Below are 55369 nucleotides of genomic sequence, written 5' to 3' on the forward strand. Positions count from 1 at the left end.
ATCCTGTTCTGGCTCGGCCGCGTCAGCAGCAGGACGGGGCGCGACTTCATCTCCCACCAGGAGAACCTCGACGCGCGTACCCGGGAGGTGGCGGCGAAGCTGTTCGAGGTGGGCATCTTCTTCCTGATCTTCCTGCTGCTGCTGCAGATCATGGGCATCAACCTCACCACCCTGGCGGTGTTCGGCGGGGCGCTGGGCGTCGGCCTGGGGTTTGGCCTGCAGGCGATCGCCTCGAACTTCATCTCCGGGATCATCATCCTGATGGATCGCTCGGTGTCGATCGGCGACTACGTCGAGCTGGAGGACGGGCGCACCGGCATAGTGCGCGAGCTGAACATGCGCTCGACCACCCTGGAAACCTACGACGGCAAGGACATAGTCGTGCCGAACGAGAAGTTCATCGCCGAGATCTTCACCAACTGGACGCACAAGGACAAAAGCCAGCGCTATCGGGTCGACTTCTCGGTGGCCTACGACTCCGACGTGCGCAAGCTGGTGGAGATCATCAAGCAGGTGGTGGCCAGCCACCCGCAGGTGTTCAGCGGCGACGAGGTGCCCTTCGAGGAGCGCCCCGACTGCGAGATCGACAGCTTCGGCGAGTCGGGCATCAACATGTTCGTCGAGTTCTGGATGGAGGGCGTCGACGACGGCAAGAACCGCGTCGGCGGCGACCTGCTGCTGATGATCCTGGAGGCCCTGCAGGAGCACGGCTACGAGATACCCTTCCCGCAGCGGGAGGTGCGCATCCTCGACAAGCAGGGGCCGGCCAGGGGCAGGCGGGGCGCCTGAGTACCCCCGCGTCGCCGGGCCGCCTTCGCTTAGGTATTCCGCTGCTTTTGGATTCTTCCGGGGAATGAACAGCAGAGGATTAGTCGTTTGAGTCGGCCAATTGCGCTCGCCAGAATGACTGCCATGAATGGCTGGAATGTCAGCCACCCTGTCCAGGCGATGCAAGGAGTCGAGTTCCCATGAGCGTTCAAGCTGCCGCTAACCCGGATGCCCTGGTTAGCCCCGATGATATCCGCGCGCAGTTCTCCCGCGCCATGTCGGCCATGTACCAGGCCGAGGTGCCGCTTTACGGCGAGCTGCTGGAGCTGGTCGGCGAGGTCAACCGCCAGGCCCTGGCGCGACAGCCGCAGCTGGCCGAGCAACTGCGCGCCACCGGGGAGATCGAGCGCCTGGACATGGAGCGCCACGGCGCCATCCGCCTGGGCAGCGCCGCCGAGCTGGCCACCATGCGCCGCCTGTTCGCGGTGATGGGCATGCAGCCGGTGGGCTACTACGACCTGGCCAGCGCCGGGGTGCCGGTGCATTCCACGGCGTTCCGCGCCACCCACGAGGCGGCGTTGCAGCGCAGCCCGTTCCGCGTGTTCACCTCGCTGCTGCGCCTGGAGCTGATCGAGAGCGCCGAGCTGCGCGAGCTGGCCCGGGGCATTCTCGAACAGCGCAGCATCTTCACCCCGCGCGCCCTGCAGCTGATCGAGCGGGCCGAGGCGGCCGGCGGGCTCACCGCGGCCGAGGCGGACGAGTTCGTCCAGCAGGCCCTGGAGACCTTCCGCTGGCACCGCGAGGCGACGGTCGGCGCCGCCCTGTACCAGCGGCTCAGCGCGCAGCACAAGCTGATCGCCGATGTGGTGGCGTTCAAGGGGCCGCACATCAACCACCTGACCCCGCGCACCCTGGACATCGACGCGGTGCAGGCCGGCATGCCGGGCCGCGGCATCAGCGCCAAGGCGGTGATCGAGGGGCCGCCGCCACGGCGCTGCCCGATCCTGCTGCGCCAGACCAGTTTCAAGGCCCTGCAGGAGCCGGTGACCTTCGTCGAGGCCGACGGCAGCGGCGCCCTGGGCAGCCACACCGCGCGCTTCGGCGAGATCGAGCAGCGCGGCGTGGCCCTCACGCCCAAGGGCCGCGCGCTGTACGACCGCCTGCTGGAGGCCACCCGCGAAGTGGCCGGCGGCGCGCCGAACGAGGAGGGCGCGGCGGCCTACATGGCCACCCTGGCCGAGCAGTTCCAGGCCTTCCCCGACGATTACCCGAGCCTGCGCCGGCAGCAGCTGGCCTACTTCCGCTACTTCGTCACCGAGCAGGGCCGCGCCGCCAAGGCCCGCGGCGAGCTGGCGACGGGGCTGGAGGCGCTGCTGGCCGCCGGCCAGCTGCAGTGCGAGCCTCTGGTATACGAGGACTTCCTGCCGGTCAGCGCCGCCGGCATCTTCCAGTCCAACCTCGGCGACGACGCCCGCGACAGCTATGGTGCGAGTGCCAATCGCGAGGCCTTCGAGCGCGACCTGGGCGCGCCGGTGCTCGACGAGCTGGCGCTGTATGCCGAAACCCAGCAGCGCTCGCTGGCACAGTGCGCGCAGGAGCTGGGCCTGGCGGCGTTCGCCTGAGGTCGGAGCCGCCCCAACAAGAGGAAGGATTGCGCCATGAACGATCAACACGCCTTGACCGAGTCGGCCCGGCTCGCCGCCCTCCTGGCCGCCCACTACGGGCTGCAGGGCGACTGCGAGCCGCTGCCCGGCGAGCATGACCTCAACTACCGGGTGCGGGCTGGCGATGGCCAGCAGTACCTGCTGAAGCTGCATGCCGCGGACGGCGAGCCCCAGGTGCTGGCGATGCAGGTGGCGGTGCTCGAACACCTGGCTCGCGTAGCGCCGCACCTGCCGCTGTCGCGGCAATTGCCCAGCCAGCAGGGCGGCATCCTGAATGCCGCCGAACTGCGCGGGCCGCGCCAGGCGCGCCTGCTGAGCTGGCTGGACGGCACGCTGTGGGCCAAGGCGCAGGCGCGTACGGCGGCCAGCAGCGCCAGCCTCGGTCGCCTCCTGGGTGAACTGGACCTGGCGCTGCAATCCTTCGGCCATGCCGGCTGCCGGCGTGCCTACGACTGGGATATCGGCCGCGCCGAGGTGCACCTGGACCATCTGGCGGCAGTCGAAGACGGCCCCAAGCGTGCCGCGGTGCAGGCCATACTCGAGCGTTTCGTCCAGCTGGTGAAGCCGGCGCTGGCGGGGTGCCCGCGCCAGGTGATCCATAACGACGCCAACGATTACAACGTGCTGCTGGACGAGCAGGGCGCGGTGAGCGGCCTGCTCGATTTCGGCGATATGGTGGAGAGCTGGCGGGTCAACGAGCTGGCGGTGGCCTGCGCCTACGCGCTGATCGGCGCGGACGACCTCATCGCCGCCATCCTGCCGCTGGTGGAGGCCTACCACGAGGTCAACCCGCTGCAGCCCGATGAGACCGAGCTGCTGTTCGACCTGATCAAGACCCGCTACGCGGTGAGCATCTGCATGGCCGCCCGGCAGATCCGCGAGACGCCGGACAACCCCTACCTGCTGGTCAGCCAGGCCGACGTCTGGCGCGAGCTGCAGCGCCTGGAACGGGAGAACTCGCGCCTGGTGACCCTGCGCATCCGCGATGCCTGCGGCTTCGCCCCGGTTCCCGAGGCCGCCGCGGTGATGCGCTGGCTGGAGCGCAATGCCCACGACTTCGCCCCGTTGTTGCGGCCGGCGGTGACCGCGCCGCGGGTGCGGGTCTTCGATTTCAGCGCCGCCGGCGGCGATAGCCGGGCGATCGAGGGGCTGGACTGCGCCGGCATGCAGACCTACATCGAGGCGCAGATCGCCGCCGAGGACGCCGACTTCGGCGTCGGTCGCTACGGCGAGCGACGGGGGCTGTACAGCAGCGCCGCCTATGCCGGCGCCACGGCGCAGCAGCGGCGCGACACCCACCTGGGCGTCGACCTGTTCGCCCCGGCCGGCGAAGCGGTGCATGCGCCCTTTGCCGGGGTGGTGGCGTTCCTCCACGACGATGCCGAGGACCAGGGCTTCGGCCCCACCCTGCTGCTGAAGCACCGCAGCGACTGCGGCGCGCGCTTCTGGACCCTCTATGGCCACCTGTCGCGCGCGTCCTGCGCCACGCTGCGGGTCGGTCAGGCGCTGGCCCGGGGCGAGGCCTTCGCCCGGCTCGGCGAGCGCACGGAAAACGGCGGCTGGCCGACCCACCTGCATTTCCAGCTGGTCATCGACCATCTCGGCCTGCAGGCGCGCATGTACGGCGTCGGCGTGGCGGAGCACTGGCAGGTGTGGCGGGCGGTGAGCCCCGACCCCAGCGTGGTGCTCGGCCTGCACGTCCCGTGCGCGGTCAAGGTGGAGCGCAGCAAGGACTGGCTGGTGCGCCAACGGCACCGGCGCATCGGCCGCTCCCTGAGCATCGCCTATGGCCGCGAGCCGCTGAAAATAGTGGGCGGCGAGGGCGCCTACCTGATCGACGAGCAAGGCAAGCGCTGGCTGGACATGGTCAACAACGTCTGCCATGTCGGTCACTGCCACCCGCGCGTGGTGCAGGCGGCCCAGGCCCAGCAGGCGCGACTGAACACCAATGCGCGCTATCTGCACGACTCCCTGGTGGAATATGCCGAGCGGCTGACGGCCTTGCTGCCCGAGCCGCTGAACGTGTGTTTCTTCGTCAACTCCGGCAGCGAGGCCAACGACCTGGCGATCCGCCTGGCGCGGGCCTACACCGGCCAGCGCGACCTGATCACGGTCGACCATGCCTATCACGGTCACCTGAGCAGCCTGATCGATGTCAGCCCGTACAAGTTCAACGGTCAGGGCGGCGCCGGCAAGCCTGAGCACGTCTGGGTCAGCGAGCTGCCCGACCCCTACCGGGGACGCTTCCGCTACAGCGACCCCGAGGCCGGGGCTCAGTACGCCGAGGACGTCGCCCGCCAGGTCGCCGCCATGGCCGAGCGCGGACGCAAGCCGGCGCTGTTCTTCAGCGAGGGCATTCTCGGCACCGGCGGTCAGCTGGTGGCGCCGCCGGGCTACCTGCAGGCGGCCTACAGTCACGTGCGGGCCGCCGGCGGCCTGTGCCTGGCCGACGAGGTGCAGGTGGGCTTCGGCCGGGTCGGCAGCCATATGTGGGCCTTCGAGACCCAGGGCGTGGTGCCGGACATCGTCACCCTGGGCAAGCCCATCGGCAACGGCCATCCGATGGCGGCGGTGATCACCACCGCGGAAATCGCCAACGCCTTCGCCAACGGCATGGAGTACTTCAATACCTTCGGCGGCAACCCGGTATCGGCGGAGATCGGCCTGGCGGTGCTCGACGTGATCCGCGACGAGCGCCTGATGCACCGCTGCGCGGTACTGGGCGAGCAGCTGATGGCGGGCGTGCGCGGGCTGGCGCAGAAGTACCCCATCATCGGCGATGTGCGCGGCATCGGCCTGTTCATCGGCATCGAGCTGGTGCGCGACCGCCAGACCCTGGAACCGGCGGCCGCGGAGCTTGAGTTCATCATCGGCGAGATGAAGCGCGTGCACGGCATCCTGCTGAGCAGCGAGGGGCCGCTGCACAACGTGATGAAGATCAAGCCGCCGGCCAGCTTCAGTGCGCAGAACTGCGAGCAGTTCCTCGCCGCCCTGGACCGGGTCCTGGCCAGTCTGCCCTGAACCCGGCCTGGGCCCGCTTGCCGGCGCTGTTGGCAAGCGGGCGCAGGGCCGTGACCGACTCAATCGACTAACGGTGCTGGCGGGCCGCGATGCAGCGACCACACTGAGGGGTGGGCCAAGCGAGGCACTTGGCTCGTGCTTACTATCGTCGCGCGCTGCAGGTCGCCCCTGAGCGCCCAAGCGGACGCTTCGTGCCTGGAGGGTGTCCGTATGGGCTGGCTGCAGGGGTTCGGACGATGGTCGACCCGCACTCTCGATTGCCAGCCGTCGCCCCAGGCCCAGGAGCTTCTCCATCGGCGCGAGCCGAAGGCTGCAGGGTGCTCTTTAATCCTCGACCAGATATACCGGAACAACAGTACGCGTCCGCCGAGTTCAGGCCCGCGTAACGGTATTCACCTAGGCAGGCCATGTCCGTTCGGCCTTGTGCTCACGGCGGGCCTTTCGCCAGCCGGTTTCAGTCAGTTCCTACCTACCGTTGCCCGCCGCGCTCGCCGGCCCGATAGCTGTTGACAGCTCGACGGATCGGGAAGGGTGCCCGTGACTGCGAGCCGCTCGCCCGAGTACGGACCCAGGTCAGCGCCTGTCGTCGAGCCGAAACAGTTCAAACTCACGCACAGGACGTTCGTCATGCAAACTATTCGCAACACCCTAGTGGTGATGGATGTGACGCAGCCCGAATCCCTGATCCTCAACAGGGCCAGACTGATCGCCAGCGCCACCCAGTCGCACCTGCACCTGCTGGTCTGCGACAAGAACAACGACCATTCATCTTTGCTGGCGCAGACCCAGCAGGCTCTTTGCGCCGAGGGCCTCAGCGCCAGCGCCGAGCAGGCCTGGAAAGGCAGCGAGCATCAGACCATCATCGCCGTGCAGCAGGCGCAAGGCAGCGGCTTGGTGATCAAGCAGCACCTGCGCGATACCCGCCTGAGCAAGAACCTGATCCTTTCCGAGGACTGGAAGCTATTGCGCCTCTGTCCGGCGCCCGTGCTCATCGTGAAAACCGCCGTGCCCTGGCAGGGTGGCCACATTCTCGTGCCTATAGACGCGGGCAACAGCGACGTCAATCACCGCGTGCTGCATGCCGGCATCGTCGGTCACGGGCACGACATCGCCAGGATGACCGGCGGCACCCTGCACCTGATGTCGGCGCACCCTTGTGCGGAGCTCCTGGCGTCCGACCCGCTGTACCAGGCCAAGGACCAGATCGAGGCCCTGTACCGCGAGCAGTGCAAGGCGCTGCAGGCGGAGTACGAAATTGCCGACGACTGTCTGCATATCGAAGAGGGGCCGGCCGATTCGCTGATCCCCGCCGTCGCCAAGCGGCTGGGGGCGGCCCTGACCGTGATCGGCAGCGTGGCCCGCAGCGGCCTGTCCGGTGCGCTGATCGGCAACACCGCAGAGAGCGTGCTCGACAGCCTGGACTGCGACGTGCTGGTCCTCAAACCCGACGACGTCATCAACCACCTCGAAGAGCTGGCGGCGCCGCCGAGCCCGGACCTGGACCAGGCCATCCATTCCTGGCCCTATAGCCACGCGGCCCGCGCCCGGGCTCCGGGCGACAAGTAGGCCTGGTCGGTCGGCGCAGGGCACCGTTACCGTCGCCCGTCGAGCGCTGCCGGGGGCGACGTCAGGCGCCGGCCCGGGATTTACTCAGCCCTTCAGCGTGCCCGCGGCCTTGGCCACGTGTGTGGCGATGGCATCCATCAGGGCCGGCGACAGGCAGTCGTAGGGCTCCAGGCCGAGCGACTTCAGGCGGGCGCGCACCTCGCCCATGAGCGCCGGGCTGGTGCCCGACTCGATGATCGAGGACACGAAGGCGGCGAACTGCGGGGCGGACCAGCCCCGGTCCGACGACAGTTCGGTGTGGACGAAATCGAGCCCGTAGAAGGGATGGGCGCTGTTCTCGATGCGGCCGAACATGTGTACCCCGCACTGGCGACAGGCGTGGCGTTGGATGGTGGCGCCGGCGTCGACCACGGCGAGCTTCTCGGCGTGCTCGGTGACCTTGAGCTTGTCCCGTGGCACCACCGCCACCAGGGAGAACAAGGCGCCCTCGGGCTTCCAGCATTTGGTGCAGCCGCAGGCGTGATTGTGCGCCGACTGCGCGTCGATCTGCACCTTGACCGGGTTTTGGGGGCAATGACAGACCAGGGTGCCGCCGGCGAAGCCCTCGACGCCGGGTTGGATGCCGTTGTCGACCGCCGGGTGAATCGAGAATGTGCTGGTCATCTTCCACCTCCGCAAGTTGCCAACTCTTTGAGCGTAGCGCGCGGCCCTGGCCGTGCCGGCGAGTCGGCGACCGTCGATCGGTCAGGCGCTGGCGGGACGAATTGCGCAGCCGTGTAGTCCTCGGTTTCCGTAGATTTTGGAATGAACCGAGTCCTTCTTTTCGTTTGAGGCCTGTGCCCATCCTTGTTTTCATCGGTACCCAACGGCGGCCTGGGTCGGCGTCCGCATAGGCCGTAGCAGCGCCGTCCCCGGCGCGCGGATGACGCCATTCAGGCCGTCGATGACGCCTGACTGTTAGCTGTAAGGCCCTGGCGACCGGCAGTATTTGCCAGGCTTAAAAAGAATAATAAGAGGTACTGCATGACCAGCTCCCCCTTCGCCCTGGAGATTCGCGACCTGCACAAGCGTTACGGCGATCACGAGGTGCTCAAGGGCATCTCGCTGGGCGCCCGCGACGGCGACGTGATCTCCATCCTCGGTTCCTCCGGCTCCGGCAAGTCCACCTTCCTGCGCTGCATCAATCTGCTGGAAAACCCCCATCAGGGACAGATCATCGTCAATGGCGAGGAGCTGCAGCTCAAACGCGGGGCGGCCGGCGAACTGCACGCGGCCAGCGCCAAGCAGATCAACCGGCTGCGCAGCGAGCTGGGCTTCGTCTTCCAGAACTTCAACCTGTGGCCGCACATGAGCGTGCTCGACAACATCATCGAGGCGCCGCGCCGAGTGCTGGGCCTGAGCAAGGCCGAGGCCACCGAACGGGCCGAGGCGCTGCTGGCCAAGGTCGGCATCGCCGACAAGCGCCACGTCTATCCCAACCAATTGTCCGGCGGCCAGCAGCAGCGCGCGGCTATCGCCCGCACCCTGTGCATGGAGCCCAAGGTGATCCTGTTCGACGAGCCGACCTCGGCCCTCGACCCGGAGATGGTCCAGGAAGTGCTCAGCGTGATCCGCGCCCTGGCCGAGGAGGGCCGCACCATGCTGCTGGTCACCCACGAGATGAATTTCGCCCGCCAGGTCTCCAGCGAGGTGGTGTTCCTGCACCAGGGCCTGGTGGAGGAACAGGGCCCGCCGGAGCAGGTGTTCGACAACCCGCATTCGGCGCGCTGCAAGCAGTTCATGTCCAGTAACCACTGAGGGAGCCTCACCATGCATAACTACAAGAAGATCCTGCTGGCCGCGGCCGCCACCCTGGCCTTCGCCGCTCCTGCGGTGGCCGCCGAGAAGCTGAAGATCGGCACCGAAGGCGCCTACCCCCCCTTCAACCTGATCGACGCCAGCGGCCAGGTGGTCGGTTTCGACGTGGAGATCGCCCAGGCCCTGTGCGCCAAGCTGCAGGCCGAGTGCGAAGTGGTCACCTCCGACTGGGACGGCATCATCCCGGCGCTGAACGCCAGGAAGTTCGACTTCCTCGTGTCGTCGATGTCGATCACCGAGGAGCGCCAGCAGGCGGTCGACTTCACCGAGCCCTACTACACCAACAAGCTGCAGTTCATCGCGCCGAAAGGCCGCGACCTGAAGGCCGACAAGGCCGGCCTGCAGGGCAAGGTGATCGGCGCCCAGCGCGCCACCATCGCCGGCACCTGGCTGGAAGACAACCTTGACGGCGTGGTCGACATCAAGCTGTACGACACCCAGGAAAACGCCTACCTCGACCTGTCCTCGGGCCGTCTCGACGGCGTGCTGGCGGATACCTTCGTCAACTGGGAATGGCTCAAGAGCGAGGTCGGGCAGAGCTTCGAGTTCAAGGGCGAACCGGTACTGGACAACGACAAGATTGGGGTGGCCGTGCGCAAGGGCGATCCGCTGCGCGAGAAGCTCAACGCCGCGTTGAAGGAGATGGTCGCCGACGGCACCTACCAGCGGATCAACGACAAGTACTTCCCCTTCAGCATCTATTGATCGGCCCGGCCGGTGCGGCGCAGCCGGGCCGCACCGGCCCCAGCGGTGGTTTGAAGCATGACTCTCGATCTCTTTGGATTCGGCCCGGCGCTGCTCGCCGGCGCCGCGATGACCATCAAGTTGGCGCTGTCGGCGCTGAGCCTGGGCCTGGTCCTCGGGCTGCTCGGCGCCCTGGCCAAGACCTCGCCGTACAAGCCGCTGCAATGGCTGGGCGGCAGCTATTCGACCCTGGTGCGCGGCGTGCCCGAGTTGCTCTGGGTGCTGCTGATCTACTTCGGCACGGTCAGTTTGATGCGCAGCCTGGCCGACCTGCTCGGCGTCGCCAGCCTGGAGCTGTCGCCCTTCGCCGCCGGCACCATCGCCCTCGGACTGTGCTTCGGCGCCTACGCCACCGAGGTGTTTCGCGGCGCCATCCTGGCCATCCCCAAGGGCCACCGCGAGGCCGGTCAGGCCCTGGGCCTGTCCAGGATGCGGATACTCTGGCGGCTGATCCTGCCGCAGATGTGGCGCATCGCCCTGCCGGGCCTGGGTAACCTGTTCATGATCCTGATGAAGGACACCGCCCTGGTCTCGGTGATCGGCCTGGAGGAGATCATGCGCCGCTCGCAGATCGCCGTGACCGCCAGCAAGGAGCCCTTCACCTTCTTCCTGGTGGCCGCGTTCATCTACCTGAGCCTGACCATTCTCGCCATGATCGGCCTGCACCTGCTCGAGAAGCGTGCCAGCCGTGGATTCCTGAGGGCTGCCGCATGAACTGGGAACTGATCGTCAAGTGGCTGCCGCGGATTCTCGAGGGCGCCTGGCTGACCCTGGAGCTGGTCGGCATCGCGGTGATCGCCGGGCTGATCCTGGCGTTGCCCCTGGGCATCGCCCGGGCCTCGCGGCACTGGTGGCTGCGGGTGGTGCCCTACGGCTACATCTTCTTCTTCCGCGGCACGCCGCTGCTGGTGCAGCTGTTCCTGGTCTACTACGGCCTGGCGCAATTCGAGGCGGTGCGCGAGGGGCCGCTGTGGCCCTACCTGCGCGATGCCTATTGGTGCGCCATCATCACCCTGACCCTGCACACCGCCGCCTATATCGCCGAGATCCTGCGGGGCGCCATCCAGGCGGTGCCGCCGGGGGAAATAGAGGCGGCACGGGCCCTGGGCATGGCGCGCTGGCAGGCGCTGCTGTACATCGTCCTGCCGCGGGCCGCCCGCATCGGCCTGCCGGCCTACAGCAACGAGGTGATCCTGATGCTCAAGGCCAGCGCCCTGGCCAGCACCATCACCCTGCTGGAGCTGACCGGCATGTCGCGCACCATCATCGCCCGCACCTACCAGCCGGTGGAGATCTTCTTCGCCGCCGGGCTGTTCTACCTGCTCGCCGCCTACCTGTTGGTACAGGCCTTCCGCCTGCTGGAGCGACGTCTGCGGGTGGACGCCTGCCAGGGACGGTGAGTCCGCCGGCCCCGCGCCGTGCCGGCGCGGGGCTCCGATGCGGCGCTGCGCCTGTTCCTTTACGAATCTGCGCCGCTTGCGCAGACTGCCCAGGCGCGTTCGTCTGTGGAGCAGGTCGCCGGGCGCGCTCGACCGGCGTGCCCGAACCATCCATTGCAATCGCCGCTCGGCCTGGCCGGGCGGCGCCTCGTTGTGACCTGAAATCTTGGGGCCCTTCCTGAATGTCTGATCTGAACCCGTTGCGCCTGGACGATATCGACCGCCAGCTGATCGCCGCGCTGCAACTCAACGCCCGCGAGAGCGTGGCCATGCTGGCGCGCAAACTGGGCATCGCCCGCACCACGGTGATCTCGCGCATCGCCCGGTTGGAGAAGAACAAGGTCATCACCGGCTACGGCCTGCGCCTGGGCCAGCGGGTGCTGGACGGCGGCCTGCAGGCCTATGTCGGCATCACCCTGCAGCCGCGCTCGGGCAAGGAGGTGCTGCGCCGCCTGACCAGCATGGCCGAGGTGCAGCAGCTGTGTACCGTCAGTGGCGAGTTTGACTTCGTCGCCTGGTTGCGCGCCGATTCGCCGGAGCGCCTCGACCAGTTGCTGGACGAGATCGGCGAGGTGGACGGGGTGGAGAAGACCACCACCTCGATCATCCTCTCGTGCAAGCTGGATCGCGGACAGAAGCTCTAGGGGCGTGGCGTGGCGTGGCGTGGCGTGGCGTCGGCCGCCGTGCGGGCGTGGGCTTGGCGCCATAGGCGCCTATAGTGCGGGCAATAAAAATCCCCGGTCGCCGACAGGGTTGCTGCCGGTGACCGGGGATCGGGGACTCATTGAGGCTTAGGCGGCCTCTTGAGCTTCCGCGTCGTGCTCTTCGTAGGCCTGGCCGAAACGGTTGCCCAGGAAGTCTTCCAGCGACACCTGCTCCTGGCTGATGAAGCCCGACTGCGGCAGGCGCTGCTCGCGGAACAGGTCCAGGGCGGCGCAGATGCCGGCGGCGGTGGTGATCTGGATGGCGCTGGTCAGGCGGCCGTTCTGTTCGGCGGCGAAGATCTTGCGGCTGAACACCTCCTGTACCAGCTTGCCGCCGCGCAGGCCGTTGACGGTGACGAACACCAGCACCACGTCCTGCATGGTGCTGGGCACCGCGCCGCGCAGGATGTCCTTGAGCTTGTCCTGGTTGTCGGCCAGGCGCAGGTCCTCCAGGAGGAACTTCATCAGGTCGCGGTGGCCCGGGTAACGCACGGTCTTGTAATCGAGCACCTCGACCTTGCCTTGCAGGGTCTCGCACAGGGTGCCGAGGCCGCCGGAGGTGTTGAAGGCCTCGTACTCGACACCGTCCAGGGAGAAGTGCTCCAGACCTTCCAGCGGCTGGACCATCTGCAGCTTGCCGTTGCGGATGGCCTCGCAGGGGTGGCAGTACTCGTTGACCAGGCCGTCGACGCTCCAGGTCAGGTTGTACTTCAGCGCATTGGTGGGGAACTCGGGCAGGGCGCCGACGCGCATCTTCACCTCGCGCACGCTGTCGAAGTGGCGCGCCAGGGAGTGGGCGGCGATGCCGATAAAGCCCGGGGCCAGGCCGCACTGCGGCATGAAGGCGGTCTTGGCGTCCTTGGCCAGTTCCATGATGGTCTTGGTCGCGTGCACGTCTTCGGTCAGGTCGAAGTAGTGGGTGGCGGTGGCCTTGGCGGCTTGGGCCACGGCGATGGCCATGTGATAGGGCAGGGCGTTGAGCACCGCATCCTGGCCCTGCATGGCGGCTTCCAGGGCCTTGCTGTCGGCCGAGTCGAGCTCGCGGGTGGCGATGCCCAGGTCGGCGATGGCCTGCAGCGAGGTGGCGTCGCGGTCGGCCACCAGCACCTGGTAGTCGCCGGATTTGTGCAGCAGTTGAGCGATGGTGTAGCCGATGTGGCCCGCGCCGAGCAGGAGGACGTTCATTGTTGTTATCTCCAAGGTTGCGTGTCAGATGGGGCCAGTCTAGAGAGCAGTTGATTCGACAATAAGACTCACAAGGCATCAATTAGATGAAAAATCTGGTCATTCAGACGTGCTGTCGAGTCATTTTGCAGTTCTGGTCGGATGGGCGAGAGGCGACATGCAGCCGAGTTCTTATAACTTTCTTGTCACATGGTCTCCCGGAGCCTCTACCCTGAGGGCAGGCCAACCCTTATCGCCGAGCAGGAGCCGCCATGTACAAAGACCTCAAGTTCCCCGTGCTGATCGTCCACCGCGACATCAAGGCCGACACCGTGGCCGGCGAGCGGGTGCGGGCCATCGCCCGCGAACTGGAACAGGACGGCTTCAGCATCGTCGCCACCGCCAGCGCCGCGGAGGGCCGCATCGTCGCCTCGACCCACCACGGCCTGGCCTGCATCCTGGTGACGGCCGAGGGCGCGGGGGAGAACAAGCACCTTTTGGCGGACATGGTCGAGCTGATCCGTATCGCCCGGGTGCGGGCGCCGCACTTGCCGATCTTCGCCCTCGGCGAGCAGGTGACCATCGAGAACGCGCCGGCCGAGGCCATGGCCGACCTCAACCAGCTGCGCGGCATCCTCTACCTGTTCGAGGACACCGTGGCCTTTCTCGCCCGCCAGGTGGCGCGCGCCGCACGCAATTACCTCGATGGCCTGCTGCCGCCGTTCTTCAAGGCCCTGGTGCAGCACACCGCCCAGTCCAACTATTCCTGGCACACCCCCGGCCATGGCGGCGGCGTGGCCTACCGCAAGAGCCCGGTGGGCCAGGCCTTCCACCAGTTCTTCGGCGAGAACACGCTACGCTCGGACCTGTCGGTGTCGGTGCCGGAGCTGGGTTCGCTGCTGGATCACACCGGTCCCCTGGCCGAGGCCGAGGCGCGGGCGGCGCGCAACTTCGGCGCCGACCACACTTATTTCGTGATCAACGGCACCTCGACGGCCAACAAGATCGTCTGGCACAGCATGGTCGGTCGCGACGATCTGGTGCTGGTGGACCGCAACTGCCACAAGTCGATCCTCCACTCGATCATCATGACCGGCGCCATCCCCCTGTACCTGAGCCCGGAACGCAACGAGCTGGGCATCATCGGGCCGATTCCGCTCGGCGAGTTCTCCGCCGACTCGATCCGCGCCAAGATCGCCGCCAGTCCGCTGGCCCAGGCCCGCGCGGCCGGCGGCGGGGCGCCGAAGGTCAAGCTCGCGGTGGTGACCAACTCCACCTACGACGGCCTGTGCTACAACGCCGAGCTGATCAAGCAGACCCTGGGCGACAGCGTCGAGGTGCTGCATTTCGACGAGGCCTGGTACGCCTATGCCGCCTTCCACGAGTTCTATGCCGGGCGTTACGGCATGGGTACTTCGTGCGAGGCCGAGGGGCCGCTGGTGTTCACCACCCATTCCACCCACAAGCTGCTGGCGGCCTTCAGCCAGGCCTCGATGATCCACGTGCGGGACAGCGGCAGCCGCCAGCTGGATCGCGACCGCTTCAACGAAGCCTTCATGATGCATATTTCCACCTCGCCGCAGTACGGCATCATCGCCTCCCTGGACGTGGCCTCGGCGATGATGGAGGGGCCGGCCGGTCGCTCGCTGATCCAGGAGACCTTCGACGAGGCCCTGAGCTTTCGCCGTGCCCTGGCCAATCTGCGGCAGAACCTCGAGGCCGACGACTGGTGGTTCAGCATCTGGCAGCCGCCGCGGGCGGAGGGCGCCGAGGTGGTGGCGACCGGCGACTGGCTGCTGCAGCCGCAGGCCGAGTGGCATGGGTTCGGCGAGGTGGCCGAGGACTATGTGCTGCTCGATCCGATCAAGGTCACCCTGGTGACCCCGGGGCTGACCGCCGGCGGCAAGCTGGACCAGTGCGGGATACCCGCGGCGGTGGTCGGCAAGTTCCTCTGGGAGCGCGGCCTGGTGGTGGAGAAGACCGGTCTGTACTCCTTCCTGGTGCTGTTCTCCATGGGCATCACCAAGGGCAAGTGGAGCACCCTGCTGACCGAGTTGCTGGAGTTCAAGCGCTGCTACGACGCGAACCAGGCGTTGAGCGAGGCCTTGCCCTCCATCGCCCAGGCCGGTGGCGCCCACTACCAGGGCATGGGCCTGCGCGACCTGTGCGATGCGCTGCACGGCTGCTACCGGGAGAACGCCACGGCCAAGGCGCTCAAGCGCATGTACACGGTGCTGCCGGAGGTGGCGCTGAAGCCGGCCGACGCCTATGACCAGTTGGTGCGCGGCGAGGTCGAGGCCGTGCCGATCGACCGGCTCGAAGGGCGCATCGCCGCCGTGATGCTGGTGCCTTACCCGCCGGGCATTCCGCTGATCATGCCGGGCGAGCGCTTCACCCCGGCCACCCGGGCGATCATCGATTACCTGGCGTTCGCCCGCACCTTCGATAACAGCTTCCCCGGCTTCGATGCGGACGTGCATGGCCTGCAGCGCCAGGAGGGCGCGCAGGGCATTGTCTACACCGTCGACTGCATCAGACCCTAGGTAGATCAATCGTTTAACGATGGGTTGCGAACGCCGACTTAAGTCCCGCGACGTGGTCTGCGTCACACTGGCCGGCATCGACATTCATGACGTCCTTGTTATAGTTGCCCGGTTCTAATCCCAAGAATATCTCGGCGCGTTCGCGCCATCTGCTCGAGGATGACTGCCGTGTCCGACTACAAAGCCTTTCGTGTCGAGTTGGCAGATAAGGTCGCCCATGTGACGATCAATCGGCCGGAAAAGGTCAATGCCATGAATGCCGACTTCTGGTCGGAGATCATCGAGATCTTCCGCTGGGTCGACGCCACGGACGAGGTCCGGGTGGTGGTTTTGTCGGGGGCCGGCAAGCATTTCTCCTCCGGTATCGACCTGATGCTGCTGGCCCAGGTCGGCAGCCAGCTGGGCAAGGACGTCGGCCGCAACGCCGAGACCCTGCGGCGCAAGATCCTCGAGCTGCAGGGTTCGTTCAATGCCGTGGACCAGTGCCGCAAGCCGGTGCTGGCGGCGATCCAGGGCTACTGCCTGGGCGGTGCCATCGACCTGATCGCCGCCTGCGATATGCGTTACTCCACCGTCGATGCGCAGTTCTCGATCAAGGAGATCGACATCGGCATGGCCGCGGATGTCGGCACCCTGCAGCGCCTGCCGCGGATCATCGGCGACGGCATGATGCGCGAGCTGGCCTATACCGGTCGGACCATCGACGGCGAGGAGGCGCGCCGCATCGGCCTGGTCAACCGCACCTTCGGCGATGCCTCGGCGCTGCTCGACGGGGTGATGGAGATCGCCCGGGAGATCGCCGCCAAGTCGCCGATCGCGGTGCGCGGCACCAAGGAAATGATTCGCTACATGCGCGACCACCGGGTCGACGATGGCCTGGAGTACGTCGCCACCTGGAACGCCGCGATGCTGCAGTCGGCAGATCTACGCGTGGCCATGGCGGCGCACATGAGCAAGCAGAAACCGGAGTTCGCCGACTGATGCGCTGCCCGCAACTGTCTTTTCTACCGGCGCGGGAGGCGCGTTAGCCATGGTTTCAGGAACCAGGTCGCTGAGTCTGGTGCGCGATGAACTGTTCACCACCATGGAAGAGGCCGAGTCCAGCCTGGAGCAGTTCATTGCCGAACGGCACAACGGCAGCCTGCTGCAGCAGGCGGTGGAAGGGCTGCAGCAGGTGCGCGGCGCGCTCAGGCTGATCGAGTTGACCGGTGCGGAGTTGCTGGCCCAGGAAGTGCTCGATCAGGCCACCGACATTCCCGCCGATGCCGGCAGCGAGCGCGACGAACAGCTGGCGGCCTTGAGCAATGCCTTGCACGTGCTGCGCCGCTATCTGGAGAGTGTCGACGCCCACCGCCAGGAAATGCCCGAGCTGCTGCTGCCGGCGATCAACCACCTGCGTCTGGCCGGGGGGCAGGCGGCTCTGCCCGAGAGCTTCTTCTTCAGCGTGCGCCTCGATCAGCAGCGCCCGCGCCGTGCGACGCCGGCCCTGGATGCCGCGGCCAAGCAAACCGAGGGGCGGCGCCTGCGACACATGTACCAGGTCGGGCTGCTCGGTTTCATTCGCGAGCAGAACGCCCTGGCGAGCCTGAAGCTGATGGCCCGGGCGATGAACCGTCTGGACGGGCTGTATGGCAACGAGCCCCAGGGGCGTCTGTGCTGGATCGCCGCGGCGGCTCTGGAAGCCCAGCTCGACGGCCAGCTGTTGGCGCGCAAGTCGCGTAAGCAGCTGTTCTCCAGGGTCGACCGCGAGCTCAAGCAGATGCTCGCCCACGCCCAGTATGAAACGCCCCGCAGCCTGCTCAAGGAGCTGCTCTACCTGGTCGCGCTGGGCGACAGCCGCGGGCCGGCCGTCACCCCGGTGCGGGATGTCTTCGGTCTGACCCCCTTGCCGTTCACCGACCACCTGCTGGAGGAGGAGTATCGGCGCCTGGCCGGTCCTGGACAGTCGGTGATGCGCTCGCTGAGCTCGGCGATCTGCGAGGAACTGACCAGTCTCAAGGACATGCTCGACCTGATCGAGCGCGGCACGGTGCAGGCGGAGAACCTCGGCAGCCTGCATGCCTTGCTCGGCAAGTTGAGCAAGACCCTGGGCATGGTCGGTCTCAGTTCGGCGGGCAACTCGCTGGCGGCTCAGTTGCAGACGGTCGCCGGCTGGCGCGAGCAAGTGGTGCCGCCGCCGGCCGAGCTGAACAAGCTGGCCGAGGCGGTGCTCTATGTCGAGGGCATGGTCGCCAGTCTGGAGAGCTGCGAGCGCCGTGACAGTCGCCCCGGCCAGGCGCAGCCGGGACGGGAGGCCGAAACTTTCGCCCAGCACCAGCTCAAGGAGGCGCGCATCGTCGTGGTCGACGAGGCCCAGGCGGGGCTGGCATTGGCCAAGCGCTCCATCACCGCCTATCTGGAAAACGGCGGCGACCGCATGCACCTGGCCAACGTGCCCTTCAGTCTGCAGGCCGTGCGCGGCGGGTTGTGGTTTCTCGGTCAGGAGCGCGCGGCCCTGCTGGTGGCGGCCTGCGCCGAATATATCCAGACGCAGATGCTCGATGCGCCGCAGATGCCCTCCGAACAGCGCTTGGAGACCCTGGCCGACGCCTTGAGCAGCCTGGAGTACTACCTGGAGGCCGGCGCGGTATTGCGGCCGGAAACCCAGCCGAGCGTGCTCGATCTGGCCGCCGACAGCGTCCACGCCCTGGGCATGAAGGTGGCCGTTTAGATGACTCGGCACTGGCAACCGGCCCTGCTCGATGTGCGGCAACCCGGCGGCTGGGCATTGGTGCATTGCCAACAGCAGTTTCTCGGCGACGCCAATGGCGTGCTGTTTCCCCGGGACTGGCTGAAGAAGCAGGCGCTTGCCATCCTCGCCGAGCAGGGGCTCGGCCACTTCGCTGGCGATGCGGTCTACCTGCTGGAGTTGGAGCAGCCGCAGGACCTGCCGGGTTGTGCCTGGCAGAGTCTGCGTCAGGTCATGTTGCAGGGCGAGGCCGACATCTTCCGGCTGCTCGGCTATGCCACGCAGATCGGCACCTGGGCGCGCCAGCACCGTTTCTGTGGCAGCTGCGGCGAGGCGATGGTGGCGGTGGCGGGGGAGCGCGCCATGCAGTGCCCGCGCTGCGCGCTGCGGCATTATCCTCGGTTGTCGCCGAGCATGATCGCGTTGGTCACCCGCGGCGATGAAATCCTGCTGGCGCGTTCGCCGCGCTTCGTGCCTGGCGTCTACAGCACCCTGGCCGGCTTCGTCGAACCGGGCGAATCGGTGGAGCAGTGCGTGGCCCGCGAGATCCGTGAGGAAGTGGGCATCGAGGTCGGCAACCTGCGGTACCTGGGCAGCCAGGGCTGGCCCTTTCCCCATTCGCTGATGCTCGGTTTCCACGCCGAGTACGCCGGCGGCGAGATCGTCATGCAGGTCGACGAGATCGAAGATGCGCAATGGTTCAGCGTGCACCGGCTGCCACCGTTGCCGGCGCCGCGTTCCATCGCCCGTTATCTGATCGACCTGTACGTCGCGCGGCGCCTGGGGCTAGCCGAACCAGTGCTGCCAGGCTAGGCGCGCGGTCAGCGCCAGTACCACCAGGATGAACACCGGGCGGATGAACTTCGCGCCGCCGCGGATCGCCGTGCGCGCGCCGAGGTAGGCACCGACCATCAGCGCCATGCCCATGCTCAGGCCGAGCACCCAGGCCACCTGCCCGGTACCGATGAATACCGCCAGTGCACAGGCGTTGCTGACGAAGTTCATGCTGCGCGCCACGCCGCTGGCACGCACCAGATCGAGGGGATAGAGCAGCAGGCTGCTGACGGTCCAGAAGGCCCCGGTTCCCGGGCCGGCGATGCCATCGTAGAAGCCCAGCCCGAGGCCTTGTGGCCATTGCCGGAGTTTTGCGGGCGGTGCCAGGGAGCCAGTGGGGGCTTCGGGAGGCCTGCCCAGCAGCAGGTAGAGCCCGCAGGCGAAGACCACGGCCGGCAGCATCTGGTTGAGCCAGGCCGCCGGCATCCAGTGGGCCACCGCCGCGCCGAGCAGGGCGCCGAGGGCCGTGCCGAGCAGGGCGTTGCGCCACTGTGCCGGGGCGAACAGCTTGCGCCGGTAGAAGGTGTAGCTGGCCGTGGCGGAGCCGAAGGTGGCGCACAGCTTGTTGGTGCCGAGCACCAGATGGGGCGGCAGGCCTGCGGTCAGCAATGCGGGTATGGTCAGCAGGCCGCCGCCGCCGGCGATGGCATCGACAAACCCGGCGAGGAACGCGACCAGGGCCAGAACCGCCAGCATCGCCGGGTCGACGGCCAGCTCGAAGGGAAAAGGCATGAAAAGACGACCTATGTCCGATTGTGCCGCGTGCTCGCTGTTCGAGGCGCGCGACGGCAGCGCATAATGCCGCTATTTTCCGGTAGAAGGAATGGAGTCGATGCAGTACGACGCTCTGGCTTGGGCGACCGCATTACTGGCGTTGCTGGCGGTGGTGGTCGCCGCGCGCATCCTGTTCAACCCGCGCTGGTTTTTCGGCTGGTTGCGCGGCACCTGTGGCCTGGCGTTTCTGGCGGTGGCCGGATTGATCGGCTTGGTGGCCTATGACCTGTCCAGCTACCGGCCGATAGTCGAAGGCAAACCCCTGGCGACCCTGACCTTCCAGGCGGATGGCTCGGCTTATCGCGTCAGCGTGCAGGAGGGGGGGCGCGAGCGCACTTTCACCTTCGAGGGCGATCTGTGGCAGCTGGATGCGCGTCTGTTGCAGTGGAAGGGCCTGGCCGCGTTGATCGGCTTGCAGCCCGGCTATCGCCTGGAAAAGTTGTCAGGACGCTTCTTCACCATCGAGCAGCAGGCATTGGCTCAGCATGCCCGGGTCGAGTTGGCGCAGAGCCCTTATGGCGTGGATCTGTGGCGCTGGCTGCGCCTCGGCCGGCATGACCTGTTCATGTTCGACGCCCAGGCTCGCCGGGTGACCTTCCTGCCGCTGGCCGACAAGGCCGTGTACGCCGTCAGCCTGACGCCTACCGGACTGCTGGCCCAGCCGATGAATCCGGCGGCCGACAAGGCCCTGCAGGACTGGCAGTAGGCGCCTGTCGGCGAGGCATGAAGAAGGGACCGCAGAGGGTCCCTTTTTTGTGGGCGGCAGTCGTATCAGGCGAGGAAACCGCCATCGACGTTGAGCGCCACCCCCGTGGTGTAGCTGGAGGCGTCGCTGGCCAGGTAGAGGACGGTGCCGGCCATTTCGCCGGGGTCGGCCACGCGCTTGAGTGGGATGCGCTGCAGGGCCAGGTTGAGGATGGCGTCGTTCTGGGTCAGGGCCGAGGCGAACTTGGTATCGGTCAGCCCCGGCAGCAGGGCGTTGCAGCGGATGCCGAACTGCGCGCACTCCTTGGCGAAGACCTTGGTCATGCTGATCACCGCGGCCTTGGTCACCGAGTAGATGCCCTGGAATTCTCCCGGGGAGACGCCGTTGATCGAGGCGACGTTGATGATGCTGCCGCCGCCGTTCTGTTTCATCAACTTGCCGCCCTCGATGGACATGAAGTAATAGCCGCGGATGTTGACGTCGACGGTCTTCTGGAAGGCGCCCAGATCGGTGTCCAGCACGTTGCAGAACTGCGGGTTGGTGGCGGCGTTGTTGACCAGGATGTCCAGGCGGCCGAACTGCTCGCGGATCTGCGCGAAGACGGCGCTGATCTGCTCCATCTCGCCGATATGGCAGGCGATCGCGGTGGCCTTGCCGCCGGCGGCGGTGATGGCGTCGGCCACCGCCTGACAGCCCTCGAGCTTGCGGCTGGAGACGATCACGTGGGCGCCTTGCTGGGCCAGCAGCTTGGCGATGGCCTCGCCGATGCCGCGGCTGGCGCCGGAGACGAAGGCGATCTTGCCGTCGAGGTCGAACAGTTGCGTCTTGGACATGGGCTTTTCCTTTTATCTGGGGCCTGTTCGGCCGGATTACAGCTGCGACTGGGCGATGACTTGCAGGCTCATCTGTTCCAGCAGCGTGTTCATGTGGACGAACTGGGCGAAGCGTTTGTCCTGGGTCTGGCCGTGGTAGTAGCGGTAGTAGATCTGCTGGACGATGCCGGCCAGGCGGAACAGACCGTAGCAGTAGTAGAAGTCGATGCTCTTGATCTCGATCCCGGCGCGCTCGGCGTAATAGTCGGCGAACTCCTGGCGGGTCAGCATGCCCGGCGCGTTGCTCGGTTGGCGGCGCATCAGTTGCACCGGCGGCGGATCGCCGGCCTCGATCCAGTAGGCGAGGGTGTTGCCCAGGTCCATCAGCGGGTCGCCGATGGTGGTCAGCTCCCAGTCCAGCACGCCGATGATCTGCATCGGGTTGTGCGGATCGAGGATCACGTTGTCGAAGCGGTAGTCGTTGTGCACGATGCCCGGCTTGTGATGGTCGGCCGGCATCTTGTCCTTGAGCCAGGCCTTGACCGGCTCCCACAGCGGCGCATCGGGGGTCAGGGCCTTCTCGTAGCGGTCGCTCCAGCCGCCTATCTGCCGTTGCACGTAGCCTTCCGGCTTGCCCAGGTCGCCCAGGCCGCAGGCCTGGTAGTCGACCTGGTGCAGCTCGACCAGCTTGTCGATGAAGCTCTTGCACAGGGCGCGGGTCTGCCCGGCATCGAAGTTCAGCTCGGCCGGCATTTCCGAGCGCAGGATGATGCCCTTGACCCGCTCCATCACATAGAACTCGGCGCCTAGCACCGACTCGTCGGTGCAGTGCACGTAGGCCTTGGGACAATAAGGGAAGCCGGCGTTGAGCCGGTTGAGGATGCGAAATTCGCGACCCATGTCATGGGCGGACTTGGCCTTGTGACCGAAGGGGGGGCGGCGCAGGACGAATTCCTGCTCCGGATACTCGAGCAGGTAGGTCAGGTTCGAGGCGCCGCCGGGAAACTGGCTGATGCGCGGTTCGCCGGTCAGTCCGGGGATCTGGGACTTGAGATAGGGGTCGATGATCGTGGCGTCGAGTTCTTCGCCTGCGCGGATGCGGGTGGATTGGTCAGTAAGCGCCATGCATATCCCTTCTAGTTATGATAGGTGCCCGATATTATTGGCTAATCTAATGCTGCACCCGGGCTGTCACAAGCAACATGCGCCTTAATAGGCGGGCGTGTTGCCCCACAATCAAAGTGCCTGATTCATCGCGGCCCCCGGTGCTCGGGCGAAAAAAAACCGGAGTCTAGAACTCCGGTTTTCTTCGAGTCGATCCGACCTTGAGGCTTAGACCGGGAACAGCTCGCCCAGCTTCATGGCCAGCATCATGTCGCCTTCGGCGCGCAGCTTGCCGGCCATGAAGGCCTGCATGCCGTCGGTTTCGCCGCTGGTGATGCCCTTGAGGGTCTCGGTGTCCATGATCAGGGTCACGTTGGCGTTGTCCGCATCACCCTGTTGGACGTCGCAGGTGCCGTCCTTGACTACCAGGTAGTGGTTCTCGCCGTCTTCGATATTGAACTGGAATACCAGGTCCAGGCCTGCGGCGGCACCGGCGTTGAACTTGGACTGCATGGTTTGGACGATGTCTGCAACGCTCATGGTTTCTTCCTTTGATTTCAGGTTTTTCTCGTGCCCTTATGGGCACAGTGGGCCGGCACTCAGCGAAAGGTGATGAGTTCCGGCGCCTTCAGCAGCTGCAAGTGGGTTTGGCTGTTGAAGGAAGCCAGGCTCACCTGAGTGCCGCGAAACTTCAGGCAGCTCAGGGAGGTATTGACGATTTGCCAGTTCAGTTCGAAGGCCTTGGCCGCCGGTACCCCGGTGATCAGGTGTAGCAGCGCGGTTATGGCCCCGCCAGAGGTGAACAGGGCAATGTTCTGACCGCGTCCGGCCCGTTCCAGCAGGCGGGCGAGGCCTCCCTGGACCTGGGCCACGTACTGCGGCCAACTCTGCAGCTCAGGCTGCTCGTATTCCCCGGAAATCCAGCGACCGATCAGCCGGGCGAACAGGCGTTGAAATTCGCCACGGTTCTGCGCACCGTTGCGCAAGATATGCAGGGCCTCGGGCTCCTCGGGAAGCAGGCCGGGGAGCAGGGCACGGATGACGGCATCGGCATCGAACTCATTGAACGCCGCGTCGATCTCCAGTGGCGGAATCGATTGGCCGGCGCCGCTCAGTTGAGCCAGCGCGGCGTTGGCGGTGTGTTGCTGGCGGCGCAGGCTCCCGCTCAGGCAGCGGTCGAGGCAAATACCGAGTTGCGCGAGGTGCGCGCCCAGCACCTCGGCCTGGCGGATGCCGATGGGGGACAGCACGTCGTAATCGTCGGCGCCAAACGAGGCTTGACCATGTCGGATCAGGTAAATGCTGCCCACGTCCGCTGCAATCCCGGTACGGTTAGAGTTTCGCGAGGGTATGAGGATAGCGGGGGACTGTCAACGAAAAAACATACGCTTGTTTGAATCCCTGCGAAGGCCTCCGTGTGCGGCCGGTGGCTGGCCGCGGTGCGGGGGCGTCGGTATGCTTGAACGGCGCGGGCGCTGCTCAGGGGTGGGCGCTGGCATGGATAACGAGGGGAATGGGTGTGGAGTTTCTGGCTGAATATGCAAGCTTTCTGGCCAAGGTGGTGACCCTGGTGGTCGCCGTTCTGGTCTTGCTGGCGGCGGGTGTCGCGGCACGCGGTAAGGGGCGCAAGACGCCTGGGCAGTTGCAGGTGGATAAGCTCAACGACTTCTACAAGGCATTGCGCCGGCGCCTGGAGCAGGCGGTGCTGGACAAGGACCAGCTCAAGGCGCTGCACAAGGCGGAGGCCAAGGCCGAGAAACTGGCGAAGAAATCCGGCGGGCACAAGCCGCGGGTGTTCGTGCTGGATTTCAATGGTGACATCAAGGCATCGGCCGTCGACCAGCTGCGCCACGAAGTCACGGCCCTGCTGAGCATGGCCAAGCCCCAGGACGAGGTGGTGGTGCGCCTGGAAAGCGGCGGTGGCATGGTCCACGGTTACGGTCTGGCCGCCTCGCAGCTGGCGCGCATTCGCGAGGCGCACATTCCGCTGACCGTGTGCATCGACAAGGTGGCCGCCAGCGGTGGCTACATGATGGCCTGCATCGGCGAGAAGATCCTCTCCGCGCCCTTCGCCATCCTCGGCTCCATTGGTGTGGTGGCGCAGCTGCCCAATGTGCATCGCTTGCTGAAGAAGCACAACATCGATTTCGAGGTGCTGACCGCCGGCGAGTACAAGCGCACCCTCACCGTCTTCGGCGAAAACACCGAAAAGGGCCGGGAGAAGTTCCAGGAAGACCTGGAAACCATCCACGGGCTGTTCAAGGGCTTCGTCTCCCGCTACCGCCCGCAATTGCAGATCGAGGAGGTGGCCACCGGCGAAGTCTGGCTGGGCCTGGCGGCTCTGGAGAAACAGCTGGTCGACGAGCTGAAGACCAGCGATGAATACCTGGCCAACCGGGCCAAAGAGGCCGAGCTGTTCCACCTGCATTTCGCCACCAAGAAGAGTCTGCAGGAACGCGTCGGCCTGGCGGCCAGCGTGGCCCTGGATCGTTTTGCGCTCAACTGGCTGAGCCGCCTCAACCAGCAACGCTTCTGGTAAGCCACTATCTGTCACAGGGGGATCGACATGGGTAAGTTCATGGCACTGCAGGCCCGCGAAGGCGCGGAGGGTGAGTTCGAGCAGGCGATAGTCGAGCGCGACACCAACGATTTGCCCGCCGGCGAGTTGCTGATTCGGGTCCGGTACTCCTCGCTGAACTACAAGGATGCCTTGTCCGCCAGTGGCAATCGCGGGGTGACCAAGCAGTTCCCGCACACCCCCGGCATAGACGCCGCCGGGGTGGTGGAGGCATCGAGCGTCGCCGAGTTCGGCGAGGGTGATGAGGTGATAGTCACCGGTTACGACCTGGGCATGAACACCGCCGGCGGCTTCGGTCAGTACATCCGCGTCCCGGCGGCCTGGGCGCTCAAGCGGCCCGCCGGTCTGTCGCTGCGCGAGGCGATGGTGCTCGGCACCGCCGGACTGACCGCCGGCCTGTGTGTCGACAAGCTGGAACAGGCCGGGGTCGCTGCCGATTCCGGCCCCGTCCTGGTGACCGGGGCCACCGGCGGCGTGGGCAGCGTTGCCGTGGCTTTGCTGGCCAAGCTCGGCTACCAGGTGGCGGCGTCCACCGGCAAGGCGGAGCAGGGCGCGTTTCTAGAGGCCCTGGGCGCCGAGCGTATCGTGCTGCGCAGCGAATTGCAGGAGGGCGGCGAGCGGCCGCTGCTCAAGGAGCAGTGGGCCGGCGCGGTGGACACCGTGGGCGGCGACATCCTGTTCAATGTGGTCAAGTCCCTGCGCTACGGCGGTAGCGTGGCCTGCTGCGGCCTGACCGCCGGCGTCGGCTTCAAGGCCAACGTGCTGCCTTTCATCCTGCGTGGGGTGAATCTGCTGGGGGTCGACTCGGTCGAGCTGCCGCTGGTGGTCAAGGCGTCCATGTGGGACAAGCTGTCGTTGCAATGGAAGCTCGAGGGTCTGGATCGCCTGGTCACCGAGGTCGGTCTGCAGCAACTGCCCGAGGCCATTCGCGTAATCCTCGCCGGCCAGCAGGTCGGCCGCGTGCTGGTGCGGCTCGACTGAGGCGCAAGCGAGACAACGGCCCGGTGACACCGGGCCGTTCGCCTTCAGGCCCGGCTGACGTACATGGTGATCTCGGCGCGCAGTACCGGCTTGTCGCCGACATAGGCCATAACCGGGACCTTCACGTCGCCCGGCGCGCTAAAGTCCACGGCGCTGCCATCGGCCACCGCGCGAATATCGCCATCGGCCTTGGCCAGGTACTCCACCGTCATGCCCCGGGGAATCCAGCGGCACCCGGCGGGAATCGATGCATCGGTCATGGTGCCGGCCACCAGCTCGGCGGCGTTGCACAGGGCGATGGCGTGCACGGTGCCGATGTGGTTGAGCACCTCGCGGCGCTTGGCGAAGCTGACCTCGGCATAGCCCGGACGCAGTTCGACGAACTGTGGGGCGATGCTGGCGAAGTAGGGCGCGACCTGGCCGATCATGGTGCTGAACTGGGCCGCCCCGGCCTGCTGGAACATCTGCAACATCTGACTCATGGGACTCTCCTGGTGGTGAATCGTTTGAGAATGTGCGCGCGCCGAGGCAGTATACGAGTGCCAGAAATTAATTCTAGAAAATAATTCTACTGAGTGATTCGAGGAGACACATGGGCCGCCCATCGCGCAAGAACGAGATCCTCCAGGCGGCGCTGGCCTGCTTCACCGAGGCGGGGGTGGATGCCACGACCATCGAGATGATCCGGGATCGCTCCGGCGCCAGCATCGGCAGCCTGTACCACCATTTCGGCAACAAGGAGCGCATCATCGCGGCCCTGTATCTGGCCGGCACCGCCGAGTATGCGACGGCGCTCGAGGCGGGTTTCGCCGAGGCGCAGGGCGCGGAGGACTGCGTCAAGTTGCTGGTCACCAGCTATATCGATTGGGTGGTGGCCAATCCGGACTGGGCGCGCTTCATCCTGCACAGCCGGGGGCGGGTCGAGGCGGGTGAGATGGGCGAGCAGCTGCGCGCGGCCAATCGGCAGCATTACGCGCGTATCTTCGAGGCATTGGCGGGGTATCGCGAGCAGGGTCTGTTCAAGACGATGCCGGTCGATTGCTTCGCCTCGGTGATCATCGGCCCGAGCCAGGACTTCGCCCGCAACTGGTTAGCGGGGCGGACTCAGACGGCGCTGGGCGATTGCCGCGAGCTGTTGGCGCAGGTGGCCTGGGACAGCGTCAGGGCCTGAAGCGCACGAGCCCCGCATAGCGGGGCTCGTGCGTGGCGATGCAGCTCAGGCGCGGCGGCGGAACAGCGGCAGCGGCTGGTCGCTGGAGGCCTGGTAGACCTCGGAGAACTCGTCGAAGGCCTTCAGCGCATCCTGCGGGTCCTTGTCTTCCCGCAGGGCGAAGGCATCGAAACCGCAGCGCTTGAGGGCGAACAGCTGGTCGCGCAGCACGTCGCCGATGGCGCGCACTTCGCCCTTGTAGCCGTAGCGGGTGCGCAGCAGGTAGGCGGTGGAGCAGTGCCGGCCATCGGTGAAGGACGGGAAGTTCAGGGCGATCACCTGGAAGTTGTCCAGCTGGTCGGCGATCTCCTCGATCTCTTCGCCGGCCTCCAGCCAGACCCCGAGGCCGCCGTCGCGGGCCTTCAGGGCCGGGGCGTGGTCGACCCACAGGCCCAGCGGCACTATCACGTCGTCGCAGTTGGGCAGCTCGTCGAAGCTCACGTCCTTGGGCAGCAGATGCCAGCTTTCGTCGACTACCTGGCCGTTCTTAATGATTCGCTGCATATACGCGCTCCTTGAACGGGTCGACACCGATGCGGCGGAAGGTGTCGAGGAAACTTTCTTCTTCGTTGCGCTGCTCGACGTAGACCTTGATGATCTTGTCGATCACGTCCGGCATGTCGTCCTGGGCGAAGGACGGGCCGAGGATCTGCGCCAGGCTGGCCTCGCGGCCGGAACTGCCGCCGAGGGAGACCTGGTAGAACTCCTGGCCCTTCTTGTCCACCCCGAGGATGCCGATATGGCCGACGTGGTGGTGACCGCAGGCGTTCATGCAGCCGGAGATGTTCAGGTCGATGTCGCCGATGTCGAACAGGTAGTCGAGGTCGTCGAAACGGCGCTGGATGGCCTCGGCCACCGGGATCGACTTGGCGTTGGCCAGGGAGCAGAAGTCGCCGCCCGGGCAGCAGATGATGTCGGTCAGCAGGCCGACGTTGGGCGTGGCGAAGCCCTGCTCGCGCAGTTCGCCCCACAGGGTGAACAGCTGCGCCTGCTCGACGTCGGCGAGGATGATGTTCTGGTTATGGCTGTTGCGCACCTCGCCGAAGCTGTAGCGCTCGGCCAGGTCGGCGATGGCATCCAGTTGCTTGTCGGTCACGTCACCCGGGGCGACGCCGGTGGGCTTGAGCGACAGGGTCACGGCGACATAGCCGGGCTTCTTGTGGGCGAAGCAGTTGCGCTGGCGCCAGCGGGCGAAGCCGGGATGCTGGGCATCCCACTCGGCCAGGGCGGCGTCCTGATCCTGCAGGTCCCGGTAGTCCGGGTCGACGAAGTGGGCGGCCACACGGGCCACCTCGGCTTCGGTCAGGGTGGTGGGGCCGTCCTTGAGGTGGGCCCATTCGGCGTTGACCCGCTCGGCGAAGACCTCGGGGGTCAGGGCCTTGACCAGGATCTTGATGCGCGCCTTGTACTTGTTGTCACGACGGCCGTAGCGGTTGTACACGCGCAGGATGGCGTCGAGGTAGCTGATCAGGTGCTGCCAGGGCAGGAACTCATTGATGAAACTGCCGACCACCGGGGTGCGGCCCAGACCGCCGCCGACCGATACGCGGAAGCCCAGCTCGCCGGCATCGTTCTTCACCGCTTCCAGGCCGATGTCGTGCACCTCGATGGCGGCACGGTCGCTGACGGCGCCGTTGACCGCGATCTTGAACTTGCGCGGCAGGTGGGTGAACTCGGGGTGGAAGGTCGACCACTGGCGAATGATCTCGCACCAGGGGCGCGGATCGACGATCTCGTCCTTGGCCACGCCGGCGAACTGATCGGTGGTGGTGTTGCGGATGCAGTTGCCGCTGGTCTGGATCGCATGCATCTGCACGGTGGCCAGCTCGGCGAGAATCTGCGGCACGTCTTCCAGCTCCGGCCAGTTGAACTGGACGTTCTGCCGGGTGCTGATGTGCGCGTAACCCTTGTCGTAGTCACGGGCGATCCTGGCCAGCATGCGCACTTGCTGGGACGACAGCAGGCCGTAGGGCACGGCGATGCGCAGCATCGGCGCGAAGCGCTGGATATACAGGCCATTCTGCAGGCGCAGCGGGCGGAACTCTTCGCCACTCAGCTCGCCCGCCAGGTAGCGGCGCGTTTGATCACGGAACTGCTGGACGCGGTCCTCGATGATTTGTTGGTCGTACTGGTCGTATACGTACATGAAGTGTCCTGTTATCAGGCTGCTTGCAGCAAATCAGCGCGCACGGCCGCGCTCTCCCAGCGGAGGCGAAGGAAGATACCAGTTCGGGGATATGCGCAAAAGTGATGTTTAAATATATGGAAAGAACCTTTTGCGCTAAGGATGGGGCGGGGCATAACCCCACTGCTTGAGCACGCGCCTGGCCTGGTCTTAACTGCACAGCGACGTACCCATAAACACAAAAAAGGGCTAGCCAAATGACCGAGCACTCCGCACCGGATAACCGCGATAGCGTCGTCGATGCCAGGGCCATCTTTACCCTGATCCTGATTGTCGTTGCCACGGCGGTTTTCTGGGTCAGCCAGCAGTAGGCCCGCCAACAGCCACTAGTGGGCATTAGAGCCAGGTCCACTCAATTGCAGTCGGCTGACGGGTGGTGGCAGACGGCCACCTGATCGGCCGTATACTGCGCGCGCTTTTCTGGGTGGGGATGCATGGCGTGGTCGAGGCGGTTGTCAGAATTTTCTTTAGCCTGGTGTTACTCGCTTCTTGCGAGGCAGCACTGGCCGCGCCTGCCAAGGCGGAGGCCGGGGTGCCGGGTGCATCCGTGGTATTTCTCAATCCGGGTTATTCCGACGAACCCTTCTGGGTCGGTTACAGCGACTTCATGCAGGCCGCCGCCACCAGTCTCGGCATGCGCCTGCGGGTGATCTACGGCGAACGCGATCCCAAGCTTCTATTGAGCAATGCGCGCCAGGTGCTGGCTGATGCCGAACAGCCTGACTATCTGCTGTTCGTCAATGAAATGTATACCGGCCCCGAGCTGCTGAGACTGTTCGCCGACAGTCGGATCAAGCTTTTCTCCCTGCACAGCACCCTGACGCCGGAGCAGCAGGCGCTTGTCGGCGGCACGCGGGAACACTATGGGAACTGGATCGGCAGCCTGGTTCCCAATGACAAGGAAGCGGGCTACCTGATGGGCAAGGCGTTGATCGCCAAGCTCGGTGGCCGCGCGGGGGAGATGCTGGCATTTTCCGGGGTACGTCACACACCTTCGGCCACGCTGCGAGAAGATGGCTTGCGCCAGGCGCTGGCGGAGCATCCGGAAGTGAAGTTGCAGCAGCTGGTATATGGCAAGTGGGCGCGACAGCGTGCTTATCAGCAGGCGCAGTTGCTGCTGCCGCGCTATCCCAATGCGAGCCTGGTCTGGGCCGCGAATGACGAAATGGCGTTCGGCGCGATGCGTGCGGCGCGGGAGCTGGATCGACACCCGGGCAGGGACCTGCATTTTTCCGCGCTGAACAACTCGGAAGAGGTGCTCCAGGCGCGTATCTCGGGCTCGTTGTGTGTGCTGGCGGGCGGGCACTTCACCCTGGGCGGCTGGGCCATGGTGCTGCTGCATGACTATCACGCCGGGCAGGACTTCGCGCAGCGGGGCGGCAAGGACCGCGTCGATGGGGTGTTCAGCCTGCTCGACGAAAAGCGGGCCGCGGCCCTGGCGAAACGCCTGCGGGTGCCGGGCTATGGGCTCGACTTCCGCAGGTTCAGTGCGTTGTACCGGCCGCAGCTGAGCAACTACCGCTTTTCGGTCGAGCCGTTGCTGCAGTGATCAGAGGCCGGCCAGGTGCAGGACCAGCTTGACCACGGCGAAGAGCATCAAGACGAAGACCAGGGTGAACAGCACACCGAGAATGATGAAGTGACTCGGCTTGCCGCGGCTGAAGTCACGCGCGCGGTGTTTGTTGCTCTGCACGCCGAAGGCTGCCGCCACAACGCTCTGCAGCATCTCGCGCAAGGTCAACGGCTGCTCATCCTGTTTCTGTTTGTCGGTCATACGGCCTCCATAGCCGCGGCTGCATGTCGGTCGAGTTCCCGGAGAGCCTGCGTTTCGCGGCGTCGTCAGGCCCCGGGCGTTACCCTAACACCGGCTCGCAACGCACTCGGCTTTTCACCGAGTTGGCGATAAAGCATTCCTCGTGGGCCTTTTCGTGAAGGGCCGTCAGTTGCTCGGGGTTCGGCTGCGGCTCCCCGCCGAAGACCACGCGCGGGCGCAACAGGACCTCGGTCATGGCCAGTCGGCCCTCGGCATTTCTGGCCATCACGCCTTGGGCGTGGTCGGCGTAGCTATCGACCCGAAACCCCTGCTTGGCTGCGAGTGACAGGAACCACAACATATGGCAGCTGGACAGGGAGGCGACGAAGGCTTCCTCCGGGTCGACCCCCTGGGCATCTGACCAGGGCAGCGGCACGACATGGGGCGAGGATGAGGCCGTTACTTCCATGCCGCCGTCGAAGCGCCAGCGGTGGGCCCGGCTGTAGCGGTTGGCGAGAAAGTCTTGCTCGCCGCGTTCCCAGACGATGCTCGCAGTGTGTTCGGCCATTCCCTGTACCCATAGAAAGTTCACGGAGCATTATTACCGGCACAGCAGAATTTGCCAGCCACATAGTCGACGGATTGCGGCGTGCCGCTTGCCTGCTGACGTCGTCAGCGCTGCGGTGGGTTCTGTCGGGCCTCTGGATGCAGCTATAGTCTCAACGGGAATGCCATGACATGCAGGAGGCGTGTGCTCGATGCCCAACTCGGCTCTCCACAGGCTCGACGAAGCGCTCGGTTCGGTTGTGCGCAGTGCGCTGCCCGCGGCATTGCATGAGCTATTCAGGGGGCTCGACTCGGCCTTGTCCGAGCAGTTCCTGAGGGCAGGCTCCAATCAAGATGCCCAGGCCCTCTACGAATTCCAGCAGTTCTGCAAGAAGCATGGCGAGCGGGTCATCGACACCTGCTGTATCGCGATTTGCCAGCACTTGGGCACCGCTGGCGCGGAGGCGCCGGCCGAGCAGCAGAGCGTCAGCGAATGGAGCTTGGTGGATGATCGCGAAGTGGAGGACATGCTCCTGGCACGCAACCTGGTGCGGGTCCTGCGCGAGGCTTTGGGGGTGTTCGAATGGCGCGCCTGTGCCTGCCTGAGTCGCCTGGTCGGACGCTATTTGCCGGACGCCGATAACCCGCTCTCGCTCGAATTCCTCCTGCGCCGGCTACAGGACGGGCTGGCCATGCGCGAGCGTCCCGTATTGATCCGTAGCCTGTTCCAGGGCGAAGTCGAGCGGGCGCTGCCCGAAGCCCTGCGGTCCTATTTGCAGGCCTTGGCGGCGCAGTTCGAGATGCAACGGGTGGAACCCCTGCCGCAACCCGAGGTGTTGATGCGCAGCCACTGTGAGCCGCAGGTCCGCCAGCCGGATAGTGCCGACGCGGTGTGCCAGGCGATTCGCCGTATGCGCCGGACGGAAACGCCCTTATCCCCGTCCCCTGGGCCGGCCCATGACGCCGGAGACGTGCCGCTCAGTGAGGCCCTGGCCGCATTGCAGCGGCAGCAGGCACCGGCCAGTGGTTGGGGTGCCCAGCAGCTGCTCGAGCAACTGCAGCAGCAAGGCTGCCAGTTGACGCCGCGTCAATACGAGGACACCCATCTGGTCAGCGAGGTGTTCGAGGCGTTTGGCCAAGAAGCTGGGTTGGCGCCGACTCTGCGGCCTTTGCTCCAGCGCCTGTTGCTCCCGGTGCTCGAAGCCACGCTGCGCGAACCGGCAGCCATTGCCGACAGCGCCCATCCGGTACGCGCCACTCTCGATCGCCTGTTGCGGCTGTGCGACTACACCGAGCCGCCGAACAAGACGCTGGAAGCCGGGGTGGAGGATCTGGTCGAGCGCATTCTCGACGAGTACCAGGGCGACGCCGAGGTATTCACGCGCTTCGATGCGGAGCTCGATGAGCTGCTGAGCATCCAGCAGCGTGGTTACCAGCGTAGTGCTCAGCGGGTCATGCAGCTGCACCGCGGTCACGACATTCTGGAGAGCGCCCAGCGTGAGGTGGCGCTGGCCATGGCCGCAATCTGCGGTGAGCGGGTGCCGAAGCTGCTGGCGCAGTGGCTGGATAGCGGATGGCGTGATCTGTTGGTCAACGAGTTGATTCGCTCGGATGATAAGAAGCTTTCCTGGCGGGCCGACTTGGCCCTCACCAGCCTGCTGGTAAAGCGCTTGCAGGAGGCATCGGAGGGCCTGGCCGAGACTGATCGGGCTGCCCGGGTCGACGAGGTCGATCACCTGTTGCAGATCCTGCGTCGGCGCATGGGCGAGTTTGGGGCGGGGCATTTTCAGCAGGCATCGGTGCTGGCGGAGCTGCGCGAGCAGCTGCTCGGCATGAGTCCGGTAGAACTGGTCGAGGGGCCGCCCCTGCCGCCAGCGGCCCCGCCGGTGCCCGCGCAGTTGCACCGCTGGCGCGAGCGTCTGGAAGCGCTGCAGCAGGGCGACTGGCTGTTGACTGAAGATGGCCAGCCCTTGCAGTTGATCTGGCGCAACCCACAGATGGACCACTATGTCCTGGTCGATGATCAGGGGCAGGAGGCGGGCAGTTTCGGAGTGGCCGAGCTGGCTGGCAAGTTGGCCGAAGGCGCCTTGGTGGTCGATGGCGCAGGCGGCGAGGGCGAGGGCCTGGTCCATCGCACGCTGCAGGACATGGTCGGCAGGCTCTACCGCGAGATAGCCCACGCCCGTAGTCATGACGAACTCACCGGCCTGCCTAATCGGCGCAGCTTCGAGGGCGCGCTGGCGCAGAGCCTCTCGGCCGGCGACACGCCGTCCTTCTTGATGGCCCATATCGACCAGTTCAGCTTGATCAACGGTCATGCCGGGCCGGTGGCGGGAGATGCCTGCCTGCGGCAAGTCGCCAATCGCCTGCAGATGTGGTTGCCGACGGCCAGCTGCATGGCCCGGGTCGGCGGTGTGGAGTTCGCCGTGGTCCTGCCGGCCTGCGCAGAGGCCCGCGCCGCCGAATTGGCCGAGGATCTGAGGGCGGCGATCGAAGCCGAGGGGTTTGCGTGGAATGGCCATCGGCATGGCCTGACCCTGAGCATCGGCGTGGTCGAGGCGGCCCAGCGACATGATGTCGCCAACCTGTTCTTCGACTTGCAGAGCGCCTGCAATGACGCCAAGGAGGCGGGGCGCAACCGTGTGCAGCGCTTCAGCGAGGTGGCCGATGACGGCCGTGTCGGACTGTTGGCCATCGCCGCTCGGGTCGACGACATAGTCGAGCGCGAGGATCTTTCCCTGCGCGTGCAACAGATCGCCCCCACGGCATCCGACTCGCCCGAGCCGCCGCATTACGAACTGCTGCTGGTGATGCAGAACGAATTGCCGCTGCAGGACTTCATCGCCGCGGCGGAGCGCTATCACCGCATGACCAAGGTCGACCGCTGGGTGCTCAGGCGGATCTTCAGTGAGCTGGAGCGGCATCCGCAGCTCTGGCAGCGTTGTTCGGGCCTGTCGATCAACCTGTCCGGCAGCAGCCTCAACGACGACCGTCTGCTCGGCTTTATCGAGAGTCTCTTCGAACGTTATGCCGTCGACCCGCGGCGTATCTGTTTCGAGCTGACCGAAACCGCTGCCGTGGCCAATCTGGCCAAGACCGCCGATCTGGTGCGCCACCTGCAACGCGCCGGCTGCAGCTTCTCGATCGACGATTTCGGCGTCGGCTTCTCCTCCTTCGACTACCTCAAGCGCCTGCCGGTGGACTACGTGAAGATCGACGGCAGTTTCGTCAAGGAAATCGAACGTTCGCCGAGCGACCTGGCGATGGTCCGCTCGATCAACGAGATCGCCCATGCGCTGGGGCGCCGTACCGTCGCCGAGTATGTGGAGACCCCGTCGATACGCGCCCGACTGGCGGAGATGGGGGTGGACTATGTACAGGGCTTCGGCGTGCAGAAACCCAGGCCGCTGGGCGACTGGTTGCAGGCCGAGGAGGCATTGCTCGATCCCTGTTGAGCGATCGGGCGGGGCATCTCAGGCGCAGGGCGCGCAGCCCGTTCTGTTCAGCGAGCGCGCACTGGGCGGGGCTTGACCAGGGCCGCGGCCCGGGCCCGCAATTGGCCGCAGCCGCCGTCGATGTCCTGGCCTGCCGAGTTGCGCACCTTGGTCAACACGCCACGACTGTGCAGGTAGCGCACCATCTGCACGATACGGTCGCCGTCCGGCCGCGCGTAGGCGTCGCCTTCCAGGCTGTTGTAGGGGATCAGGTTGAGCACCGCGAACTTGCCCTTGAACAGGCGCAGGATGCCGTCCATCTCCCCCTGACTGTCGTTGATGCCCTTGAGCAGGGTCCACTGGTACTGAATCGGGTAGTCGACGGCGCGGGCGTAGGCCTCACCCAACTCCATCAGCTCCTCGGGGTCGATGCGCGGTGCGCGGGGCAGCAGCTGCTGGCGCAGTTCGGCATCGGTGGTGTGCAGCGACAGCGCCAGCGCCGGCTTGATTCGTTGTTGCGGCAAGCGCTCGAATACCCGCGGGTCGCCTACGGTGGAGAACACCAGGTTCTTGTGGCCGATGCCGCCCTCGGTGCCAAGCAGGTCGATGGCCTCGAGCACGTTGTCGAGGTTGTGGGCCGGCTCGCCCATGCCCATGAACACGACTTTCTTCACCGCGCGAAAGCGTCGGGCCAGCGCTACCTGGGCGACGATCTCGGCGCTGCTGAGCTGGCGCAGCAGGCCGCTCTTGCCGGTCATGCAGAACACGCAGCCGACCGCGCAGCCGACCTGGCTGGAGACGCACAGGCCGTCGCGCGGCAGCAGTACGCTTTCCACCATCTGGCCATCGCGTAACTCCACCAGCAAGCGTGCCGAACCGTCGGCGCCCGGATGCTCGGAGCGCAGGCGCACGAGGCCGTCCAGCGCCTCGCTCAACTGGGGCAGGGCCGCGCGCACGCTGAGCGGCAGGAAGTTCTCGCTGGGTTGGTTGCGGGTGCCGCTGTCCAGCGGCTTGCCCTGCAACCAGGCACGGGTGATCCGCCCGCTGTGCTGGGGCTTGGCGCCGAGCTCGGCGAGGCGTTGTTGAAAGTCTTGGATATGCATGGGGCGCGAATCCTATCACCGAGGCGCGCCGACGCGTAGCGCGGTGTGTCGGCAAGCGCTGCGGGATACGGCCGACCCTTGCGCAAATGGCCAGGCGGCCAGCCGCTGGCTCATACTAGCGGCTTGATTTGACTGCCAAAGCTCAGTGGAGCCGTAGATGAAGTTCATACACCAGCGCGAACACCTGAACGAGGACGATATCGTCGTCATCGAGTGCTCGCAGACCTGCAATATCCGTCTGATGAATGACGCGAACTTTCGCAGCTTCAAGAACGGCGGTCGCCACACCTATCACGGCGGCGCATTCGACAAGTTCCCGGCCAAGATCACCGTGCCCAGTAGCGGATTCTGGAATATCACCATCGACACCGTGACCCGCAAGGCGATCAGCGTCACCCGTAAACCGACGCTGAAACATTCGATCAAGATCATCCGCCGCTCGGATTCGCGCTTGAGATAAGCGGGCGGCCGAAGTCCTGTCGGCTCAGCTTGTCTGCGGCTGAGGACTCGGGTCGCCGCCGAGGCGGTACTGATTGTTGCCACTGCGCTTGGCTTCGTACATCGCCATATCGGCGGTATGGATCAGCCTGTCCATGTTTGGCGCATGCTCTGGAAACACCGCGATGCCCAGGCTGGCGCCGGTGTGGTGCGCGGTGTTGCCGGTCTGGATGGGTTTGCTCAGGGCCGCGAGGATTTTCTCGGCGACAACCCGGGCCTCGTCCTCCAGGGGTCGGCTCGCCGAGAAGTCCTCCAGGATGGCGACGAACTCGTCGCCGCCGATTCTCGCCAGGGTGTCGGACTCGCGTAGCGTGCGGTTCAGGCGCGTGCCGGTGACGACCAGCACCCGATCCCCGACGGCATGGCCGTACCGGTCATTGATCGCCTTGAAACCGTTGAGGTCGATGAACACCAGCGCCACGCGCGTGGTATTGCGTCGCGCCCGCTCCAGCGACTTGGCCAGGTGCTCCTCGAACACCAGGCGGTTGGGCAGTCCGGTGAGCGGATCATGGTGGGCCAGCTGGTGCAGCTCACGGGTCCAGGCTTTTTCTTCGGTGATATCGCGTACCACGCCCATCATGCGCACGGCGCGGCCCTCGGCGTCCTTGACCACATTGCCGGTTTCGCGCAACCAGCGCTGGGTGCCGTCGGGCCAGACGACCCGGTATTCCTCGTCGTGGTTCTCGCCGGTTGCGATGCAGCGCAGCTCGCCGGCGCGGACCTGTGCCTGATCATCCGGGTGTACGCTGGCGCAGAACAGTTGGTAAGAGGGCGTTACCAGGCCCACTCGGTAGCCGAACATGCCGTAGATGGCGTCCGACCAGTAGAGCTCGTCGCTGTCGATGCGCCAGTCCCAGGTGCCGATGCGGGCGAAGTACTGGCTGCGCTTGAAGCGCTCGGCGTCCTCCGTTGACCCGCCGGCCTTGGTGGCCGGCTGGATAAGCAGGATGCCGGTGTCGGTATCGCTCGGGCCGATGCGCAGGGCTTCCAGTGCCGGGCGGTTACTGGCGCCGCCGTCGTTCAGGTTGCAGCGCTGCGGCGTGTGCGCAGCCATTCCGCTCAGCTGCGGCAGGCAGTCCGCCAGGTGTTTACCGACCAGTGCCGCTTTGCCATGCCCCAGCAATCGTGCGGCCGCCGGGTTGTATCGGCTGATCCGGCCGTCGCGTGCCACCTGCAATACGCCCTCGGGCAGCCGTTCGGCCAGCGCCCGGTACTGGGCCAGCTGTTCGCGGGCGTGGCGCTCACGACGACGCAGTACGACCAGGAGCGCCAGGAGCAGGAGGACGCCGGCGCTGGTGAGAAGAGTCAGAGGCATGGCCTGGCGGGTGTCGTCTGTGGGGTTGGCCGCATTATGCCCTGGCAATACTGGCCGCTGGCTAGTGGTTTGGCCCGATGCCCTGGTCCAAGCGGCATAGGGCGGCAAGTGCGGCCGGGGTCGGTTACTCGACGAAGCCAACGCCGGCGGCGGCGACGAAGGTCATTTCGACCAGGTAATCCGGGTTGGCCAGCTCCGCCTTGACGCAGGCGCGGCTTGGCGCCGTGCCTTCCTCGAACCAGACGTCCCAGAGTTCGTTGAGCGTCGCCAGGTTGGCGAAGTCGGTGAGATAGATAGTCGTGGAGAGGATGCGCGTCTTGTCGCTGTCGATCTTCGCCAGCGACTGTTCGGCCTGGGCGAAAATCTGCGCGACCTGGCCTTTGATGTCGGCTTTGGGGTCGGTGTCGGCAATCTCGACAAAGTGCGCGATACCGTTGAAAACGGTGATGTCGGACCAGCGTTTGGTGGGGTTGATGCGATGGATCTGCATGGGCGTTGTCCTCGAAATCAGATGGGTGGGGTCGTTAATTTTCTCATGGGCCCGTATCGGCCCTGCGCCAGATTCTAATGGTGCGGGCCCAGATATAGCGAAATGTCACTGGGCAGGCGGCGAGGGTATTGAAAGGCTTCCGGACCTGAAACCACAAGGCCCGCATGGGCGGGCCTTGTGGTTGTTCGAGGATCGACTTCAGTAGTCGTAGCCCAGATTCGGCGCCAGCCAGCGTTCGCTGACGGCCAGCTCCTGGCCCTTGCGCGCCGTGTAGCTCTGCACCTGGTCCTTGTCCACCTTGCCGACCGCGAAGTACTGCGCCTGGGGGTGGGCGAAGTACCAGCCGCTGACGGCCGCGGCGGGGAACATGGCGTAGTGGTCGGTGAGGAACACGCCGCTGCGGCCGGGCTTGCCTTCCTCGGCGGTCGGGTCGAGCAGGTCGAACAGGGTGCCCTTCTCGGTGTGATCCGGGCAGGCCGGGTAACCGGGGGCCGGGCGGATGCCGACGTACTGCTCCTTGATCAGCGCCTCGTTGTCCAGTTGCTCGTCCGGCTGGTAGCCCCACCAGTGCTTGCGCACCTCGGCGTGCAGCCACTCGGCGCAGGCCTCGGCCAGGCGGTCGGCCAGGGCCTTGACCATGATCGAGTTGTAGTCGTCGCCCGCCTCCTGGTAGGCCTTGGCCACTTCCTCGGCGCCGATGCCGGCGGTGGTGATGAAGCCGCCCACATAGTCGGTCAGGCCGCTGTCCTTCGGAGCGACGAAGTCGGCCAGCGACAGGTTGGGCTTGCCGTCCGGCTTGATGGTCTGCTGCCGCAGGTGGTGCAGGGTGGCCAGGGGCAGGCCGTCGTCGCCGTAGAGCTCCAGGTCGTCATTGTTGACCTGGTTGGCCGGCCAGAAGCCGAACAGCGCGCGGGCCTGGATCAGCTTCTCGTCGATCAGCTTCTTGAGCATGGCCTGGGCGTCGTCGAACAGGGCGGTGGCCGCCTCGCCGACCACCTCGTCGGTGAGGATCCGCGGGTACTTGCCGGCCAGGTCCCAGGCGATGAAGAAGGGCGTCCAGTCGATGTACTCGGCCAGGGTCGCCAGGTCGATGTCGTCCAGCAGCTTGACCCCGGTGAAGGAGGGCACCGGCGGCTGATAGCCGGCCCAGTCGAACTTCGGCTTGTTCTCCACGGCCTTGGCATAGGGCAGGCGCTCGGTGCGGGCGCTGCGGCCGGCGGTGCGCTCGCGCACCTCGACGTAGTCGGCGCGGGTCTTCTCGACGAAGCCGGCCTTCAGTTCCTTGGACAGCAACTGGGTGGCCACGCCGACGGCGCGGGAGGCGTCGGTGACGTAGACCACCGCATCGTTCTGGTACTTGGGCTCGATCTTCACCGCGGTGTGGGCCTTGGAGGTGGTGGCGCCGCCGATCATCAGCGGCAGGGAAAAGCCCTGGCGCTGCATCTCGCGGGCGACGTGGACCATCTCGTCGAGCGAGGGGGTGATCAGCCCGGACAGGCCGATGATGTCGCACTTCTCCTCCTTGGCCACCTGGAGGATCTTCTCCGCCGGCACCATCACACCGAGGTCGACTATGTCGTAGCCGTTGCAGCCCAGCACCACGCCGACAATGTTCTTGCCGATGTCGTGCACGTCGCCCTTGACCGTGGCCATGAGGATCTTGCCCTTGGCCTCGGGTTTGTCGCCTTTTTCCGCCTCGATGAAGGGAATCAGGTGGGCCACCGCCTGCTTCATCACTCGCGCCGACTTGACCACCTGGGGCAGGAACATCTTGCCCGAGCCGAACAGGTCGCCGACGATGTTCATGCCGCTCATCAGCGGCCCCTCGATCACCTCGATCGGCCGCGCGCACTGCTGGCGGCATTCCTCGGTGTCCTCGACGATGAAGGCGGTGATGCCCTTGACCAGGGCGTGCTCCAGGCGCTGGTTGACCGGCAGGCTACGCCATTCCTCGTTCTCCACTTCCTTGACGCTGCCGTCGCCCTTGTACTGGTCGGCGATGGCCAGCAGCGCCTCGGTGGCGCCGGCGTTGCGGTTGAGCACGACATCCTCCACGGCGTCGCGCAGCTGCTTGGGAATCTCGTCGTAGATCTCCAGCTGGCCGGCGTTGACGATGCCCATGGTCAGGCCGTTCTGGATGGCGTAGTAGAGGAAGACCGAATGGATCGCCTCGCGCACCGGGTTGTTGCCGCGGAACGAGAAGGACACGTTGGACACCCCGCCCGAACTCAGCGCGTAGGGCAGGTTGTCGCGGATATAGGCGCAGGCCTCGATGAAGTCGACCGCGTAGTTGTTGTGTTCCTCGATGCCGGTGGCCACGGCGAAGATGTTCGGGTCGAAGATGATGTCTTCCGGGGGGAAGCCGACTTCGTTGACCAGGATGTCGTAGCTGCGCTGGCAGATCTCTTCCTTGCGCGCCTGGGTGTCGGCCTGGCCGGCTTCGTCGAAGGCCATCACCACCACGGCGGCGCCGTAGCGCTTGCACAGCTTGGCGTGGTGCTTGAACTGCTCGACGCCTTCCTTCATCGAAATCGAGTTGACGATGCCCTTGCCCTGGATGCACTTGAGGCCCGCCTCGATCACCTCCCACTTGGAGGAGTCGATCATGATCGGCACGCGGGAGATGTCCGGCTCGCCGGCGATCAGGTTGAGGAACTTCACCATCGCCGCCTTGGAGTCGAGCATGCCCTCGTCCATGTTGATGTCGATCACCTGGGCGCCGGCTTCCACCTGCTGCAGGGCGACTTCCAGGGCCTCGCTGTAGTTCTCCTCGCGGATCAGCCGGGCGAACTTGGCGCTGCCGGTGATGTTGGTGCGCTCGCCGACGTTGACGAACAGCGAGTTGCGATCGATGGTGAAGGGCTCCAGGCCCGACAGGCGGCAGGCCTTGGGGATATCCGGCAGGGCGCGCGGCGGGTACTTGGCCACGGCCTCGGCGATGGCCTGGATATGCGCCGGGGTGGTGCCGCAGCAGCCACCGATGATGTTGAGGAAGCCCGAGGCGGCGAATTCCTCGACCACCGCGGCCATCTCCGCCGGAGTCTCGTCGTATTCGCCGAAGGCGTTGGGCAGGCCGGCGTTGGGGTGGGCGGAGACATGGGTCTCGGCCTTGGTCGACAGCTCCTCCAGGTAGGGGCGCAGCTCCTTGGCCCCCAGGGCGCAGTTCAGGCCCACGGAGATTGGCCCCGCATGGCGCACCGAGTTCCAGAAGGCCTCGGTGGTTTGCCCGGACAGGGTGCGGCCGGAGGCGTCGGTGATGGTGCCGGAGATCATGATCGGCAACTCGACGCCGTCTTCCTCGAACACCTGCTGCACGGCGAAGATCGCCGCCTTGGCGTTGAGGGTGTCGAAGATGGTCTCGATCAGGATCAGGTCGGCGCCGCCCTCGATCAGGCCGCGGGTGGCCTCGGTGTAGTTGTCCACCAGTTCGTCGAAGGTGACGTTGCGGTAGCCGGGGTCGTTGACGTCCGGGGAGATGGAGCAGGTGCGGCTGGTGGGACCGAGCACACCGGCGACGAAGCGCGGGCGATCCGGGGTCTCGGCGGTCTTGGCGTCGGCCACCTGACGGGCCAGGCGCGCGCCCTCGACGTTCAGCTCGTAGACCAGCTCCTCCATGCCGTAGTCGGCCTGGGATATCTGGGTGGCGTTGAAGGTGTTGGTCTCGAGGATGTCGGCGCCGGCGTCCAGGTAGGCCTTCTCGATGGCGCCGATGACGTCCGGACGGCTGAGGATCAGCAGATCGTTGTTGCCCTTGACGTCCTGCGGCCAGTCGGCGAAGCGCGCGCCGCGGTAGTCCTCCTCCTCCAGCTTGTAGCTCTGGATCATGGTGCCCATGCCGCCGTCGAGGATCAGGATGCGCTCCTTGAGGGCTTGCTGGAGTGCTTGGAGGCGGGCGCTGCGATCGGACGAAGACATGGACGGTACTACCTGAGCAAAGCGGAAACTATGGGTCGGCGATCATAGCAAAGCTGTGCACTTTTGGATCAGTCGCCCCGTTTGCATGAATGATGCTCATGTTTGGCGGTGCGCCTGCGCCCCCCGGTTGATTGGTGCGCGTGTACCGAACGGGGCGTCCTGGGGAGGTCGGGGCGCTCCTTGCGAGATTCGCGAGCCGCGTCGGCCGCTGTCGGCGCCCTGGGCCGCGAGCGCTGTTGAGCGGCCTGGGTGCTCGCAGCAATCGTCTCAGCGCACTACCAGCACGGAAGCGTCGGAGTAGGAGGCGAAATACCCGGCGTTCGAGGCGAACAGGTGCTCGACCAGGCCGGGCACGTGGGAAGCCATGACCACCAGGTCGGCACCCTGCTCCTTGGCCGCCTTCAACAGGGTCTTGTCCAGGTCCACGGCCGGGTCATGGCTGATATAGGCCGCGCTACTGACGGTGTTCAGGCCGTATTTCTCGGCCTGGGCCTTGGCGAAGGCCTCCATCTTGGCGGTGAACTCGGTCGGGTTGTGGGCCACCGCGCTGGGCGTGTTGCCCGACACACCGACATAGCAGATCGGGGCGTCATAGACCTTGGCCAGGTCGGCGCCGGTCTTCAGGGCTTTTTCCAGACGCTCGGCATGGGCCAGGTCGACGGGAATCATGATTTGGCGGTACATCCGGAGGCTCCTATTTCGTGGCGGGTGGTTTCTCCAATAAAGCGCGTTGTTCCTATCCAGAGTATTGCAGAGGATCGATGGGGCCGTGCCCGTGACGGTCGCTCAGGGCGCTCGTTCGGTAGCGGGCCGTTTCGCCTGGCCATCGTCCTGGCCTGTCAGAGTGGGCAACCAGCCGCCGACTGCCTGGTAGGGGGCGACCTGCCCCGGGGCGCTGAGCCAGGCGACTATGGCCTGGCGCTCGCCGCGTGGCTCGTCGGGCACGCGCGTCTGCCAGCGATTCGCTGCATTGGCGGCGAGCTGTTGCAGGCTCAGCACCACGAAGTCATGTTCGAGCAGCCGGCCGGCGTTCTCGCCGCGGCGCACCTCGGTGCGCAGACTGAAGCCGAGGCGGGCGACATGGGCGGTCAGGCCGGGTGGTGCGGGCCGGCCGGGCACGAACGCCAAGCGCAGCCTGTCACCGTCCAGCATCAGGGTCAGGCTGCCGACCTCCTCGGGATCGGACAGGGGCAGCGGCTGGCCGCGAAACCAGCCGTGCCACTCGCGTCCGGCCAGGATGAATCCCGGGGTATAGACGCCGCGGCTGGCGCCGATGCGGAAATAGGCACGCTGACGGGCACTGTGTCCGGGATTGGCGAAGGGGTCCGGCCATCCCAGGCGATCCCAGTAGTCGACATGGAAGGCCAGAGGGATCAGGCCGTTCCACAGCGACGGATGTTCGCGCAGGCCCGACAGCCAGCGGTCGGCCGGCGGGCAGGAGCTGCAACCCTGCGAGGTGTAGAGCTCCAGCACGGTGTTGGCCGTGACGCCGCTGCTGAACTGCAGCACGCCTTCGGCGCGGGCTGGGGGAGTGCCGAGCAGCAGGGCGAGGGCCAAGGCAGGCAGCAGCTTGTTCATGACGGGCACTCACTCGGGAACCTGAGCGTTGGATTCGCCGCTGCGCCACTCGTTGCAACAGTTTATCCGACGGAAACGCTCAGGCTTTATCGGGGGAGGCTGCTTGGCGTACACTGCGCCCATGTCTGCGAGGAGTTGCCATGAGCACCATCACCATAACTGACGCCGCCCACGATTACCTGGCCGATCTGCTGAGCAAGCAGAACACCGCCGGCATCGGCATCCGCATCTTCATCACCCAGCCGGGCACCCAATATGCGGAGACCTGTATCGCCTACTGCAAGCCGGGCGAGCAGAAGGCCGAGGACACCGCCCTGGCCCTGGCCAGTTTCACCGCCTGGATCGACGCCGTCAGCGAGCCGTTTCTGGAGGACGCCGTGGTCGACTACGCCACCGACCGCATGGGCGGCCAGCTGACCATCAAGGCGCCGAATGCCAAGGTGCCCATGGTCAACGAGGACAGCCCGCTCAACGAGCGCATCAACTATTACCTGCAGACCGAGATCAACCCGGGCCTGGCCAGCCACGGCGGCCAGGTCAGCCTGATCGACGTGGTCGACGACGGTATCGCCGTGCTGCAGTTCGGCGGCGGTTGCCAGGGCTGCGGCCAGGCGGACCTGACCCTCAAGGAGGGCATCGAGAAGACCTTGCTTCAGCGTATTCCGGAGCTGAAGGGCGTGCGCGACGTGACCGACCACAGCAACAAGGAAAATGCCTATTACTGAGGCAGCAGCTCGAGAGAAGGCGACCCCAGGGTCGCCTTTTTCGTTTAGAGGCGGGCCCAAACAGGCTATGCATCGGCGAGCGCGCTGCTGCTATGCTGCGCAGAAATAACAATCTAGCCCACTGAGAGAGCCCGCGACCTTGCCGATTTCCTCGTTGCTGGTGTGTGATGACTCCAACATGGCGCGCAAACAGCTGATCCGCGCGTTGCCTGCCGATTGGCCGGTGACCGTGGTTCAGGCAGCCAATGGCCGCGAGGGACTCGAGGCCATCCGCCAGGGCAGCGTCGACCTGGTCCTGCTCGACCTGACCATGCCCGAGATGGACGGTTATGAGGTCCTGACGGCGCTCCGCGCCGAAGCACTCGATACCCAGGTCATCGTCGTTTCCGGTGACGTCCAGGACGAGGCGATCAGGCGAGTCCACGAACTCGGCGCGTTGGCCTTCCTGAAGAAGCCCGTCGAGCCAGATCTACTGCGGCGTACCTTGCTCGACCATGGCCTGCTGGGCGAGCCGTCGAATGAGTTGGTTGGGCGATCCGCGGTCACCGAGCCCAGCGTGCAGTTCCGCGATGCCTTTCGCGAGGTGGTGAACGTGGCGATGGGCCAGGCGGCGGCCCTGTTGGCCAGGCTGCTCGATGTGTTCGTGCGCTTGCCGATCCCCAACGTCAATATCCTCGAGGTTGGCGAGCTGCATATGGCCCTGGCCCATGCTCAGCAGGGCGACCGGCTGTCGGCGGTGTGCCAGGGCTATATCGGCAGCGGCATCGCGGGGGAGGCGCTGCTGATCTTCCATGACTCCGAAGTGCGGGACATGGCCCGGCTGATGCGTTGGAAACCGGCCAATCAGGAAGGCGAGCTGGAGATGTTGCTGGACCTTGCCAGCATTCTGATCGGCGCCTGCTTGGGCGGTATAGCCGAGCAGCTGGATGTCAGCTTCTCCCAGGGCCATCCGGTGGTACTCGGCCAGCACGCGTCCATCGAGGAGTTGATTCGCGTCAACCAGCGTCGCTGGAAGAAGACCCTGGCGGTCGAACTCAGTTACAGCCTGGAGGGCCACGACATTCACTTCGACCTGTTGCTGCTGTTCACCGAGGATTCGGTGGCCAGGCTCTCCCACAAAACCGCCTACCTGATGAGCTGACCATGAGCGCACCGCTGGACTTCAACGACTTTCACAGGTTGATGACTATCGTGCAGAGCATCGATGTCGGGGTGGTCATGCTGGATCGCGAGTGCCGCATCGAAATCTGGAACAGCTTCATGGAGAACCATTCCGGTCGTCCGCCCGACGAGGTTCACCTGCAGTCCTTCTTCACGGTGTTCCCCGAGGTGGACGAGGCCTGGTTCCGCCACAAGCTGGAGACCGTCACCCTGCTGGGGACGCCGGCTTTCACCATCTGGGAGCAGCGGCCCTACCTGGTGCGCTTCAAGAACTACCAGCCGATCACCGGTCAGGAAGACCACATGTACCAGAACGTCACGCTGATCCCCCTGCGTGCGACCAACAGTGAGGTCACGCATATCTGCGTGATCATCTACGACGTGACCGAGGTGGCGATCAACAAGCGCCAATTGCAGGCCGCTAACGGCGAGCTGCAGCGGCTGTCGCGTACCGATCGTCTCACCGGCTTGAGCAACCGCGGGCACTGGGAAGAGGTAATGCGCCAGGAGTATGCGCGTCATCAGCGTTATCAGAGCATGGCGGCGCTGGTGATGTTCGACATCGATCATTTCAAACGGGTCAATGACGGCTTTGGCCACCCGGCTGGCGACAAGGTGATCCAGGGCGTGGCCAAGCTGGTTCAGGCCCAGGTGCGTAACACCGACACCGCAGGGCGCTATGGCGGTGAGGAGTTCGCCGTGCTGCTGCCGGACACCGACGTCGAGGGCGCCAAACTGTTCGCCGAGCGCCTGCGCCAGTCGGTGGAGGCCATGGCGGTGAACCATGACGGCCAGTCGATCCCGGTAACCATCAGCCTAGGGGTTGCCGATCTCTCTGCGCGCAGCAACGATTACCAGCAGTTCATCGAATGGGCGGACCATGCCCTCTACGCGGCGAAGCAGGGCGGACGCAATCAGGTGCGCGTCTACGGCGCCTCCTGAACGAGGCGTCCGGGGGCGCCTTGCGCCGCTCTAGGCCGGTTGGGCTTGACGCCTGTCGCCGGCCAGGGCCAACAGGACCAGGGCGAGCAGCGGCAGCATGGCCAGGTTCACCGGGTTCCAGCCCAGGCCGCTGATCAACGCGCCCGAGGCGAAGGAGGCGCAGGCCGCTACCGCGCCGTTGCCCAGCTCCATCAGCGCCTGGGCCTGACCGCGCTCCTCCGGGGCATGGCCCTGGCCGAGCAAGGTGGTACCCGCCACCAGCATCAGGTTCCAGCCCATGCCCAGCAGTATCGAGGAAATCAGGAAGTGCGCCTGCTGCTGGCCAGTCAGGGCGACGGCCGAACTGGCGGCGAGCAGGGCGACCCCGAGCAGCGCCACGTGCCGTGCGCCGAGGCGGTCGACCAGCGGCCCGGCGACGAAGGCCGGCAGAAACATGCCGACCATATGCCAGCGGATCACCTCGGCGCCGGTTGCCAGTGGCAGGCCGCAGAAGCTCATGGCCAGCGGCGTGGCGTTCATCACCAGAATCATCAGACCGTGGCCGATGGCCGTGATGGCCATGGCCGCGCGCACCGTGGGGCGGGCGAGCAGGCTGCGCATGGCCTGCAGACCACCGGCGTTGCGCGGTGGCAGCGCGCCCTGGCGCAGGCCGGCGAGCAGCGGCAGGGCCAGGGCCGCCAGGGCGGCCACCGCCAGATAAGCGCCGGTGAAGGGCGTGGCCAGCGCGTCCCGTGCCCACAGGGTCAGCTCGGGGGCCAGCAGAGCGGCGCACAGACCACCGCCCACCACCCAGGCGGTGGCGCGCCCCTGATGGGCGGTGTCCACCGCCTCCAGGGCGGCGAAGCGGTAGTACATGGCCGAGGCCTGGTACATGCCGAGGATCAGCGAGCCCAGGCAGAACAGGCCGAAGTCGGCCAGCCAGACTCCGGCGGCACTGATCAGGCCGCCCAGCACGCCGGCGCCGGCGCCGAGCAGCAGGCCGGCACGCCGCCCGCGGCGCTGCATGAAATTAGACAAGGGTTGAGTCGTCAGCAGATAGCCGAGCACCAGCAGGGCCAACGGCAGGGTGGCCAGGATATTGAGCGGCGCCAGTTGCAACCCGACCAGCGAGGTCAGGGTCACGCCGATCAGGGTACAGCTCCAGAACAGCGCCTGGGCGAGGAACAGGCGCAGCAGGGTGGGATTGCGCAGTAGCAGCATGGCGAAACTCTCAGGGGCAGCCGGTGGGGTTGTGGATGCGGTCTTTGGTGGCGGGAAAGCGCGCGAGCTTGTCCGCCGGGCGGACCGGCCTGCGCAGCAGTTCGCCGCCGCAGTTGGGACAGTGGCCATGCAGGCGGCCTTGCGCGCAGTCGCGGCAGAAGGTGCACTCGAAGGAACAGATCATGGCGTCCTGGGATTCGGGCGGCAGATCGCGGTCGCAGCATTCGCAGCCGGGGCGTAGTTGCAGCATGGGGGCTCCTGGGTTCAGGCGAAACGTTGGGCGTAGTCCTGCGGGCTCACCGCCAGGTGCTTGTGGAAGCTGCGGCGCAGGTTTTCCGGGTGGCGAAAGCCGGTCAGCCGGGCCACGGTGCCGATGGAGGCACCGCTGTCCTGCAGCAGGGCTCGGGCGGCGTCCAGGCGCAACTGCTCGACGTAGCGGCCCGGGCCCATGCCTGTTTCACGCACGAACAGGCGCGACAGGCTGCGCGCTGACAGGTTGGCGCGCTCGGCCAGGGTCTCCAGCGACAGGTCGGCGCTCAGGTTCTGCGCCATCCACTCCAGCAGGCTCAGCAGGCGTGGCGTCTGGTTGGCATCCGGGGTGAGCAGTGCGCTGAACTGCGCCTGACCGCCGGGGCGGCGCAGGAACATCACCAGGCGGCGGGCCACGGCGAGGGCCAGCGGTCGGCCGAGGTCGGCTTCGACCAGCGCCAGGGCCAGATCGATGCCTGCGGTTACTCCGGCCGAGGTGAAGACATGGGCGTCGCCGTCGCGGCCCAGAGGGTCATAGGTGTGCAGACGGTCGCCATCCACCTCGATGCCGGCATGAAGGCGCAGGGCCGCCACGTCGGCCCAGTGGGTGGTGGCGCGGCGGCCATCGAGCAGCCCCGCGGCAGCCAGGATCAAGGCCCCGGAGCAGACCGAACCGAGTCGGCGCACCCTGGCTTCGGCCGTCCTCAGCCAGTCGAGCAGCGGTTGATGGGTAGACTGGGCCGCCTGGCCCTGGCCGCCGGGCACCAGCAGGGTGTCCAGCTCGGCCGGGTCGCAGTCGCGCCAGGCCCGTTCGGCCACCAGTTGGAAGCCGGCGGAGGTAGGCACCGGGCCAGCCTCGTCGGCCAATACCAGCAGGCGGTAGGCCTCGGCGCGACCTTGGCGGCGCAGTTCGACATTGGCGGAGGCGAAGACCTGCAGCGGTCCGGTGACGTCCAGGCTCATGACGTCCGGATAGAGCAGGCAGGCGACGGTTTTCAGGGCATCCATGGCGCACTCTCGGTGGGCGATGGAGGCAGTCTGCGCTTAATCGGGAAGTGGCAACAAGGACAACGGCCCCACGGATATTGCCACTGCCCCGCAGGCAGCGGGGCACGAAAGGCAAGGGCAGAGGCCGCGAAGTCGGGGCTCGTGCGGCCGTGCCCTCAGGGGCGGCGGGTTACTCCGGCATGCTCCAGGGCGCCAGGTCGAAGCCTTGCCGGCTCAGCTCGTCGCGGGACGTCTTCAACACCTTGGCCAGTTTCTCCGGGTCGCTGTAGGTGCTGTTGGACAGCTGGGTGCGGCCGAGCAGGCGGGTGCTGGTGCGGTCGATGACCGTCAGGCTCAGCTCGCCGTTGCCGTCTTGCGGGGACCAGGCAACACATTGAAAGGGCTTGAAGGCGCGGTCGGCGATCAGTAGGGCTTCGTTGAAGCGCAACGGGGCGTTCATGGGGGTCTCCGAGGTGATCCCAAAAGGTGTAGGGACAGCGGCGTGGCTGCACGCTGGCCGGTCATAGGTGTTGATGACCGACCCTGACTAGTAAGTCACATGGCCTGGTAAAAAAGTTCCACTGGTTCACGGAAGCTGTCGCGAAATCGGTCGTGAGTGTCGGAATGGCCGGAAAACCTGGTCTCGGGCCGGGGATGGCCGTTGCGCTACCGCAGGGTGGCTCCGCCGTTCGTCGGCGTCAGTGGGTGGAAATTGAACGATTCCGACTTCTCTTGCTCAGAAAGTAGCCAGTCGAGGGCGGCGGCATTCGCCTCGCTTTCATGCAAACCCCAGGAGCTTTTTCTCACAGGCGCGAGTCATGTGCAGAGGGAGCTTTTTACTTTTGAAAGAGGAAATCGAATGATTAGAAGTTCATTCGCCAGGCCGTTCTGCATTTGATGTTTCTTCACTGAAACCGATAAGGCTGCACTGGAGTCGTTTCTTCACTGCAAATGTAAGAAATGAATCTGGCTACTCGACGGCCGGGTTCACCCGATTATAAGAAAGAGGCACCCATGGACCTGACTATAGTTGCTGCGTTCTTCGAGCAAAAAACCACCATGGAGTTTATGCGCCTAGGGATAGTGTATGCGCACCTGATCGCTTGCTGTGTCGCCATCGGCATGGTGCTGAGCAGCGATTTCGCGATGATCAAAGAATTGTTCAAGGGGGGGAAATCCCACCTGCAGGACAGCCAGCACATGGAGAGCCTGCAGAAGTCCGTGTCCGCTGCGCTGGCGGTACTCTGGGTCAGTGGCATCGCCATCATCTGGCTCGACATCAATGCCAACGGCCTGTCCTATCTGCTCAACCCCAAGCTGCAGGCCAAGATCACCATCGTGATGCTGCTGACCTTCAACGGCATGCTGCTGCACGGCCTGGTTCTGCCCGCCCTGCAGAAGGCCGGCTCGCTGCTCGAGTTGAACTTCAGCATGCGCCTGTTCGCCCTGTTCGCCGGTGCGCTGTCGGGGGTTTCCTGGTTCTATGCCGCGATGCTGGGCGTCGGTCGCCCGCTGTCCTGGAAGTACTCGCTGACCGAAATCCTCGCCGCCTATCCGGTGATGATCGTCGGCGGCTTCGTCGCGATGGTGCTGCTCACCCAGTGGGCGAAGAAGCGTGAGACCGCTAAGGACAGTCGGCCGGCTGTTGCGGTATCCCGCAATCCGGCCTTGGCTGCGTGGTAATGATCTGACGTCAAGTTTCGGGCCGGTGCAAACCGTACCGATTCCGCCCATGCATAGCGCCCCCGAACTCTGTCGACAGGAGTTCGGGGGCGCTTCGTTTTCACGCTCTCAGGTGGAACTGTTGGGACTGGTACAGCGGGATAACAGCTGCCGCAGGTAGTTCGCTACATAGCGGTGAAAGTTCCTGTCTTGCCAATACGCGAGATGGCTCATCGGCGTATGCCGCTTATACCAGGGGCCCACGGGCATGGCGCGGTCTTCGCTGACGACCCCGGCATAGCTCGCTATCGGGCGCAGCGGGTAGCCGAGAATGTCTGCCGGCGCATAGAGATTCAGCCAGCGCGCCTGCTCGCGTACCGCATCGCTCAGGCAATGTCCGGGAAAGCGGATCGGCACCACCGGGTCGTAGGCGAAGGTGAACAAGGGAATGTTGCAGCCGAAGGTGATCAACCCGGTCAGGGTCTCCAGGGCCAGAAAGGGGTCATGGGGGCAGCTCGAGGTCCGGTTGACGCGCTGCTGATCCCAGACGAAATTGGAAAAGATATGGCCACCCAGCGAATGGGCCAGGACCACCAAGGGCGTCGTGGCATCGACCCGGGCGCGCAGGCGGTTCAGGCCGCTGCGCAGGCACTGGTGGACCTCTTCGTAGGTGGTGTCGTAGGCCTGGCTGACCTGGCGATAACCGCTGGCGTCGCCGAGGAACAGGGTGACGATGCGCCGCAGCCAGCGCCAGCGGACCGGTTGGCCGCGCAGCTGCTCGAGGTAGGCCAGTTGACGCCTGTCCAGCACACTGGCCCAGTACAGGGTCTGAAAGGCCACCTGGTCGGCCTCGACGCCCAGGCGGCGGCGCAGTCCGGCGATCAGCTCCTGGGCGAATGCATGCTGCCCATCGCCGTCGCGCAGATCGGGTTGGGTGCCGATGCCGTGGATGATGGCGACTGCCAGTTTCATGTCGGTCCTTCCTTGGTCAAGTAGCGCTCAGGCTAGCCGCCTACCGGCGGCGCAGCCGTTCACAGGGGGTGAATGCGATCGGCCAACCCGCCGCCATCCACCAGTTCGAGGAACTCGTCGCCGAGACGTCGGCTCTCGTCCATGGCCTGGCGCCAGTAACGCCGGCGTCCGGCGTCGTTACCCTGGTAGCGGGTGAAATCCTTGCGGTCGGGTAGTTTGCCATGGGGCAAGCGCGCCAGGTACTCGGACGAGGGAGAGAGAAGCAGCACGTCCTGCAGGCGTTGGCCGTCGCCGCGGCGCCAGGGCATGCCTTTGTCGAACCAGCCGGGTATGACCCGGTCGGTGAAATGCGGGTACAGCACGATGTCGCCGCCGCTGTAGGGGAGGTCGAGGTGGTAGTCGAGCAGGCCGCCGTCGCGATAGGTGCCGGGGCCGACGCCGGGAATATCGCGCACGCCTTGCATGATCATGGGTATCGAGCCGGAGGCGAGCAGGGCGTGGCGCAGGTTGTGCCGGTCCAGCGGCAGGCAGCGTGAAGGGAAGTCCGCCAGGGCGGCCAAGGGCGGTGCCTGGCGGGCGTCATGCAGGATGATCCGCTCGAAATGCCGGGCCAGGCGTGGCCGGCCCAGCAGGTTGTTGCCGATCACGGCGGACAGGCCCAGTCCCAGGGCTGCACGATGGTCGTGCTGGAGCAGGCCCTGGCTGCGTACCAGCATGATGTTCAGGCGGTAGTGCGGGTTGTCCAGTATCTGGGCGTCCCGCCCCTCCAGCAGTTGCTCGAGCATCTGCCGGCAGCTGTGGGAGACCTCGGCCATGCTCACGCCTTTGGCGAACTGCTGCTCGGTATACAGCTCGCCCAGGCGGCGCAGGCTGGCGGCGGCATCGCTCAGGCAGACGCTGGCGAAGCGCCAGGAGCCGATAGAGGCGCCGATCAGCGCGCGCTCGCGCGGGGCGCGCGGCAGCCAGTCGCCGAACAGCGCCAGGTCCAGGCCTTGAATGCCGAGGGCCTTGGGCCCACCGGCGGCGCCGGGGAGAATGCCGACATCCGCCGGCTGCAGGCCGCGCTGGCGAATGCGCGCCAAGGCCCGGGTGCCGGCCTTGATGGTCAGGGCAGGGGACTTGATGTGAATCGCGCTCATGTTCGTCTCCGTCAGGCAGGACCGCGATTATAGGGTCCAGAGAGGCCTGGCCAATGCACTTCAGCCCGTGAATGATGGGGCAGGGCTGCGAGCAATGGGCGGCGCGGCCAGGGAGGCGGGTCGCTTCAGCTTGAATTAAGCTAGCCGGCGTAGGCTGGCCCGGGTCGAAAGGCAATTCTCTCAAGGAACTTGAACATGAAAACACTGACCGCGCTATTCGCCTTCTCTGCCCTGGCCACCGTAGCTGGGATGGCCCAGGCCCGTGACCTGGCACCAGCGGAAATTCTCCAACTGCATGACGCCGGCAGCATCCTGGCGTTCGACCGGCTCGACGCCCTGGCCCAGTACCCGGGGGGCAAGATCGAGGAAAGCGAACTGGAAGAGGAGTACGGCCGTTATGTCTACCAGGTCGAGGTGCGCGATCCGCAGGGCGTGAAGTGGGATCTGGAGCTGGACGCGGGCAGCGGTGAAATCCTCAAGAATCGACAGGACGATTGATGGGCCGGCTGCCGGCCTTGGGCCTGGCGCTGGTGGCCGTTGCCGCCAGTGCCGGGGATCTGGATCAGGACGAAGCCCTGCGCCTGCGCCTGGCCGGCGTGATACAGCCTCTCGAGCACTTGCTGCTGCACGTCTGGCAGCGCCACCCCGGGGCCACCTTGCTCGAGGCGGAACTGGAACGGGAGGGAGACGCTCTGGTCTATGAGGTCGAGCTGCTGACCGCCGAGGGCCAGGTACGCGAAGTGGAGCTGGACGCGCGCGACGGGCGCATCCTGAAGGATGAGGAAGACGACTGAATGCGTCTGTTACTGGTTGAGGATCACGTACCGCTGGCCGACGAGCTGCTCGCCGCCCTGGAGCGCCAGGGCTATGCGGTGGATTGGCTGGCGGACGGGCGCGATGCCCTGGTTCAGGGCCGCTGTGAGCCCTACGACCTGATTATCCTCGACCTGGGCTTGCCGGGCATGTCCGGCCTCGAGGTGCTCGCGGCGTGGCGCGCGGCCAGCCTGGCGACGCCGGTGCTGGTCCTCACCGCGCGGGGCGCCTGGGCCGAGCGCATCGAGGGGCTGCAAGCCGGTGCCGATGATTACCTGAGCAAGCCGTTTCACCCCCAGGAGCTGCAACTGCGCATTCAGGCGTTGCTGCGTCGGGCCCACGGCCTGGCCAATGGCGCACCGCTGAGGGTCGCCGGACTGCAACTGGATGAGTGCCAGCAGAGCGTCAGGCATGGAGCCGAGGAGATCGCCCTGAGCGCCGTGGAGTTCCGCCTGCTGCGCTACTTCATGCTGCATGCCGGGCAGGTACTGTCGAAGAGCCGCCTGGCCGGGCACCTCTACGATGGCGAGAGCGAGCGCGACTCGAATGTCATCGAGGTGCACGTCAATCATCTGCGCCGCAAGCTGGGGCGCGAGGTGATCGAGACGCGTCGCGGCCAGGGCTATCGCTTCGCCGGACCGGCCTCTTGAATTCGATTCAGCGCCGCCTGACCCTGGGCCTGGCGGCTATCCTGCTGGTCGCCGGGCTGTTGTTGGCGCAGGCCAGCCTGTGGCTGTTCGACCACAGCCTGCGCCGCTACCTGCAGGCGGGTCTGCAGGACGAGGCCGAGTCCCTGCTGATCGCCCTGGTCCGTGGCCCCGAGGGGGTTCAGCTGGACAGGCGTCGCCTCGCTATGGCCTATCAGCGGCCGTATTCCGGCTCCTACTTTCGTATCGACTTCGCCGAGCGCAGCTGGCGCTCGCGCTCGCTCTGGGACCATGGCTTGCAGCCGGCGTCCGAGCCCGGGCAGCAGGCCGAGCTGGGCGAGGGGCCGCGCGGTCAGTTGCTGCTGACCTACAGGGGCGACTACCGACGCTTCGGCCAGCCCTTGAGCATCCTCGTGGCGCGGGACTACACCCCGGTGCTGCAGAGTTTTCGGCGCCTGCAATGGGTCGGCCTGGGGCTGGGGGTGGGCGCCTTGCTGTTGATTCTGCTGCTGCAGCGCCTGGCTGTCCGGCGTGCGCTGCAGCCCCTGGAGCAGGTCCGCCTGCAGATCGCCCAGTTGCAGCAAGGTCTGCGCAGCCAGCTGGACAGCCAGGTCCCGCGGGAGCTGGAGCCGCTGGTGACTCAGATCAATCGCCTGCTGGCCCACACCGAAGACAGCCTGAGGCGTTCGCGCCACGCCTTGGGCAACCTCGGGCACGCGCTGAAGACGCCCCTGGCGGTGTTGCTCAGCCTGGCTGGCCGTGACGAGTTGCCACCTGCAGGCGAGTTGCGTGCCAACCTGCTCGAACAGCTGCAGCAGATTGAGCAGCGCTTGGCGCGTGAACTGGGGCGCGCACGCC

52 protein-coding genes (2 of these 52 only partly in view) are annotated in these 55369 nt (G+C 65.9%); 28 read left to right on the forward strand and 24 right to left on the reverse strand.

The features are described 5' to 3' along the window. The 4 genes from ACSX1C_RS04960 to ACSX1C_RS04975 form a co-directional block, all read left to right on the forward strand. A protein-coding gene (locus ACSX1C_RS04960) for a mechanosensitive ion channel family protein (protein ID WP_439888493.1) crosses the window boundary here: on the forward strand, window positions 1–789 show its 3' portion. It extends 540 nt beyond the left edge of the window; only the last 789 of its 1329 coding nucleotides appear in the window; its start codon lies beyond the left edge, outside the window; its stop codon occupies window positions 787–789. Window positions 790–968: 179 nt separating this feature from the next. Then, window positions 969–2390, forward strand: a complete 1422-nt coding sequence (hglS, locus tag ACSX1C_RS04965) for a 2-oxoadipate dioxygenase/decarboxylase HglS (protein ID WP_439888494.1) — start codon at window positions 969–971, stop codon at window positions 2388–2390. Window positions 2391–2426: 36 nt separating this feature from the next. Beyond that, on the forward strand, window positions 2427–5453 hold the full coding sequence (locus ACSX1C_RS04970) for an aminotransferase class III-fold pyridoxal phosphate-dependent enzyme (RefSeq protein WP_439888495.1): 3027 nt from the start codon (window positions 2427–2429) through the stop codon (window positions 5451–5453). Window positions 5454–6080: 627 nt separating this feature from the next. Continuing rightward, window positions 6081–7019: a universal stress protein gene (locus tag ACSX1C_RS04975; protein WP_439888496.1), complete on the forward strand. Its 939-nt coding sequence runs from the start codon at window positions 6081–6083 to the stop codon at window positions 7017–7019. Window positions 7020–7103: 84 nt separating this feature from the next. Here the strand turns inward: ACSX1C_RS04975 and gfa are convergent, their stop codons facing one another. Further along, window positions 7104–7682 (reverse strand): S-(hydroxymethyl)glutathione synthase, encoded by a 579-nt coding sequence (gfa, locus tag ACSX1C_RS04980; protein ID WP_439888497.1) that lies wholly within the window; start codon window positions 7680–7682, stop codon window positions 7104–7106. 360 nt (window positions 7683–8042) lie between these two features. Here gfa and ACSX1C_RS04985 point away from each other — a divergent pair, with 360 nt between their 5' ends. The 5 genes from ACSX1C_RS04985 to ACSX1C_RS05005 all read left to right on the forward strand — a co-directional run bounded on the left by ACSX1C_RS04985 (window position 8043) and on the right by ACSX1C_RS05005 (window position 11703). Next, window positions 8043–8816, forward strand: a complete 774-nt coding sequence (locus ACSX1C_RS04985) for an ABC transporter ATP-binding protein (RefSeq protein WP_439888498.1) — start codon at window positions 8043–8045, stop codon at window positions 8814–8816. A gap of 12 nt (window positions 8817–8828) precedes the next feature. After that, window positions 8829–9581 carry an ABC transporter substrate-binding protein gene (locus ACSX1C_RS04990; protein WP_439888499.1) on the forward strand — a complete coding sequence of 251 codons (753 nt, stop codon included), beginning with the start codon at window positions 8829–8831 and terminating at the stop codon, window positions 9579–9581. Window positions 9582–9638: 57 nt separating this feature from the next. Next, window positions 9639–10334 (forward strand): ABC transporter permease, encoded by a 696-nt coding sequence (locus ACSX1C_RS04995; protein WP_439888500.1) that lies wholly within the window; start codon window positions 9639–9641, stop codon window positions 10332–10334. Then, window positions 10331–11020 (forward strand): ABC transporter permease, encoded by a 690-nt coding sequence (locus tag ACSX1C_RS05000; protein ID WP_439888501.1) that lies wholly within the window; start codon window positions 10331–10333, stop codon window positions 11018–11020. The genes ACSX1C_RS04995 and ACSX1C_RS05000 overlap by 4 nt, the downstream gene beginning before the upstream one ends. Before the next feature lie 221 nt (window positions 11021–11241). Then, window positions 11242–11703 (forward strand): Lrp/AsnC family transcriptional regulator, encoded by a 462-nt coding sequence (locus ACSX1C_RS05005; RefSeq protein WP_318641498.1) that lies wholly within the window; start codon window positions 11242–11244, stop codon window positions 11701–11703. Window positions 11704–11850: 147 nt separating this feature from the next. Here ACSX1C_RS05005 and ACSX1C_RS05010 read toward each other — a convergent pair whose 3' ends face one another. Continuing rightward, window positions 11851–12948 carry a saccharopine dehydrogenase family protein gene (locus ACSX1C_RS05010; protein ID WP_439888502.1) on the reverse strand — a complete coding sequence of 366 codons (1098 nt, stop codon included), beginning with the start codon at window positions 12946–12948 and terminating at the stop codon, window positions 11851–11853. 251 nt (window positions 12949–13199) lie between these two features. On the opposite strand from ACSX1C_RS05010, the gene ACSX1C_RS05015 reads away from it, so the two are divergent. The 4 genes from ACSX1C_RS05015 (at window position 13200) to nudC (ending at window position 19011) form a co-directional block, all read left to right on the forward strand. Continuing rightward, the gene (locus ACSX1C_RS05015; RefSeq protein ID WP_439888503.1) at window positions 13200–15470 is read left to right on the forward strand and encodes an Orn/Lys/Arg decarboxylase N-terminal domain-containing protein; all 2271 of its coding nucleotides are present in this window, start codon (window positions 13200–13202) and stop codon (window positions 15468–15470) included. Window positions 15471–15638: 168 nt separating this feature from the next. Then, window positions 15639–16451, forward strand: a complete 813-nt coding sequence (locus ACSX1C_RS05020; RefSeq protein ID WP_439888504.1) for a crotonase/enoyl-CoA hydratase family protein — start codon at window positions 15639–15641, stop codon at window positions 16449–16451. A gap of 49 nt (window positions 16452–16500) precedes the next feature. Then, window positions 16501–18180: a ferrous iron transporter B gene (locus ACSX1C_RS05025; protein ID WP_439888505.1), complete on the forward strand. Its 1680-nt coding sequence runs from the start codon at window positions 16501–16503 to the stop codon at window positions 18178–18180. Next, window positions 18181–19011, forward strand: coding sequence for an NAD(+) diphosphatase (gene nudC, locus ACSX1C_RS05030; protein ID WP_439888506.1), 831 nt, complete (start codon window positions 18181–18183; stop codon window positions 19009–19011). Here the strand turns inward: nudC and ACSX1C_RS05035 are convergent. After that, the gene (locus ACSX1C_RS05035) at window positions 18985–19764 is read right to left on the reverse strand and encodes a TSUP family transporter (protein ID WP_439888507.1); all 780 of its coding nucleotides are present in this window, start codon (window positions 19762–19764) and stop codon (window positions 18985–18987) included. The two genes, nudC and ACSX1C_RS05035, sit on opposite strands and share 27 nt — an antisense overlap. Before the next feature lie 100 nt (window positions 19765–19864). Here ACSX1C_RS05035 and ACSX1C_RS05040 point away from each other — a divergent pair, with 100 nt between their 5' ends. Then, the gene (locus ACSX1C_RS05040) at window positions 19865–20512 is read left to right on the forward strand and encodes a hypothetical protein (protein WP_439888508.1); all 648 of its coding nucleotides are present in this window, start codon (window positions 19865–19867) and stop codon (window positions 20510–20512) included. Window positions 20513–20577: 65 nt separating this feature from the next. Here ACSX1C_RS05040 and ACSX1C_RS05045 read toward each other — a convergent pair whose 3' ends face one another. The 4 genes from ACSX1C_RS05045 to ACSX1C_RS05060 form a co-directional block, all read right to left on the reverse strand. Next, on the reverse strand, window positions 20578–21345 hold the full coding sequence (locus tag ACSX1C_RS05045) for an SDR family oxidoreductase (protein WP_439888509.1): 768 nt from the start codon (window positions 21343–21345) through the stop codon (window positions 20578–20580). A 36-nt stretch (window positions 21346–21381) separates the two neighbouring features. After that, the gene (locus ACSX1C_RS05050; RefSeq protein WP_439888510.1) at window positions 21382–22449 is read right to left on the reverse strand and encodes a phosphotransferase family protein; all 1068 of its coding nucleotides are present in this window, start codon (window positions 22447–22449) and stop codon (window positions 21382–21384) included. Window positions 22450–22656: 207 nt separating this feature from the next. Further along, entirely contained in the window at window positions 22657–22968 is a 312-nt protein-coding gene (locus tag ACSX1C_RS05055; RefSeq protein ID WP_213637826.1) for an SCP2 sterol-binding domain-containing protein, read from the reverse strand. A 59-nt stretch (window positions 22969–23027) separates the two neighbouring features. Further along, a complete protein-coding gene (locus ACSX1C_RS05060) occupies window positions 23028–23738 on the reverse strand; it encodes a histidine phosphatase family protein (RefSeq protein ID WP_439888511.1) in 711 nt (236 codons plus the stop codon). Window positions 23739–23947: 209 nt separating this feature from the next. Here ACSX1C_RS05060 and sohB point away from each other — a divergent pair, with 209 nt between their 5' ends. Together sohB and ACSX1C_RS05070 are read left to right on the forward strand one after the other, a co-directional pair. Further along, entirely contained in the window at window positions 23948–24967 is a 1020-nt protein-coding gene (sohB, locus tag ACSX1C_RS05065; protein ID WP_318646330.1) for a protease SohB, read from the forward strand. 27 nt (window positions 24968–24994) lie between these two features. After that, window positions 24995–25987 (forward strand): YhdH/YhfP family quinone oxidoreductase, encoded by a 993-nt coding sequence (locus tag ACSX1C_RS05070; RefSeq protein ID WP_439888512.1) that lies wholly within the window; start codon window positions 24995–24997, stop codon window positions 25985–25987. A gap of 44 nt (window positions 25988–26031) precedes the next feature. On the opposite strand, the gene ACSX1C_RS05075 is transcribed toward ACSX1C_RS05070, so the two are convergent. After that, on the reverse strand, window positions 26032–26469 hold the full coding sequence (locus ACSX1C_RS05075; protein WP_439888513.1) for a hotdog fold domain-containing protein: 438 nt from the start codon (window positions 26467–26469) through the stop codon (window positions 26032–26034). 110 nt (window positions 26470–26579) lie between these two features. On the opposite strand from ACSX1C_RS05075, the gene ACSX1C_RS05080 reads away from it, so the two are divergent. Further along, on the forward strand, window positions 26580–27158 hold the full coding sequence (locus tag ACSX1C_RS05080) for a TetR/AcrR family transcriptional regulator (protein WP_439888514.1): 579 nt from the start codon (window positions 26580–26582) through the stop codon (window positions 27156–27158). A 45-nt stretch (window positions 27159–27203) separates the two neighbouring features. On the opposite strand, the gene ACSX1C_RS05085 is transcribed toward ACSX1C_RS05080, so the two are convergent. Both ACSX1C_RS05085 and ACSX1C_RS05090 read right to left on the reverse strand, forming a co-directional pair. Next, the gene (locus ACSX1C_RS05085) at window positions 27204–27701 is read right to left on the reverse strand and encodes a DUF934 domain-containing protein (protein ID WP_318641472.1); all 498 of its coding nucleotides are present in this window, start codon (window positions 27699–27701) and stop codon (window positions 27204–27206) included. After that, window positions 27685–29343: a nitrite/sulfite reductase gene (locus ACSX1C_RS05090; protein WP_439888515.1), complete on the reverse strand. Its 1659-nt coding sequence runs from the start codon at window positions 29341–29343 to the stop codon at window positions 27685–27687. Before ACSX1C_RS05090 ends, ACSX1C_RS05085 begins: the two co-directional genes overlap by 17 nt. Window positions 29344–29758: 415 nt before the next feature. On the opposite strand from ACSX1C_RS05090, the gene ACSX1C_RS05095 reads away from it, so the two are divergent. Next, window positions 29759–30931 carry an ABC transporter substrate-binding protein gene (locus tag ACSX1C_RS05095; protein WP_439888516.1) on the forward strand — a complete coding sequence of 391 codons (1173 nt, stop codon included), beginning with the start codon at window positions 29759–29761 and terminating at the stop codon, window positions 30929–30931. On the opposite strand, the gene ACSX1C_RS05100 is transcribed toward ACSX1C_RS05095, so the two are convergent. Both ACSX1C_RS05100 and ACSX1C_RS05105 read right to left on the reverse strand, forming a co-directional pair. Then, window positions 30932–31156 carry a DUF2970 domain-containing protein gene (locus ACSX1C_RS05100; protein ID WP_439888517.1) on the reverse strand — a complete coding sequence of 75 codons (225 nt, stop codon included), beginning with the start codon at window positions 31154–31156 and terminating at the stop codon, window positions 30932–30934. 79 nt (window positions 31157–31235) lie between these two features. Continuing rightward, the gene (locus ACSX1C_RS05105; RefSeq protein ID WP_439888518.1) at window positions 31236–31703 is read right to left on the reverse strand and encodes an OsmC family protein; all 468 of its coding nucleotides are present in this window, start codon (window positions 31701–31703) and stop codon (window positions 31236–31238) included. Window positions 31704–31893: 190 nt separating this feature from the next. Here ACSX1C_RS05105 and ACSX1C_RS05110 point away from each other — a divergent pair, with 190 nt between their 5' ends. Continuing rightward, a complete protein-coding gene (locus ACSX1C_RS05110) occupies window positions 31894–35136 on the forward strand; it encodes a DUF1631 family protein (RefSeq protein WP_439888519.1) in 3243 nt (1080 codons plus the stop codon). Window positions 35137–35183: 47 nt separating this feature from the next. Here the strand turns inward: ACSX1C_RS05110 and ACSX1C_RS05115 are convergent, their stop codons facing one another. Next, window positions 35184–36218: an RNA methyltransferase gene (locus tag ACSX1C_RS05115; RefSeq protein WP_439888520.1), complete on the reverse strand. Its 1035-nt coding sequence runs from the start codon at window positions 36216–36218 to the stop codon at window positions 35184–35186. 157 nt (window positions 36219–36375) lie between these two features. Here ACSX1C_RS05115 and ACSX1C_RS05120 point away from each other — a divergent pair, with 157 nt between their 5' ends. Then, window positions 36376–36678, forward strand: a complete 303-nt coding sequence (locus tag ACSX1C_RS05120; RefSeq protein WP_318641458.1) for a DUF1883 domain-containing protein — start codon at window positions 36376–36378, stop codon at window positions 36676–36678. A gap of 24 nt (window positions 36679–36702) precedes the next feature. Here the strand turns inward: ACSX1C_RS05120 and ACSX1C_RS05125 are convergent, their stop codons facing one another. The 5 genes from ACSX1C_RS05125 to ACSX1C_RS05145 all read right to left on the reverse strand — a co-directional run bounded on the left by ACSX1C_RS05125 (window position 36703) and on the right by ACSX1C_RS05145 (window position 44014). After that, window positions 36703–38031 carry a diguanylate cyclase domain-containing protein gene (locus ACSX1C_RS05125; protein WP_439888521.1) on the reverse strand — a complete coding sequence of 443 codons (1329 nt, stop codon included), beginning with the start codon at window positions 38029–38031 and terminating at the stop codon, window positions 36703–36705. A gap of 124 nt (window positions 38032–38155) precedes the next feature. Continuing rightward, window positions 38156–38521 (reverse strand): RidA family protein, encoded by a 366-nt coding sequence (locus tag ACSX1C_RS05130; protein ID WP_439888522.1) that lies wholly within the window; start codon window positions 38519–38521, stop codon window positions 38156–38158. A 198-nt stretch (window positions 38522–38719) separates the two neighbouring features. After that, entirely contained in the window at window positions 38720–42436 is a 3717-nt protein-coding gene (gene metH / locus ACSX1C_RS05135; protein ID WP_439888523.1) for a methionine synthase, read from the reverse strand. Between the two features lie 267 nt (window positions 42437–42703). After that, a complete protein-coding gene (locus tag ACSX1C_RS05140) occupies window positions 42704–43120 on the reverse strand; it encodes a universal stress protein (RefSeq protein WP_439888524.1) in 417 nt (138 codons plus the stop codon). Window positions 43121–43222: 102 nt separating this feature from the next. After that, window positions 43223–44014, reverse strand: coding sequence for a DUF1223 domain-containing protein (locus tag ACSX1C_RS05145; protein ID WP_439888525.1), 792 nt, complete (start codon window positions 44012–44014; stop codon window positions 43223–43225). A 140-nt stretch (window positions 44015–44154) separates the two neighbouring features. Between ACSX1C_RS05145 and nfuA the strand changes: the two genes are divergently transcribed. The 3 genes from nfuA (at window position 44155) to ACSX1C_RS05160 (ending at window position 46842) form a co-directional block, all read left to right on the forward strand. Continuing rightward, window positions 44155–44739: a Fe-S biogenesis protein NfuA gene (gene nfuA, locus ACSX1C_RS05150; RefSeq protein WP_439888526.1), complete on the forward strand. Its 585-nt coding sequence runs from the start codon at window positions 44155–44157 to the stop codon at window positions 44737–44739. A gap of 178 nt (window positions 44740–44917) precedes the next feature. Beyond that, window positions 44918–45880, forward strand: coding sequence for a response regulator (locus ACSX1C_RS05155; RefSeq protein ID WP_439888527.1), 963 nt, complete (start codon window positions 44918–44920; stop codon window positions 45878–45880). 2 nt (window positions 45881–45882) lie between these two features. Further along, window positions 45883–46842, forward strand: a complete 960-nt coding sequence (locus tag ACSX1C_RS05160; protein ID WP_439888528.1) for a diguanylate cyclase — start codon at window positions 45883–45885, stop codon at window positions 46840–46842. A 30-nt stretch (window positions 46843–46872) separates the two neighbouring features. Here the strand turns inward: ACSX1C_RS05160 and ACSX1C_RS05165 are convergent, their stop codons facing one another. From ACSX1C_RS05165 to ACSX1C_RS05180, 4 genes are all read right to left on the reverse strand, one after another. Beyond that, the gene (locus ACSX1C_RS05165; RefSeq protein ID WP_439889369.1) at window positions 46873–48039 is read right to left on the reverse strand and encodes an MFS transporter; all 1167 of its coding nucleotides are present in this window, start codon (window positions 48037–48039) and stop codon (window positions 46873–46875) included. 13 nt (window positions 48040–48052) lie between these two features. Beyond that, on the reverse strand, window positions 48053–48292 hold the full coding sequence (locus tag ACSX1C_RS05170) for a DUF1272 domain-containing protein (RefSeq protein ID WP_318641442.1): 240 nt from the start codon (window positions 48290–48292) through the stop codon (window positions 48053–48055). Window positions 48293–48306: 14 nt separating this feature from the next. Continuing rightward, the gene (locus ACSX1C_RS05175; protein WP_369959304.1) at window positions 48307–49299 is read right to left on the reverse strand and encodes a GlxA family transcriptional regulator; all 993 of its coding nucleotides are present in this window, start codon (window positions 49297–49299) and stop codon (window positions 48307–48309) included. 169 nt (window positions 49300–49468) lie between these two features. Next, window positions 49469–49738 (reverse strand): hypothetical protein, encoded by a 270-nt coding sequence (locus tag ACSX1C_RS05180; protein ID WP_318641438.1) that lies wholly within the window; start codon window positions 49736–49738, stop codon window positions 49469–49471. A gap of 554 nt (window positions 49739–50292) precedes the next feature. Here ACSX1C_RS05180 and ACSX1C_RS05185 point away from each other — a divergent pair. Next, complete coding sequence (locus tag ACSX1C_RS05185; protein ID WP_439888529.1) at window positions 50293–50961, forward strand: hypothetical protein; 669 nt, start codon at window positions 50293–50295, stop codon at window positions 50959–50961. Between the two features lie 108 nt (window positions 50962–51069). Here ACSX1C_RS05185 and ACSX1C_RS05190 read toward each other — a convergent pair whose 3' ends face one another. Beyond that, on the reverse strand, window positions 51070–51912 hold the full coding sequence (locus ACSX1C_RS05190) for a hypothetical protein (protein WP_439888530.1): 843 nt from the start codon (window positions 51910–51912) through the stop codon (window positions 51070–51072). Between the two features lie 59 nt (window positions 51913–51971). Beyond that, window positions 51972–53051, reverse strand: a complete 1080-nt coding sequence (locus ACSX1C_RS05195; RefSeq protein WP_439888531.1) for a patatin-like phospholipase family protein — start codon at window positions 53049–53051, stop codon at window positions 51972–51974. A gap of 195 nt (window positions 53052–53246) precedes the next feature. On the opposite strand from ACSX1C_RS05195, the gene ACSX1C_RS05200 reads away from it, so the two are divergent. The 4 genes in view from ACSX1C_RS05200 to ACSX1C_RS05215 are tightly spaced (each overlapping or abutting the next) and all read left to right on the forward strand, a layout consistent with a single transcriptional unit that may run on beyond the window. Then, a complete protein-coding gene (locus tag ACSX1C_RS05200) occupies window positions 53247–53549 on the forward strand; it encodes a PepSY domain-containing protein (RefSeq protein WP_439888532.1) in 303 nt (100 codons plus the stop codon). Beyond that, window positions 53549–53845, forward strand: coding sequence for a PepSY domain-containing protein (locus ACSX1C_RS05205; RefSeq protein ID WP_439888533.1), 297 nt, complete (start codon window positions 53549–53551; stop codon window positions 53843–53845). The genes ACSX1C_RS05200 and ACSX1C_RS05205 overlap by 1 nt, the downstream gene beginning before the upstream one ends. Next, window positions 53846–54514: a response regulator transcription factor gene (locus ACSX1C_RS05210; RefSeq protein ID WP_439888534.1), complete on the forward strand. Its 669-nt coding sequence runs from the start codon at window positions 53846–53848 to the stop codon at window positions 54512–54514. It begins immediately after the preceding gene. Then, window positions 54511–55369: the 5' portion of a sensor histidine kinase gene (locus ACSX1C_RS05215; protein ID WP_439888535.1), read on the forward strand. It continues 476 nt past the right edge of the window; the window shows 859 of its 1335 coding nt (coding positions 1–859); its start codon is at window positions 54511–54513; its stop codon lies off the right edge, out of view. The genes ACSX1C_RS05210 and ACSX1C_RS05215 overlap by 4 nt, the downstream gene beginning before the upstream one ends.

The organism is Pseudomonas sp. MBLB4123 (genome assembly GCF_051904775.1).
Taxonomy (GTDB): domain Bacteria; phylum Pseudomonadota; class Gammaproteobacteria; order Pseudomonadales; family Pseudomonadaceae; genus Aquipseudomonas; species Aquipseudomonas benzenivorans_B.

Excerpts from the sequence above, each read along its gene's own strand:
- ACSX1C_RS05105 (WP_439888518.1), bottom strand. The coding sequence starts at position 31,703 with ATGGCCGAACACACTGCGAGCATCGTCTGGGAACGCGGCGAGCAAGAC.
- ACSX1C_RS05070 (WP_439888512.1), top strand. The coding sequence starts at position 24,995 with ATGGGTAAGTTCATGGCACTGCAGGCCCGCGAAGGCGCGGAGGGTGAG.
- ACSX1C_RS05180 (WP_318641438.1), bottom strand. The coding sequence starts at position 49,738 with ATGAACGCCCCGTTGCGCTTCAACGAAGCCCTACTGATCGCCGACCGC.
- ACSX1C_RS05055 (WP_213637826.1), bottom strand. The coding sequence starts at position 22,968 with ATGAGCGTTGCAGACATCGTCCAAACCATGCAGTCCAAGTTCAACGCC.
- ACSX1C_RS04970 (WP_439888495.1), top strand. The coding sequence starts at position 2,427 with ATGAACGATCAACACGCCTTGACCGAGTCGGCCCGGCTCGCCGCCCTC.
- ACSX1C_RS05140 (WP_439888524.1), bottom strand. The coding sequence starts at position 43,120 with ATGTACCGCCAAATCATGATTCCCGTCGACCTGGCCCATGCCGAGCGT.
- ACSX1C_RS05085 (WP_318641472.1), bottom strand. The coding sequence starts at position 27,701 with ATGCAGCGAATCATTAAGAACGGCCAGGTAGTCGACGAAAGCTGGCAT.
- ACSX1C_RS05190 (WP_439888530.1), bottom strand. The coding sequence starts at position 51,912 with ATGAAACTGGCAGTCGCCATCATCCACGGCATCGGCACCCAACCCGAT.
- ACSX1C_RS04975 (WP_439888496.1), top strand. The coding sequence starts at position 6,081 with ATGCAAACTATTCGCAACACCCTAGTGGTGATGGATGTGACGCAGCCC.
- nfuA (WP_439888526.1), top strand. The coding sequence starts at position 44,155 with ATGAGCACCATCACCATAACTGACGCCGCCCACGATTACCTGGCCGAT.
- ACSX1C_RS05120 (WP_318641458.1), top strand. The coding sequence starts at position 36,376 with ATGAAGTTCATACACCAGCGCGAACACCTGAACGAGGACGATATCGTC.
- ACSX1C_RS05000 (WP_439888501.1), top strand. The coding sequence starts at position 10,331 with ATGAACTGGGAACTGATCGTCAAGTGGCTGCCGCGGATTCTCGAGGGC.
- ACSX1C_RS05080 (WP_439888514.1), top strand. The coding sequence starts at position 26,580 with ATGGGCCGCCCATCGCGCAAGAACGAGATCCTCCAGGCGGCGCTGGCC.
- ACSX1C_RS05010 (WP_439888502.1), bottom strand. The coding sequence starts at position 12,948 with ATGAACGTCCTCCTGCTCGGCGCGGGCCACATCGGCTACACCATCGCT.
- ACSX1C_RS05040 (WP_439888508.1), top strand. The coding sequence starts at position 19,865 with ATGCAGTACGACGCTCTGGCTTGGGCGACCGCATTACTGGCGTTGCTG.
- ACSX1C_RS05025 (WP_439888505.1), top strand. The coding sequence starts at position 16,501 with ATGGTTTCAGGAACCAGGTCGCTGAGTCTGGTGCGCGATGAACTGTTC.
- ACSX1C_RS05200 (WP_439888532.1), top strand. The coding sequence starts at position 53,247 with ATGAAAACACTGACCGCGCTATTCGCCTTCTCTGCCCTGGCCACCGTA.
- ACSX1C_RS05160 (WP_439888528.1), top strand. The coding sequence starts at position 45,883 with ATGAGCGCACCGCTGGACTTCAACGACTTTCACAGGTTGATGACTATC.
- ACSX1C_RS04990 (WP_439888499.1), top strand. The coding sequence starts at position 8,829 with ATGCATAACTACAAGAAGATCCTGCTGGCCGCGGCCGCCACCCTGGCC.
- gfa (WP_439888497.1), bottom strand. The coding sequence starts at position 7,682 with ATGACCAGCACATTCTCGATTCACCCGGCGGTCGACAACGGCATCCAA.
- ACSX1C_RS05050 (WP_439888510.1), bottom strand. The coding sequence starts at position 22,449 with ATGGCGCTTACTGACCAATCCACCCGCATCCGCGCAGGCGAAGAACTC.
- ACSX1C_RS05155 (WP_439888527.1), top strand. The coding sequence starts at position 44,918 with ATGGCGCGCAAACAGCTGATCCGCGCGTTGCCTGCCGATTGGCCGGTG.
- ACSX1C_RS05125 (WP_439888521.1), bottom strand. The coding sequence starts at position 38,031 with ATGCCTCTGACTCTTCTCACCAGCGCCGGCGTCCTCCTGCTCCTGGCG.
- ACSX1C_RS05185 (WP_439888529.1), top strand. The coding sequence starts at position 50,293 with ATGGACCTGACTATAGTTGCTGCGTTCTTCGAGCAAAAAACCACCATG.
- ACSX1C_RS05115 (WP_439888520.1), bottom strand. The coding sequence starts at position 36,218 with ATGCATATCCAAGACTTTCAACAACGCCTCGCCGAGCTCGGCGCCAAG.
- ACSX1C_RS05075 (WP_439888513.1), bottom strand. The coding sequence starts at position 26,469 with ATGAGTCAGATGTTGCAGATGTTCCAGCAGGCCGGGGCGGCCCAGTTC.
- hglS (WP_439888494.1), top strand. The coding sequence starts at position 969 with ATGAGCGTTCAAGCTGCCGCTAACCCGGATGCCCTGGTTAGCCCCGAT.
- ACSX1C_RS04995 (WP_439888500.1), top strand. The coding sequence starts at position 9,639 with ATGACTCTCGATCTCTTTGGATTCGGCCCGGCGCTGCTCGCCGGCGCC.
- ACSX1C_RS05170 (WP_318641442.1), bottom strand. The coding sequence starts at position 48,292 with ATGCTGCAACTACGCCCCGGCTGCGAATGCTGCGACCGCGATCTGCCG.
- ACSX1C_RS05195 (WP_439888531.1), bottom strand. The coding sequence starts at position 53,051 with ATGAGCGCGATTCACATCAAGTCCCCTGCCCTGACCATCAAGGCCGGC.
- ACSX1C_RS05210 (WP_439888534.1), top strand. The coding sequence starts at position 53,846 with ATGCGTCTGTTACTGGTTGAGGATCACGTACCGCTGGCCGACGAGCTG.
- ACSX1C_RS05005 (WP_318641498.1), top strand. The coding sequence starts at position 11,242 with ATGTCTGATCTGAACCCGTTGCGCCTGGACGATATCGACCGCCAGCTG.
- ACSX1C_RS05175 (WP_369959304.1), bottom strand. The coding sequence starts at position 49,299 with ATGGATGCCCTGAAAACCGTCGCCTGCCTGCTCTATCCGGACGTCATG.
- ACSX1C_RS05145 (WP_439888525.1), bottom strand. The coding sequence starts at position 44,014 with ATGAACAAGCTGCTGCCTGCCTTGGCCCTCGCCCTGCTGCTCGGCACT.
- ACSX1C_RS05205 (WP_439888533.1), top strand. The coding sequence starts at position 53,549 with ATGGGCCGGCTGCCGGCCTTGGGCCTGGCGCTGGTGGCCGTTGCCGCC.
- ACSX1C_RS05035 (WP_439888507.1), bottom strand. The coding sequence starts at position 19,764 with ATGCCTTTTCCCTTCGAGCTGGCCGTCGACCCGGCGATGCTGGCGGTT.
- ACSX1C_RS05015 (WP_439888503.1), top strand. The coding sequence starts at position 13,200 with ATGTACAAAGACCTCAAGTTCCCCGTGCTGATCGTCCACCGCGACATC.
- ACSX1C_RS05130 (WP_439888522.1), bottom strand. The coding sequence starts at position 38,521 with ATGCAGATCCATCGCATCAACCCCACCAAACGCTGGTCCGACATCACC.
- nudC (WP_439888506.1), top strand. The coding sequence starts at position 18,181 with ATGACTCGGCACTGGCAACCGGCCCTGCTCGATGTGCGGCAACCCGGC.
- ACSX1C_RS05090 (WP_439888515.1), bottom strand. The coding sequence starts at position 29,343 with ATGTACGTATACGACCAGTACGACCAACAAATCATCGAGGACCGCGTC.
- ACSX1C_RS05045 (WP_439888509.1), bottom strand. The coding sequence starts at position 21,345 with ATGTCCAAGACGCAACTGTTCGACCTCGACGGCAAGATCGCCTTCGTC.
- metH (WP_439888523.1), bottom strand. The coding sequence starts at position 42,436 with ATGTCTTCGTCCGATCGCAGCGCCCGCCTCCAAGCACTCCAGCAAGCC.
- ACSX1C_RS05110 (WP_439888519.1), top strand. The coding sequence starts at position 31,894 with ATGCCCAACTCGGCTCTCCACAGGCTCGACGAAGCGCTCGGTTCGGTT.
- ACSX1C_RS05100 (WP_439888517.1), bottom strand. The coding sequence starts at position 31,156 with ATGACCGACAAACAGAAACAGGATGAGCAGCCGTTGACCTTGCGCGAG.
- ACSX1C_RS04985 (WP_439888498.1), top strand. The coding sequence starts at position 8,043 with ATGACCAGCTCCCCCTTCGCCCTGGAGATTCGCGACCTGCACAAGCGT.